The 56,000-nt window shown below is 61.8% G+C and carries 60 protein-coding genes (1 of these 60 cut by a window edge); 32 read left to right on the top strand and 28 right to left on the bottom strand.

What is annotated here, in order from left to right; all coding sequences use genetic code 11:
- Positions 1-170 carry the beginning of an EAL domain-containing protein gene (locus tag B7G53_RS03810; protein WP_096663665.1) on the bottom strand. Its footprint begins 2,560 nt before the window's first position, so 170 of the gene's 2,730 nt are visible here — the first part of the coding sequence; it begins with the start codon at positions 168-170; its stop codon lies off the left edge, out of view.
- Between the two features lie 709 nt (positions 171-879).
- Positions 880-2,082: an EAL and HDOD domain-containing protein gene (locus B7G53_RS03805; RefSeq protein WP_096663662.1), complete on the bottom strand. Its 1,203-nt coding sequence runs from the start codon at positions 2,080-2,082 to the stop codon at positions 880-882.
- 91 nt (positions 2,083-2,173) lie between these two features.
- Between B7G53_RS03805 and B7G53_RS22980 the strand changes: the two genes are divergently transcribed.
- The 9 genes from B7G53_RS22980 (at position 2,174) to B7G53_RS03765 (ending at position 9,750) form a co-directional block, all read left to right on the top strand.
- Complete coding sequence (locus tag B7G53_RS22980; RefSeq protein ID WP_217992580.1) at positions 2,174-2,398, top strand: hypothetical protein; 225 nt, start codon at positions 2,174-2,176, stop codon at positions 2,396-2,398.
- A 94-nt stretch (positions 2,399-2,492) separates the two neighbouring features.
- Positions 2,493-3,983, top strand: coding sequence for a flagellin N-terminal helical domain-containing protein (locus tag B7G53_RS03800; RefSeq protein WP_096663659.1), 1,491 nt, complete (start codon positions 2,493-2,495; stop codon positions 3,981-3,983).
- Between the two features lie 13 nt (positions 3,984-3,996).
- On the top strand, positions 3,997-4,437 hold the full coding sequence (locus B7G53_RS03795; RefSeq protein ID WP_096663656.1) for a flagellar protein FlaG: 441 nt from the start codon (positions 3,997-3,999) through the stop codon (positions 4,435-4,437).
- 139 nt (positions 4,438-4,576) lie between these two features.
- Positions 4,577-6,595, top strand: a complete 2,019-nt coding sequence (gene fliD / locus B7G53_RS03790; protein ID WP_096663653.1) for a flagellar filament capping protein FliD — start codon at positions 4,577-4,579, stop codon at positions 6,593-6,595.
- A 12-nt stretch (positions 6,596-6,607) separates the two neighbouring features.
- Positions 6,608-7,099 (top strand): flagellar export chaperone FliS, encoded by a 492-nt coding sequence (fliS, locus tag B7G53_RS03785; protein ID WP_096663650.1) that lies wholly within the window; start codon positions 6,608-6,610, stop codon positions 7,097-7,099.
- Positions 7,100-7,112: 13 nt separating this feature from the next.
- On the top strand, positions 7,113-7,448 hold the full coding sequence (locus B7G53_RS03780; protein ID WP_096663647.1) for a flagellar protein FliT: 336 nt from the start codon (positions 7,113-7,115) through the stop codon (positions 7,446-7,448).
- Between the two features lie 10 nt (positions 7,449-7,458).
- Positions 7,459-8,733, top strand: a complete 1,275-nt coding sequence (gene fliK, locus B7G53_RS03775; RefSeq protein ID WP_096663645.1) for a flagellar hook-length control protein FliK — start codon at positions 7,459-7,461, stop codon at positions 8,731-8,733.
- Entirely contained in the window at positions 8,720-8,989 is a 270-nt protein-coding gene (locus B7G53_RS03770) for an EscU/YscU/HrcU family type III secretion system export apparatus switch protein (protein ID WP_096663643.1), read from the top strand. Before fliK ends, B7G53_RS03770 begins: the two co-directional genes overlap by 14 nt.
- Complete coding sequence (locus tag B7G53_RS03765; RefSeq protein WP_096663641.1) at positions 8,986-9,750, top strand: flagellar brake protein; 765 nt, start codon at positions 8,986-8,988, stop codon at positions 9,748-9,750. The genes B7G53_RS03770 and B7G53_RS03765 overlap by 4 nt, the downstream gene beginning before the upstream one ends.
- 6 nt (positions 9,751-9,756) lie before the next feature.
- On the opposite strand, the gene fliE is transcribed toward B7G53_RS03765, so the two are convergent.
- Positions 9,757-10,107: a flagellar hook-basal body complex protein FliE gene (fliE, locus tag B7G53_RS03760; RefSeq protein WP_441338960.1), complete on the bottom strand. Its 351-nt coding sequence runs from the start codon at positions 10,105-10,107 to the stop codon at positions 9,757-9,759.
- A 191-nt stretch (positions 10,108-10,298) separates the two neighbouring features.
- Here fliE and fliF point away from each other — a divergent pair, with 191 nt between their 5' ends.
- The 19 genes from fliF to B7G53_RS03665 all read left to right on the top strand — a co-directional run bounded on the left by fliF (position 10,299) and on the right by B7G53_RS03665 (position 28,428).
- The gene (gene fliF, locus B7G53_RS03755) at positions 10,299-11,957 is read left to right on the top strand and encodes a flagellar basal-body MS-ring/collar protein FliF (protein WP_096663637.1); all 1,659 of its coding nucleotides are present in this window, start codon (positions 10,299-10,301) and stop codon (positions 11,955-11,957) included.
- Positions 11,950-12,942: a flagellar motor switch protein FliG gene (gene fliG, locus B7G53_RS03750; RefSeq protein ID WP_096663635.1), complete on the top strand. Its 993-nt coding sequence runs from the start codon at positions 11,950-11,952 to the stop codon at positions 12,940-12,942. The genes fliF and fliG overlap by 8 nt, the downstream gene beginning before the upstream one ends.
- A complete protein-coding gene (gene fliH, locus B7G53_RS03745) occupies positions 12,935-13,651 on the top strand; it encodes a flagellar assembly protein FliH (protein ID WP_096663633.1) in 717 nt (238 codons plus the stop codon). The genes fliG and fliH overlap by 8 nt, the downstream gene beginning before the upstream one ends.
- Entirely contained in the window at positions 13,648-15,051 is a 1,404-nt protein-coding gene (fliI, locus tag B7G53_RS03740) for a flagellar protein export ATPase FliI (protein WP_096663631.1), read from the top strand. Before fliH ends, fliI begins: the two co-directional genes overlap by 4 nt.
- A gap of 35 nt (positions 15,052-15,086) precedes the next feature.
- Positions 15,087-15,527 (top strand): flagellar export protein FliJ, encoded by a 441-nt coding sequence (gene fliJ, locus B7G53_RS03735; RefSeq protein ID WP_096663905.1) that lies wholly within the window; start codon positions 15,087-15,089, stop codon positions 15,525-15,527.
- 312 nt (positions 15,528-15,839) lie between these two features.
- The gene (locus B7G53_RS03730; RefSeq protein ID WP_255249899.1) at positions 15,840-16,877 is read left to right on the top strand and encodes a flagellar hook-length control protein FliK; all 1,038 of its coding nucleotides are present in this window, start codon (positions 15,840-15,842) and stop codon (positions 16,875-16,877) included.
- A gap of 153 nt (positions 16,878-17,030) precedes the next feature.
- Positions 17,031-17,534: a flagellar basal body-associated protein FliL gene (gene fliL, locus B7G53_RS03725; protein WP_096663629.1), complete on the top strand. Its 504-nt coding sequence runs from the start codon at positions 17,031-17,033 to the stop codon at positions 17,532-17,534.
- Between the two features lie 4 nt (positions 17,535-17,538).
- A complete protein-coding gene (gene fliM / locus B7G53_RS03720) occupies positions 17,539-18,573 on the top strand; it encodes a flagellar motor switch protein FliM (protein ID WP_096663627.1) in 1,035 nt (344 codons plus the stop codon).
- Positions 18,566-18,979, top strand: coding sequence for a flagellar motor switch protein FliN (fliN, locus tag B7G53_RS03715; protein ID WP_176491272.1), 414 nt, complete (start codon positions 18,566-18,568; stop codon positions 18,977-18,979). Before fliM ends, fliN begins: the two co-directional genes overlap by 8 nt.
- Positions 18,976-19,392 (top strand): flagellar biosynthetic protein FliO, encoded by a 417-nt coding sequence (fliO, locus tag B7G53_RS03710; protein ID WP_096663623.1) that lies wholly within the window; start codon positions 18,976-18,978, stop codon positions 19,390-19,392. Before fliN ends, fliO begins: the two co-directional genes overlap by 4 nt.
- A 28-nt stretch (positions 19,393-19,420) precedes the next feature.
- Positions 19,421-20,152, top strand: a complete 732-nt coding sequence (gene fliP / locus B7G53_RS03705; protein ID WP_441338959.1) for a flagellar type III secretion system pore protein FliP — start codon at positions 19,421-19,423, stop codon at positions 20,150-20,152.
- Positions 20,153-20,162: 10 nt separating this feature from the next.
- Positions 20,163-20,432 carry a flagellar biosynthesis protein FliQ gene (gene fliQ, locus B7G53_RS03700; protein WP_096663619.1) on the top strand — a complete coding sequence of 90 codons (270 nt, stop codon included), beginning with the start codon at positions 20,163-20,165 and terminating at the stop codon, positions 20,430-20,432.
- A gap of 12 nt (positions 20,433-20,444) precedes the next feature.
- Positions 20,445-21,239, top strand: coding sequence for a flagellar biosynthetic protein FliR (gene fliR, locus B7G53_RS03695; protein WP_096663617.1), 795 nt, complete (start codon positions 20,445-20,447; stop codon positions 21,237-21,239).
- A gap of 159 nt (positions 21,240-21,398) precedes the next feature.
- A complete protein-coding gene (locus B7G53_RS03690; RefSeq protein WP_217992579.1) occupies positions 21,399-23,906 on the top strand; it encodes an EAL domain-containing protein in 2,508 nt (835 codons plus the stop codon).
- Positions 23,903-24,223 (top strand): hypothetical protein, encoded by a 321-nt coding sequence (locus tag B7G53_RS03685; RefSeq protein ID WP_141396281.1) that lies wholly within the window; start codon positions 23,903-23,905, stop codon positions 24,221-24,223. The genes B7G53_RS03690 and B7G53_RS03685 overlap by 4 nt, the downstream gene beginning before the upstream one ends.
- A complete protein-coding gene (locus B7G53_RS03680; RefSeq protein ID WP_096663612.1) occupies positions 24,220-25,068 on the top strand; it encodes an HDOD domain-containing protein in 849 nt (282 codons plus the stop codon). The genes B7G53_RS03685 and B7G53_RS03680 overlap by 4 nt, the downstream gene beginning before the upstream one ends.
- Entirely contained in the window at positions 25,065-26,549 is a 1,485-nt protein-coding gene (locus B7G53_RS03675) for an ATP-binding protein (protein ID WP_255249898.1), read from the top strand. The genes B7G53_RS03680 and B7G53_RS03675 overlap by 4 nt, the downstream gene beginning before the upstream one ends.
- Positions 26,546-27,877 (top strand): HD domain-containing phosphohydrolase, encoded by a 1,332-nt coding sequence (locus B7G53_RS03670; RefSeq protein WP_096663610.1) that lies wholly within the window; start codon positions 26,546-26,548, stop codon positions 27,875-27,877. The genes B7G53_RS03675 and B7G53_RS03670 overlap by 4 nt, the downstream gene beginning before the upstream one ends.
- Positions 27,874-28,428, top strand: coding sequence for a response regulator (locus tag B7G53_RS03665; RefSeq protein ID WP_096663608.1), 555 nt, complete (start codon positions 27,874-27,876; stop codon positions 28,426-28,428). Before B7G53_RS03670 ends, B7G53_RS03665 begins: the two co-directional genes overlap by 4 nt.
- Before the next feature lie 37 nt (positions 28,429-28,465).
- On the opposite strand, the gene flgL is transcribed toward B7G53_RS03665, so the two are convergent.
- From flgL to flgB, 11 genes are all read right to left on the bottom strand, one after another.
- Entirely contained in the window at positions 28,466-29,371 is a 906-nt protein-coding gene (flgL, locus tag B7G53_RS03660; RefSeq protein WP_096663606.1) for a flagellar hook-associated protein FlgL, read from the bottom strand.
- Positions 29,372-29,383: 12 nt separating this feature from the next.
- Positions 29,384-31,033 carry a flagellar hook-associated protein FlgK gene (gene flgK / locus B7G53_RS03655; protein WP_096663604.1) on the bottom strand — a complete coding sequence of 550 codons (1,650 nt, stop codon included), beginning with the start codon at positions 31,031-31,033 and terminating at the stop codon, positions 29,384-29,386.
- An 83-nt stretch (positions 31,034-31,116) separates the two neighbouring features.
- The gene (flgJ, locus tag B7G53_RS03650) at positions 31,117-31,989 is read right to left on the bottom strand and encodes a flagellar assembly peptidoglycan hydrolase FlgJ (RefSeq protein WP_096663602.1); all 873 of its coding nucleotides are present in this window, start codon (positions 31,987-31,989) and stop codon (positions 31,117-31,119) included.
- A 7-nt stretch (positions 31,990-31,996) separates the two neighbouring features.
- Complete coding sequence (locus B7G53_RS03645) at positions 31,997-33,130, bottom strand: flagellar basal body P-ring protein FlgI (protein ID WP_096663897.1); 1,134 nt, start codon at positions 33,128-33,130, stop codon at positions 31,997-31,999.
- A 28-nt stretch (positions 33,131-33,158) separates the two neighbouring features.
- Positions 33,159-33,818, bottom strand: coding sequence for a flagellar basal body L-ring protein FlgH (locus B7G53_RS03640; RefSeq protein WP_096663600.1), 660 nt, complete (start codon positions 33,816-33,818; stop codon positions 33,159-33,161).
- Positions 33,815-34,597, bottom strand: a complete 783-nt coding sequence (gene flgG, locus B7G53_RS03635; protein WP_096663598.1) for a flagellar basal-body rod protein FlgG — start codon at positions 34,595-34,597, stop codon at positions 33,815-33,817. Before flgG ends, B7G53_RS03640 begins: the two co-directional genes overlap by 4 nt.
- A 61-nt stretch (positions 34,598-34,658) precedes the next feature.
- On the bottom strand, positions 34,659-35,399 hold the full coding sequence (flgF, locus tag B7G53_RS03630; protein ID WP_096663595.1) for a flagellar basal-body rod protein FlgF: 741 nt from the start codon (positions 35,397-35,399) through the stop codon (positions 34,659-34,661).
- Positions 35,400-35,425: 26 nt separating this feature from the next.
- The gene (gene flgE / locus B7G53_RS03625; protein WP_096663592.1) at positions 35,426-36,625 is read right to left on the bottom strand and encodes a flagellar hook protein FlgE; all 1,200 of its coding nucleotides are present in this window, start codon (positions 36,623-36,625) and stop codon (positions 35,426-35,428) included.
- A 38-nt stretch (positions 36,626-36,663) separates the two neighbouring features.
- Complete coding sequence (locus B7G53_RS03620) at positions 36,664-37,323, bottom strand: flagellar hook assembly protein FlgD (protein WP_096663589.1); 660 nt, start codon at positions 37,321-37,323, stop codon at positions 36,664-36,666.
- A gap of 14 nt (positions 37,324-37,337) precedes the next feature.
- A complete protein-coding gene (flgC, locus tag B7G53_RS03615) occupies positions 37,338-37,742 on the bottom strand; it encodes a flagellar basal body rod protein FlgC (RefSeq protein ID WP_096663586.1) in 405 nt (134 codons plus the stop codon).
- Between the two features lie 2 nt (positions 37,743-37,744).
- Positions 37,745-38,161, bottom strand: coding sequence for a flagellar basal body rod protein FlgB (flgB, locus tag B7G53_RS03610; RefSeq protein ID WP_096663583.1), 417 nt, complete (start codon positions 38,159-38,161; stop codon positions 37,745-37,747).
- A gap of 180 nt (positions 38,162-38,341) precedes the next feature.
- Here flgB and flgA point away from each other — a divergent pair, with 180 nt between their 5' ends.
- The 3 genes from flgA to B7G53_RS03595 all read left to right on the top strand — a co-directional run bounded on the left by flgA (position 38,342) and on the right by B7G53_RS03595 (position 39,926).
- Positions 38,342-39,046, top strand: a complete 705-nt coding sequence (flgA, locus tag B7G53_RS03605; RefSeq protein WP_096663894.1) for a flagellar basal body P-ring formation chaperone FlgA — start codon at positions 38,342-38,344, stop codon at positions 39,044-39,046.
- Between the two features lie 116 nt (positions 39,047-39,162).
- Positions 39,163-39,459: a flagellar biosynthesis anti-sigma factor FlgM gene (gene flgM, locus B7G53_RS03600; RefSeq protein WP_096663580.1), complete on the top strand. Its 297-nt coding sequence runs from the start codon at positions 39,163-39,165 to the stop codon at positions 39,457-39,459.
- 2 nt (positions 39,460-39,461) lie between these two features.
- The gene (locus B7G53_RS03595; RefSeq protein ID WP_096663578.1) at positions 39,462-39,926 is read left to right on the top strand and encodes a flagella synthesis protein FlgN; all 465 of its coding nucleotides are present in this window, start codon (positions 39,462-39,464) and stop codon (positions 39,924-39,926) included.
- A gap of 31 nt (positions 39,927-39,957) precedes the next feature.
- Here B7G53_RS03595 and motD read toward each other — a convergent pair whose 3' ends face one another.
- From motD to B7G53_RS03525, 14 genes are all read right to left on the bottom strand, one after another.
- The gene (gene motD / locus B7G53_RS03590) at positions 39,958-40,758 is read right to left on the bottom strand and encodes a flagellar motor protein MotD (RefSeq protein ID WP_096663575.1); all 801 of its coding nucleotides are present in this window, start codon (positions 40,756-40,758) and stop codon (positions 39,958-39,960) included.
- A 15-nt stretch (positions 40,759-40,773) separates the two neighbouring features.
- Positions 40,774-41,514, bottom strand: coding sequence for a flagellar motor protein (locus B7G53_RS03585; protein WP_096663573.1), 741 nt, complete (start codon positions 41,512-41,514; stop codon positions 40,774-40,776).
- Entirely contained in the window at positions 41,496-42,227 is a 732-nt protein-coding gene (locus B7G53_RS03580) for an RNA polymerase sigma factor FliA (RefSeq protein WP_096663570.1), read from the bottom strand. The genes B7G53_RS03585 and B7G53_RS03580 overlap by 19 nt, the downstream gene beginning before the upstream one ends.
- A 3-nt stretch (positions 42,228-42,230) precedes the next feature.
- Positions 42,231-43,034, bottom strand: a complete 804-nt coding sequence (locus B7G53_RS03575) for a MinD/ParA family ATP-binding protein (protein WP_096663567.1) — start codon at positions 43,032-43,034, stop codon at positions 42,231-42,233.
- Positions 43,027-44,268 carry a flagellar biosynthesis protein FlhF gene (gene flhF / locus B7G53_RS03570; protein WP_096663564.1) on the bottom strand — a complete coding sequence of 414 codons (1,242 nt, stop codon included), beginning with the start codon at positions 44,266-44,268 and terminating at the stop codon, positions 43,027-43,029. Before flhF ends, B7G53_RS03575 begins: the two co-directional genes overlap by 8 nt.
- Positions 44,265-46,346, bottom strand: coding sequence for a flagellar biosynthesis protein FlhA (gene flhA / locus B7G53_RS03565; protein ID WP_096663562.1), 2,082 nt, complete (start codon positions 46,344-46,346; stop codon positions 44,265-44,267). The genes flhF and flhA overlap by 4 nt, the downstream gene beginning before the upstream one ends.
- Positions 46,343-47,515, bottom strand: a complete 1,173-nt coding sequence (gene flhB, locus B7G53_RS03560) for a flagellar biosynthesis protein FlhB (RefSeq protein WP_096663558.1) — start codon at positions 47,513-47,515, stop codon at positions 46,343-46,345. The genes flhA and flhB overlap by 4 nt, the downstream gene beginning before the upstream one ends.
- A gap of 68 nt (positions 47,516-47,583) precedes the next feature.
- Positions 47,584-48,018: a hypothetical protein gene (locus tag B7G53_RS03555; protein ID WP_141396280.1), complete on the bottom strand. Its 435-nt coding sequence runs from the start codon at positions 48,016-48,018 to the stop codon at positions 47,584-47,586.
- 55 nt (positions 48,019-48,073) lie between these two features.
- Positions 48,074-49,651 carry a sensor histidine kinase gene (locus tag B7G53_RS03550; protein WP_176491271.1) on the bottom strand — a complete coding sequence of 526 codons (1,578 nt, stop codon included), beginning with the start codon at positions 49,649-49,651 and terminating at the stop codon, positions 48,074-48,076.
- Between the two features lie 29 nt (positions 49,652-49,680).
- Complete coding sequence (locus tag B7G53_RS03545) at positions 49,681-50,136, bottom strand: response regulator (protein WP_096663548.1); 456 nt, start codon at positions 50,134-50,136, stop codon at positions 49,681-49,683.
- A complete protein-coding gene (locus B7G53_RS03540) occupies positions 50,133-51,446 on the bottom strand; it encodes a sensor histidine kinase (RefSeq protein WP_096663545.1) in 1,314 nt (437 codons plus the stop codon). Before B7G53_RS03540 ends, B7G53_RS03545 begins: the two co-directional genes overlap by 4 nt.
- 344 nt (positions 51,447-51,790) lie before the next feature.
- Entirely contained in the window at positions 51,791-52,126 is a 336-nt protein-coding gene (locus B7G53_RS03535; protein ID WP_255249897.1) for a recombinase family protein, read from the bottom strand.
- A gap of 432 nt (positions 52,127-52,558) precedes the next feature.
- A complete protein-coding gene (locus B7G53_RS03530; RefSeq protein ID WP_096663542.1) occupies positions 52,559-53,455 on the bottom strand; it encodes a nucleotidyl transferase AbiEii/AbiGii toxin family protein in 897 nt (298 codons plus the stop codon).
- Positions 53,455-54,558 carry a hypothetical protein gene (locus B7G53_RS03525; protein ID WP_369680268.1) on the bottom strand — a complete coding sequence of 368 codons (1,104 nt, stop codon included), beginning with the start codon at positions 54,556-54,558 and terminating at the stop codon, positions 53,455-53,457. The genes B7G53_RS03530 and B7G53_RS03525 overlap by 1 nt, the downstream gene beginning before the upstream one ends.
- A 415-nt stretch (positions 54,559-54,973) precedes the next feature.
- On the opposite strand from B7G53_RS03525, the gene radC reads away from it, so the two are divergent.
- Positions 54,974-55,480 carry a RadC family protein gene (gene radC, locus B7G53_RS03515; RefSeq protein WP_096663534.1) on the top strand — a complete coding sequence of 169 codons (507 nt, stop codon included), beginning with the start codon at positions 54,974-54,976 and terminating at the stop codon, positions 55,478-55,480.
- Positions 55,481-56,000 lie beyond the last annotated feature (520 nt).

Below are 56,000 nucleotides of genomic sequence, written 5' to 3'. Positions count from 1 at the left end.
ATGTCGAGCAGGATCAGGTCGGGTGCATTTTGCGCCGTGATGGCCAATGCCTCTTCCCCGCAGTCGGCAGTGAAGACACTGTATCCCTCCTGCTTGAGCAAGGTTCCTATCAGCGTTCTGCTGATGGGATCGTCTTCAACGATCAGAATCTGCGCTTTTTGGTCAATCATTTCCGGATTGCCTGAACTGACGATAGAAAAGTTTGGTGCTCGGCCATAAAAACCAGAAGGAAACAAAGAATTAAATTGACGCGCAAAGATATCGGGCCGTTGAGGCGACAGGGTCGACACTTCCGCCTTGGATGCCCCCCAGCTAAAGATCCACTATTGAAAACTGCTCCCACTATTGATGGCAAGAAGCAATGACGCCACCAATCTATTGCCAAGGCCGTCAAAAAAATAATTAAAAATGCCGAGGATGCTGGTTATAGATAACCCGATTTGGGCTATATATAGTCCGTTTGCCCGTATCAGGTAGCCATATAAAAAAAAGCAAATATTGGATACGAGAAAAAAGACAAATCCCCATCTTGAATATGGTAATTGGACAGCAACCAGTGAGGCACCGGTTAAGCCCGTGAGACAACCTCCCCATTGGAAAAATGAAGTCATGAACCGAGGGGAAGCCGTTAAATTTTGCATCATTGAATCTCAATCATCCAGTGTCGACCAGCGGCAATTTCAGCAACGCTGTCGCGCACTCCATGCGGGTCATTCGTTGGCCGAACCGGTAAAATTTGGCGCCTTCAAGTATTAGCGGCAGCTCGCCGGAAAACTTTAGCACTTGATTGAGCACTTGAACCTGCCAGATCAACTGACCGACCACGCGGCTGCGCGTGTAGCCGCTCCCCCTTGTGATTGAGTCCGACAGAATCTAGAACTAAAGTTTGATGTTCTGCACCCAAGCCAGCGCCGACAAGTGCGCCTGGTTCACTTGCGTGGCCGTCATGGACAAGGCCTCTGCAAAATCCGCCGCGCCACCGCCCTCTCGCTCGCTGGCCTCCGCGAGTGCCAAAACCTGGCCGTACACGCCTTCACGCGAGCGCAGAGCCTGCACCACCGGCTCCGGCAATACCAGCTGACTGAGCACCTCCTGTATCGGAATTCCCAGCAGGTGATCAAGGAACGAAAACATGCCGACGACAAACAGGTTGTCCGCTTCTTTCCTGGAAAGAAAGCCCTGGCCGAGCAGTTCTGCAAAGCGCCCGCGAACCATGGCGGCTTGCATCAATGCGGGTGAAAAAACCGTGCTGTTGGTCCTTGCCAGCAACAGCAAGAGCCAGCGAAACAGCGGCGAATAACCCAGCATCGCCACCGCATGACGCGGCGACTCGATTTCGACCTGCAGGCCAAAACCGGCGGAATTGATGTAACGGAGCAACTTGTATGCAAGAGCGACGTCACTTTTCAGGACTTTTTCCAGGTTGCGTATGTCGGCATCCCCCTGAACCATTTGCATCAGCTGAAGAATCTGTCGCGCTTGCGGTCCCAACTTCACCGACGGACTCATCGCATGCGGCGCCAAACAGAGATTTTCAAAAACCCCACAAACCCCCAGGCTGGCGCAGGCATCGAACGCCTGCCAGTCCGGGATTTTGTCCGCCACCACACAAAAAGGCGGCCGTCGGTGCCGGGCGAACTTGCTGATCTCGGTCAGGTCCGGATGGCCAGCGCCAACCAAAACGTAGGTGAGGCAAGAAAGCGGCGCCTCGTTGGCCCTCAGAAAGGCAAGGTCTGCATCACGAAGCGCCAAAACAAAGCCCCGCTGGTGCAATGACTTGGCTGAATCCACATCGACGGCATCAAGCAGCCCGTCCCGGCCCAGCACCAGCACGGTATTTTCGGGTGAGAGGGTCTGCAACACTTGCGCCGACAAAAGCGCAGGGTTCGCATCCAGAAAAAACAAGCCGGACTTGATTTCATCGACATGCCCGGCGACGAAGGCCAGCAGTTGCTGCGAATCCGCCGCATCGGAGATGTCGCTGCCGGGTCCGTTTTTTTGCCATGCCAGCCTGTAGCCGATGACATGTTGTTTGGGGTCGAGCAGCGGTGCCCTGAAAAGATATCTATTTTCGGGTATCAATCTTTAGAGCCAGGTTGTGAGAACAAGGTATCCCCGTCTTTGTCAACAGCGCAGACAGCAGGCTTCCCACTGGAAACTATAAATAGAGAGGATGAAGTTGCACCTTCAAGAAAGCCAGGAATCATCACTCTGTTTCTTGGGCATCAAAAATGATACACCACTCGCACCGGACCTTGCGACGCGCCAGGCAGCAAGCCCCATTTGGATTAAAGTTTTCAAAATGAGCGCCGATACCAAGGGGTTCCCGGCATCGGCTTCAGGGCTTGGCAGAAAAAAACCACAAGGGCTCTCAACTTTCACCAGCAGCGCCCGTTAATAGAACCAACAGCGGTCTGCAAACCAAGGCGGCCAATGTTGGCGGCTCTTGAGCCGAAGTTCCTTTAACCCCGTACCACCGTAGGAGAATCCTCATGGCAGCAGTCATCAACACCAACATCGCTTCGCTCAATGCGCAGCGCAACCTCAACACCTCGCAATCGCAGTTGGCCACCTCGCTGCAGCGCCTGTCCTCCGGCCTGCGCATCAACAGTGCCAAGGACGACGCCGCCGGCCTGGCGATTTCCGAGAAGATGAGCACGCAGATCCGCGGCCTGAACCAGGCCTCGCGCAATGCCAACGACGGCATCTCGCTGGCGCAAACCGCTGAAGGCGCGCTGTCCGAAGTCACCAACAACCTGCAGCGCATCCGCGAACTGGCCGTCCAATCCGCCAACGCCACCAACAATGCCGCCGACCGCGCTGCCCTGGACCAGGAAGTGCAGCAGCGCATCGCGGAAATCGACCGGATTTCCTCGCAGACCTCGTTCAACGGCACCCGGGTGCTCGACGGCAGCTTCGGCACCGCCGCCTTCCAGGTCGGCGCCAATGCCGGCGAGACGATTTCGGTGAATCTGTCCTCGGGCGTCAAGGCCAACCAGATGGGCCAGATCTCCACGGCCGCGGGTGCCGTGGTCACCAACTCTGCTTCGGCTGCCGGCGCCTTCACCATCCAGGTCGGCAACGGCAACGCGGTCGCAGTCGGCGCTTCGTCATCTTTTGCAGGTGTCGGCGCCAACGCCGGCGCAACCACCGCCATGGACGGCACCAGCGCCTTTGCCAAGCTGGCGGCGATCAATGCTTCCGGCGTCTCCGGCGTGACCGCCAGCGCCAGCAACTCCGTCACGGAAACGGTGGCCTTCAGCACGGTCACCAACGGCACGGGCGCCCCCGCCTACACCCTGGTGGTCAACGGCACGACGGTCATCAACAACACCACCGCCAGCGCTGTGATCACAGCTGATACCGTGGTCTCGGCGATCAATGCGAATTCCGCCACCACCGGCGTGTCGGCCACGAAAGATGCCACCACCGGCAAGATCACCATGAGCTCGGTGGACGCCCGCAACATCACCGTGAGCGAAACCGTGACGGCGGGCACCGGCGGTACGGGTACCGGCCTCAACACCAACATCGCCGCCGACAACGTCGGCACGGCGACGACGAGCCTGGGTTCCATCACCCTGAAGTCCACCTCGGCGCTGACGCTGGCCGGTGCCGACGTCGCCAAGTTCGGATTTGCCGCGCAAACCTACGCCGTGGACTCGACCACCCTGACCAGCGTCAACGTGCTCAGCGTCAACGGCGCCGTCGATGCCATGAGCCGCCTCGATGCCGCGCTGAACTCGGTGAGCACCCTGCGCAGCACCTTCGGCGCGATCCAGAGCCGCTTCGAATCGACGATTGCCAACCTGCAAACGACGGCCGAGAACCTGACCGGCGCACGCAGCCGTATTCTGGATACCGACTTCGCTGCGGAAACAGCCAACCTGACACGCGGCCAGATCCTGCAACAAGCCGGTACCGCGATGCTGGCGCAAGCCAACTCGCTGCCGAACGGCGTCTTGGCCCTGCTGCGCGGTTAATCAGTAGATTGACATGACCGTTCCCCGGCCCGAGGTGTTCGGCCGGGGAATTTTGGCCGAAGCCCTTGGATGGAGAAACATCATGGATATCGCAGCAAGCGGCAGCCCTGCCCTCAACCCTTACCGGGCAATAGACCCCAAGCCAGCCGGCGCCGCGCAGGTGGCTACGCCGGCGCCGCCCGTGGCGGTGCAAACCGTGGACGCAGTGCAGCGAGCGGCGCCGGCGATTTCCGTGGAGGAAGTCAAGCAGGCGGTCCAGGACATCAACCAATCCATGCAGTCGCTGACGAATGGTCTGGAATTCACCATTGATGCAAACAGCCAGCGACCGGTGGTCCGGGTTATCGACCTGGAAACGCGGGAACTGATCCGCCAGATACCGTCGGCGGAAGTGCTGGAGATCGCCAAAACACTGGACCAGGTGCTCGGCAAGCTGATCAGGCAACAAGCCTGAGTGTCAATCATTCAATAGCCGACTGCACGGCAAGTACCCGATGACCTGAACAGAGCGGTAAATCCCCTTCTCGAGTCGGGTTCGACCTGGTGCGGCGGGCGGTACATTAGAAACAGGTCGTTTTTCGCAGGAGACGCAAGTGGCAATTTCATCCCCGGGCATCGGCTCCAACCTGGACGTCAACAGCATCGTCAGCCAGCTGATGGCCATTGAGCGGCAGCCGCTCACGGCACTGGCCAGGAAAGAAGCCAGCTTCCAGGCCAAGCTGTCCGGTTTCGGCACGCTCAAGGGCGCGCTGTCGCAGTTTCAGACCGCGGTGCGCAGCCTGTCCGACATCAGCAAGTTCCAGGGCATGCGCGTCACCCCGGCGGATACCGCCATTGCGACCGCCAGCGCCACGGCCACCGCCGTCGCCGGAACCTACGCGCTGGAAGTGACACAACTCGCCCAAGCGCAAAAACTGGCTACCGCCGGCCAGGCCAGCAGCACCAGCGCGATTGGCGCGGGCGCCGCCACCACCCTGAGCTTCGACTTCGGCACCATTGCCGGCGGCACTTTCGACAGCGTGACCGGCAAATACACCGGAGCGGCTTTCACCAGCAACGGCAGCGGCGTGAAGACCGTCACCATCGACGCGAGCAACAATTCGCTGTCGGGCATCCGCGATGCGATCAACAAGGCCGACATCGGGGTCAGCGCCAGCATCGTCAACGACGGCGGCAGCTCCCCCTACCGGCTGGTGTTGTCGGCGAAAGCCACCGGCCAGACCCAGAGTCTGAAGCTATCGGTGGCGGGCGACGCGACCCTCTCCAGCCTGCTCAGCCACAACCCGGCCGACAACACCGGCCAGGCCCTCGCCGAAAAGCTCAGTGCCCGCAATGCCGAGTTCAAGGTCGACGGCATCGCGGTTTCCAAGGCAACCAACACCATCAGCGATGTGATCCAGGGCGTCACCCTGAATCTGGCGAAGACCAACAGCGGCAGCCCGACCAACATCACCGTGGCGCGCGACACCGCAGCGGTGACGGCCGGGGTGGAGGCCTTCGTCAAGGCCTACAACGACATCAGCAAAATATTCAAGGAAGCGGTCGCCTACGACCCGGACACCAGGCGGGCCGCCATCCTGAACGGCGAGTCCTCGGTGCGCGCGATCGAGGCCCAAGTGCGCAGTGTCCTGTCGGCACCGGTTGCTGGCGGCGCCGGCGCTTTCACGCTGCTGTCCCAGGTGGGGGTCAGCCTGCAAAAAGACGGCCTGCTGGCGCTGGACAACAGCAAACTGCAAGGCGCGATCGACAAGAATTTCAGCGACATTGCCGCCCTGTTCGCCGCCGCCGGCAAGGCCAGCGACAGCCTGGCCAGCTACACCAGCGCGTCAGTCAAGACCGTGCCTGGCGCCTACAAGCTGGAGGTCACCCAATTGGCCAGCAGCGGCAAGTCGGTCGGCTCGGCAGCGGCCGGCCTGACGATCACCGCCGGCAGCAACGACACCCTGCAGGTGCTGCTCGACGGCGTCAGCGCGACGGTGACGCTGGCGCCGGGCACCTATGCCAGCGCGGCCGCGCTGGCCGCCGAAGTACAGTCGAAAATCAACGGCGCCGAGGGCTTCGTTGCTGCCGGCTCGTCGGTGACGGTGACTGAAGCGGCCGGCGTGCTGACCCTCACCTCCACTCGTTATGGCTCGGCATCGAAAGCCAGCATCAGCGGCGGCAACGGCATGAGCAGCCTGATGGGCGCGGCGGCCGTGGTCACGGACGGCCTGGATGTCGCGGGCACGATCAACGGCGTGGCGGCGACCGGCACCGGACAAACACTCACCGGCGCCACCGGCAATGCGGCGGAGGGACTGCAGGTGAAGGTCAGCGGCGGCGCTACCGGCAGCCGTGGCACGGTGAACTACTCGCAAGGTTATGCCTATCAGTTCGACAAACTGATGGATACCCAGCTCGGCACCGCTGGCATGATTGCATCGCGTACCGGCGGCATCGATACCTCGCTGAAAAGCCTTGCTGCAAGCAGGGACCGCATGACCGACCGGCTGGCCGCCACCGAGAAACGCTATCGCGCGCAGTTCACCAAGCTGGATGTGACCATCAGCAGCATGCTGTCGACCGGCAACTTCCTGACGCAGCAGCTCGCCAACCTGTCCAAGAACCAATAAGGAAACCACAGCATGTTCGGATCAGCCAAAAATGGCGCAAACGCCTACGCCAGGGTCGGTATCGAGACCGGTGTCACGGCGGCCAGCCCGCATCAGCTCATCGTCATGCTGTTCGAGGGCGCGCTGGTGGCCGTGTCTTCTGCCCTGCAGCACATGCAGGCCGGCGACATCGCGCAGCGCGGGCAGGCGATCTCCAAGGCCATCGCCATCATCGACGACGGCCTGCGCGCCAGCCTGGACAAGGCGGCCGGGGGCGACATTGCCGAGAGCCTGGATGCGCTTTACGACTACATGAGCCGCCAACTGCTGCTGGCCAACCTGAAAAACCAGCCGGAGATGCTGCAAGAGGTCTACCGCCTGCTGTCGGAACTGAAAGCGGCCTGGGATGGGATTGCCGCGCCGGCAAGCAGCCAGGCACAGGTCAGCCGCAAGCCCGCCCCGGCAACAGCGGCCTACGATGCGCTCGCGCCGCGCTCGTTCCACTCCGCTCGTCCCACTGTTTAAGCACCCGGCCATCATGAGCAGCGAAGAAATCATTTCTCTCTACCAGGCCATTTCCGACATCACGGACCAGATGCTGGTCGCCGCCAGGGCGGGTGATTGGGAGGTTTTTTGCACACTGGAAACGCACAGCGCAGGCCATGCGCAAACCCTCAAGAGTCATGGCGCTGCGGTCGCTCTGCCCGACGTGGTACACGAACAAAAAATACGGCTCATTCACCAGATTCTGGCGCATGACCGCGAGATCCGCGACATCACCGAACCCTGGATGGCCCAGCTGGCGCGGCTGATCAACAGCGCCGGCGCCGAACACAAGCTGTCCAGAGCCTACGGCGCAGCGCCGGGCAACTGACGAGGCCGAGATGGTCATCGACCGGATCACGAGTGGCAGCCGGCCTGTAGCCTACGTCGAGCCGCTGGGGCCGGCGCCATCGATTGCCGATCCCCGCCAGGAAGCATTTGACCGCCTGCGCCAGATGGCGATCGGCAAGCAGTTCCAGGCCGAAATATTGGCGCGCCTGAACGATGGCAGTTTTATGGTGCGGATGGCCAACTCCCCGAACGACAAAAGTCCGGATGCCGGCCCCGGCGGTGCTACTGCGCGCATGCGCCTGCCGGCCGGCGCACAGGTGGGTGCTTTTCTTGATCTGACCCTGATCGCAAAGCAGCCGCGCCTGACTTTCCTGCTGGCGCCGGAAAAGAGTGCCGCACCCGCACGGTCATCCGACGCGTCAACCACGTCGCTCAGCAGCACCGGGCGACTGATCGGTAAGCTGCTGCGCACGGCGCAACAGGACAGCGCGCCGGCCGCGCTGGTCGGCAAGGCGCCGCTGCTGGCCTCGCCCGCAGTCGACACAAAGCAGATCGCAACGGCTTTGCAAAATACGCTGGTGCGCAGCGGACTGTTTTACGAATCACACCTCGGCCAGTGGGCCGCGGGCGCCCGCCCACTGGCGGAGCTGCTGCATGAGCCGCAAAACCAGACCGCCAAACCCTTGCTGACCGAGGCCGGCAGGGCCACGGCCGCCGGCAGCGGTGAATTGTCGCCGGCCTTGCAGCCAAGCTCAACGCCGACCTCACAGTTATTACCCCTACCCTCAGAGCCGAGCTCCGCGCCGGGTACGCCGGGATCGAACAGCGCGGTGGTCGCGCCCAGCCCCGACCCTGCCGTGCGGGACGTGCCGCTAGCGGACGCTCCGAAGCAGCTGGTTGCAGCGAGCGCCACGCCGGACCAGCAGGAGCCGGACGCAGCGGCGCAGCTGGCAACGCCCGGGCCCGAATCGGCGCGCCTGATCAACCTGCAACTCGATGCGCTGGAACAGCGCCGGGTGTTGTGGCAAGGCGAACTCTGGCCCGGTCAGCCCCTGTCCTGGGAAGTCAGCGAACAGGCGCCGGAAAATGACGCCGACGAGCCCACGCCATCCTGGCAGAGTACCGTGCATTTTGCGCTGCCGACACTGGGCGCGGTAGCGGCCACGATCCGCCTGGCGAACGGACATGTGCAGGTGCAGGTACGGACCGCGACCGATGCGGCGGCCCACTCGCTGCGGCTTCATGGCGCCGAGCTGGCCGCCTCGCTGGAAGCGGCCGGGCTGCCGCTGGACGCGCTGCTGGTGAAACAGAATGCGCCAGACTAAACCGCCGCAGAACGCCGTCGCGATTGTCTATCAGTCCGGCGACTCCGCACCCAAGGTGGTGGCCAAGGGACGCGGCATGGTTGCCGAAGAGATCATTGCCAGGGCCAGGGAGCACGGCGTCTTCGTGCATGAGTCCAAGGAGCTGGTGGCGCTGCTGATGCAGGTCGAACTGGACCAGCACATTCCGCCCGCCCTGTACCGTGCCGTGGCGGAATTGCTCGCCTGGCTCTATCGTATCGAGGCGGCGCAACAATGATTCCCGATAGCGACCCGGGAACCGACGAGCTGGCGCCCTGTCGGATTGACTCGCACCAGGACATCATTGTCTTGCTGCACAGCCTGGCGGTGCGCTGTCAGCTGCTCCACATGAACTTCGAGGGCAGTGCAAAAAGCCTGGTGACCGCCATTCTGGCAGTGCATGCATCCGAGGGCAGCCTGATCGTCAGCGGCTCGTCCGCTTCGTCTGGAGCCCAGCCAATTGCCGAGCGTGGCGAAATTACGTTTGAAACCGTGCCGGACCGTGTCCGCATCAGGTTTTCCGTCAGCCGTGCAGAGGTTTGTCAATACCAGAACCGCCCTGCCCTGCGCATGGCAATTCCGGCCAGCCTGACCCGCTTGCAGCGGCGCGAAAGTTGTCGTGTGCCGACACCGGTTGCGACTTCCGCCCGTTGCACCATCCGGATTGCGCATGCCAGCGGCGGGAACGCCGATTCAGTCAGCCTGGATTTGCAGAATGTGAGCGGCGGCGGCATTGCGATCCTCGATGAGGCAATGACGCTGGACGACACCATCGGGCGCATCTACCAAGACTGCCAGATCGATCTTCCGGGCGCCAGCCGGATCGTGACCGCCGTGCAAATCAGGAATTCGCGAAACCTCAAGTTGGCCAACGGCAAAACGGTTCGCCGCCTGGGCTGCCTGTTGCTCGATTTGCCTGGGCCGATGCTGGCCGCGGTGCAGCGTTATATCCTGAAACTGGAGAGGGAACAAAACGCCAGGCTGAGCGGACTGGAATAATCCCCGTCACACCTGCATATTCATCATGTCCTGGTAGGCGGAAACCAGCTTGTTGCGCACTTGCACCGTGGCCTGAAATGAAATACTGGCCTTTTGCATTGAAATCATCACATCCGACAGGTTCACGCTGTCGTCGCCGAGCACGAAGCGCTGGCCGAGTTGCTGGGCTTTCTGCTGCGTGTTGTTGACCTGCTCCAGCGAGGCCTTCAGCGCATCGGCGAAATCGACCTTGCCGGCGGTTTTTTCCGTCTGCAGCGGATTGACAGCGCCCTGGGAGCGCGCCGCAGCGGCCTTCAACTGCGTCACCATCGCCTCAATCCTGCTGGTATCGATCCCGGTCATGCTGCAATACTCCATCCAATTCGTGATGGACCACGATAGCACGCAGACCCGGCTGCAGCCCTGCGATAAAGGGCCGGAATAACGCTCTGATCGGGCAATTGAAGTTTGGCTGCGCACGGATAATCGCAGAAAAGCCCCCCCTGAATCGACGAGAAGCAATTGAACCCAACCCTCACCATTCACGGCCGCATCGGCGCGGACACCTCATGGCGGTAGAGGGCGAGATCGCCGTGGCGCCGGGCTTCATGAGCCTGGTCCGGACGCCGGGCGCGCGGAAAATAGCCCTGATGCTGGGCGTGGCCGCCGTCATCGCGGTCATGGCAGGGGTGCTGATGTGGAGCCAGAAACCGGACTACCGTGTGCTGTTCTCGAATTTCTCGGACCGCGACGGTGGTGCGATTGTTGCCTCCCTGCAGCAGATGAACATACCTTACAAGTTCGCCGAAGGCGGCGCGGCCATTCTGGTGCCGGCCGCCCAGGTGTACGATGCGCGCCTGAAGCTGGCGTCGCAAGGGCTGCCCAAAGGCGGCAGCGTCGGCTTCGAGTTGATGGAAAACCAGAAACTCGGCGTTTCCCAGTTTCTCGAACAGGTGAATTTCCAGCGCGCGCTGGAAGGCGAACTGGCACGCTCGATCCAGTCGATCGCGGCGGTGCAGACGGCGCGCGTGCACCTGGCCCTGCCCAAGGCATCGGTGTTCGTGCGCGACCAGCAGAAACCGACCGCCTCGGTGCTGCTGAACCTGCATGCCGGGCGCACGCTGGACCAGCCGCAAGTCAACGCCATCGTGCACCTGGTCGCCAGCAGCATCCCCGATCTGCCGGCCCGCAACGTCACGGTGGTCGACCAGAGCGGCAGCCTGATCTCGTCGCCGGACAAGCCGGCCGGCGCCAACGTGCTCGATCCTTCGCAGCTGAAATACGTGCAGGAGCTGCAGCAGAATATCGCCAGGCGCGTCGAGTCCATCATCACACCGATTGCCGGCCCCGGTAACGTGCGGGCCGAGGCCACGGCCGAGGTCGATTTTTCGCACAGCGAACAGGCTGCGGAAACATACAAACCGAACCAGACGGCCGACGTGGCGGCGATCCGCAGCCAGCAATCCAGCGAATCGCAAAATGGCGCCCGCACGCCAGCCGCCGGCGTGCCGGGCGCCCTGTCCAACCAGCCGCCGGCGACGGCGACGGCGCCGCTGACCGCCGCCGCGCCGCTGGCCGCAAACGCGCTGGCGGCTCCGGTTCCGACGCAAAAGGACCTGACCGTCAACTATGAAGTCGACAAAACCATCCGCTATGTGCAGCAGCCGATGGGCGGCGTCAAGCGCCTCTCGGTGGCGGTGGTCGTCAACTACAAGCGGGAAACCGATAAGGCCGGCAAGGTGACGATGAGGCCGCTGACCGACTCGGAAAAAACGCAGATCACCGACCTGGTCAAGCAAGCCATGGGCTACAACCAGGAGCGCGGCGATTCGCTCAGTGTCGCCAACAGCCCGTTCGCCCGGATCGAGCCGGAGGCGGTCGCCGACGTGCCGCTGTGGGAACGCCCCGGTGCACTGGACCTGGCCATCACGATTGGCAAGTACCTGGTCGCCGCGCTGGTGCTGCTCTACCTTTTCTTTGCGCAGCTGAAGCCGATGCTGAAAACACTGTCGAATGGCATGGCCGCGCCGGTCGCGTTGCCCGACCACAGTGGCACCGTGGCGCATCAGCAAGCGGAAGCCGAAGCGGTACCGGCCAGCGCGCCGGAAGCGGCCCCCAGCCCGCCGCGGACCTACCAGGACAACCTGGACGCGGCCCGACGACTGGCCAAACAGGATCCAAAAGTAGTGGCCAACGTCATCAAGGAATGGGTGGGCGGAATTGAGTGAGATCGGCATAAAGAAAGCAGCCATCCTGATGCTCGCGCTGGGCGAGGATGAAGCGGCGGAAGTCATGAAATACCTCGACCCGCGCGAGGTGCAAAAGCTGGGCGTCTCCATGTCCTCGATGAAATCGGTGATGAGCGACGAACTGGAGGAGGTGCTCGAGGATTTCTATTCCGAGACGGCGCAAAATACCTCGTTCGGCCTGAACTCGGACGACTACATCCGCAATGTCCTCATCAAGGCGCTCGGCGACGACAAGGCCGCCTCGCTGCTGAACCGGATTCTCGGTACGCGCGATACCGGCGGCATCGAAAGCCTGAAGTGGATGGATGCGAAGTCGGTGTCGGAACTGATCGTCAACGAACACCCGCAAATCATCGCGACCATTCTGGTGCACCTCGAGCCCTACCATGCGTGCGAGGTGATGGGCCATTTCAGCGAAAACCTGCGCAACGACGCGGTGCTGCGTATCGCGACGCTGGACGGGGTCCAGCCGGCGGCGCTGGACGAACTCAACGAGGCCCTGACCCGGCTGCTGACCGGCAACAAGGGATTCAAAAAACCGATGGGCGGCATCCAGGCCACTGCGGAAATCCTCAACTTCCTGAGTGGCGATAACGAAACGTCGGTGATGAACACCCTTAAAAATTATGACGCCGACATGGCGCAGAAAATCATGGACGAGATGTTCATCTTCGACAGCATTGTGAACATCGATGACCGCAACATCCAGCTCCTCCTGCGCGAGGTGGAATCCGATTCGCTGATCACCGCTCTCAAAGGAGCGGGACAGGATTTGCGCGACAAGATATTCAAGAACATGTCGGAACGCGCCGCCGAAATGATGCGTGAAGATCTCGAAGCCAAAGGACCGGTGCTGTTGTCCGAAGTCGAAGCGCAGCAAAAAATCATCATGCAGGTCGTTCGCACCATGGCCGACGAAGGCAAGATCACGCTAGGCGCAAGGGGCAGCGATGCCTATGTCTAGCGCCCTGCCGAAAAAACCGCAATCGGCCTACCAGCGCTGGGAAATGGCATCCTTCGATGATGATCGGCCGGGTGACTTCAAGGCTGATGACGATGCCCCGCCGGTCCCTGCGGAATCGCTTGTCACGGTCGCGCAACAACTGGCGAGCGCCCGCGAACAGGCACGGCTGGAAGGCCACGCCGCCGGGCTGGAGGAGGGCCGTACTGCCGGGCTGGCGCAAGGCCGTGCCGCCGGACTGGCGGCGGGCCACGCCGCCGGGCTGGAAAAGGGGCGCGCCCAGGCCGCGCAGGAAAAAATCCAGTTGCAGCAGATCGCCGCAAGTTTCGGTTCCGCCGTCGCGCAAGCCGAGCAGCAAATGGCCGAAGAACTACTGGATCTGGCACTCGATCTGGCCAAGGCGATGCTGAAATCGGCGCTCGCCGTGCGCCCGGAACTCGTCATGCCGATTGTCGGCGAGGCCGTGCGTTATCTGCCGAGCCTGCAGCAGCCGGCCTTGCTGTTCCTGCATCCGGACGACGCCAGCCTGGTCAAGGACCAGATGGGCAACGAACTCAGCAGCGCCGGCTGGCGCCTGGTGGAAGACGCGCACCTTGAGCGCGGCGGCTGCCGGGTCGAAACCGCCAGCAACCAGATCGACGGGTCGACCGCGACACGCTGGCAACGCCTGGCCGGCGCGTTGGGCAAGAACGCGGACTGGCTGGCGCCATGACACCCCTGCCCGGCGCCAGCCCGCGCTGGGAAACCTACTTGCGCGATTGCGGCGCACTGCTCAAGCTCGCGGAGCCGATGCAAGTGTCGGGGCGCGTCACCCGCGTCGCCGGGCTGGTCATGGAGGCGGTGGGCCTGAAGCTGGCGGTTGGCAGCGCCTGCAGCATCCCCCTGGCCCATGGGGCCAGCCTGGAAGCGGAAGTCGTCGGTTTCGAGAATGACCGGCTGCTGCTGATGCCGCACAGCGATGCAGAAGGCGTCGTCCCCGGCGCCCAGGTCTTTCCGGCGGATGCCGCAAAAATGCTGCCGCCGCCCGGCACCGTCACGCATGCACGGCGCCGTTTGAGCGACCGCGGCCGGCATCTGCCGGTCGGCCAGGAATTGCTGGGACGGGTACTGGACGGCGCCGGCAGGCCACTCGATAATCTGGGCCCGCTGAATGCGGTTCACACCGGGCCACTTCATGTCCGTGCCGGCAACCCGCTGTCACGGGCGCCGATCACCGATATTCTCGATGTCGGCGTGCGCGCCATCAACAGCATGCTGACGGTCGGACGCGGCCAACGCATGGGATTGTTTGCCGGCTCCGGCGTCGGCAAGAGCGTCCTGCTCGGCATGATGGCGCGCTACACCAGCGCCGACGTGATCGTGGTCGGGCTGATCGGGGAGCGCGGCCGTGAAGTGAAGGAATTCATCGAACAGATCCTCGGGCCGGACGGTCTGGCGCGCTCGGTGGTCGTGGCGGCGCCGGCCGATACGCCGGCGCTGATGCGCCTGCAAGGCGCCGCTTATGCGACGACGATTGCCGAGCACTTCCGCGACCAGGGGCAGCATGTGCTGTTGATCATGGATTCACTGACGCGTTACGCCATGGCGCAGCGCGAGATCGCGCTGGCCGTCGGTGAGCCGCCCGCCACCAAGGGCTACCCGCCATCGGTATTCGCAAAACTGCCGGCCCTGGTGGAGCGCGCCGGTAACGGCCAAACCGGCGGCGGCTCGATCACTGCGTTTTATACCGTGCTGACCGAGGGCGACGACCCGCAGGATCCGATCGCGGACGCCGCGCGCGCGATCCTGGACGGCCACATCGTCCTCGATCGCAGGCTGGCCGAGAGCGGGCACTACCCCGCGATCGACATTGAACAATCGATCAGCCGGGCCATGCACAACATCACCACGGCGGAGCACCAGAAGCGCACGCGCCACTTGAAGCAGCTGAGCTCGCGCTACCAGCGCAGCCGCGATCTGATCAGCGTCGGCGCCTACAGCGCCGGCAGCGACCCGGTGCTCGATGAGGCGATCGCCCTGCACTCCCGGATCGAGACTTTCCTGCAGCAGGACATCCATGAACAGGCGGACGTTGCCGAGAGCTTGGGGCAACTTACCGCGCTGTTCGAGTGATGGGCCAGGCCTCGCCAAAAATACAATGGCTGAAGATGGCCATCCCTTCCGCAATCGACACCCTGAGAGAACTGGCGTCGAAAGAAACCAACGAAGCCGCAATCCGGCTGGGCCGGGCCATCGTCGCTGCGGACGAGGCTGCGCAAAAGCGCGTGTTGCTGCTGCAATACCGCGACGAATACGGCGGCCGCCTGCAGGAAAAGCTGGCGGCCGGGCTGACAGCGATGGAATGCCGCAATTTCCAGCTGTTCCTGGTCAAGCTCGATGATGCGATTGCCGGCCAACAGCAAGTCTTGCGCGATGCGAAAAGGCGTATCGATGAGGAACGAAGCAGTTGGCAAGCCAGCGAGCGCAAGCGAATGTCCTACACCACGCTGGCCGCCCGGGCGCTCAAGGAACGGCAGCGCAAGGAAAGCCGGCACGAGCAGAAACAAACCGACGAACACGCCGCCAGGCGGCTACTTTATGAACGGTAAACCATGATAACCTCCGCGATACTGAATCCGGCCAGCATTCCGGCAGCTCCCGTGCCCACGGCCAAACAGAACGCAGGCAGCGCCTCCACCCCATCCTTCGGCGTGGTGCTGTCACGCGAGCTTGCCGGGCGCGGCAGCCCCGACGCCGACAGCCAGGCGAGCCCACAAGAAAGCCGCCCTGCCGCAGTGCCCGGTCAACCGCCAGCCGATCCCGCGGCGGCCACATCCGCCGTCGGCCAGTCCGGGCCAGCAAGCGATAGGGATAGCGACGAGATCGACGACAGCGATGCGGCGGCAACAGCAACGGCCCAATTGCTGCTGCTGGTCACCCATCTGGCCGGGGTGGACGCCATTGCGGCGGAATCCGCGACGGCGATCGCTGCAACTGCTGCAGCTGCAGCTGAAAAAAAAACGGCAACAGCTGCGACCACGTTGCCCCTGAATTCCGGGCAAGCGCAGAGCGCGGGTGACGTCATGGACAGCCTGACCGACCCGGCTGCTGCGGCGGCACTAGCGGAGCAGAAACCAGCGGACAGCCTGCCGGCAAACGCAAACGCAACAGCAACAGCCGCGGCCAGCGCAGCAGCCTCTGAGGTGAAGCAGCCGCCTGGACTGACCGAAGCGCGCGGGCCATCCGTCCAGGAAAGTCGGCCCGAACTGGTGAGCAGCGCAGCAACCGGCCCCGAGCGGCGCGCCGCCGCGCCGCCTGTTCAGCCCGCCCTTTCCAGCACCGCGCCGGCCCTCGCCGGGCCTGCCCCTCGTCCACCGGCGATGCAAGCCGAACCCATGACTACCGCGCCGCCGGTTTCCGCCTTGGGCGGCGTCACCGGTGCGCCGGAAATGCAAGCCGACCTGTCGGTGGCCGGGCCGCCAGCGCTGCAGCCGGCGGCCTTCAATAACGTCCTGGCGGCCACCGCACCGGCGGCCGATAAACTCACGCCGCAGGTCGGCACCAGCGGATGGGACCAGGCCGTCGGACAGAAGCTGGTCTGGATGGCCGCAGGCGCGCAGTCGAGTGCGTCGCTGACGCTCAATCCGCCCGATCTCGGCCCGCTGCAGGTGGCCCTGACCATCGTCAACAATCAAGCCAACGTCAGCTTCACGGCGGCACAGCCGGAAGTGCGCCAGGCGCTTGAAGCGGCACTGCCGAAACTGCGTGAAATGCTGGGTGACGCCGGTATCCAGATGGGTCAGGCCAGCGTCAATGCAGGCGCACCGCAGCAACACGGCGGGCACGGCGAATCACGCCAGACGTCACGTGGCGTCGATGAGGCCGCTGGCGCACCGCTGTCCGTCGCTGACAGTCAAGCGGCAGGCGGCAGGCAAGGACTGATCGATACCTTTGCCTGACAGGTCGCCGACATACGGCTTCAAACCCCCGAGTTCTTCGTCAAAGATGCGCGGATCTGCACTGTATTGGCCCCTCTTTTCCGCCTATGCCGCGGGCCGCTTTTATGAATAATAGGCTGTAGTCTCAACTAACGCCGCACCACAGGAAACACCATGGCGACATCCGCCCCGAGGGCCGCTAGCAAATCCGTCCCGCCAGCGCAAACAGTCAATGCTGAAGCGCCGGTCGCTAAAAAATCGAGGAAAATGGTCTTCTGGATCATGATCGCCGTGCTGCTGCTTGCAGGCACTGGGGCAGGCGCGTGGTTTCTGATGAATCAGAGCGCCAAACCGACGCCGCTCGCGCCCCCTGTCTTTGTGGTGCTGGAGCCGTTTACCGTCAATCTGCAGGACGGCACCGGTGAGTACCTGCATCTTTCCATCACCTTGCAAGTCGCCGACAGCGCCCAGGCGGAGCAGCTCAAGCTGTATCTGCCACAACTGCGCAGCCGTCTGTTATTTCTGCTTTCCAGCCAAAAATCGTCAGATATCTCGACCGCGGAAGGCAAGAAAAAACTGGCGGCAGACATCGCCGCGCAGGTCAGACTGCCGTTCACGGCCCAGGGCACCCCGCACAAAGTGTCCGACGTGTTTTTCACGTCCTTCGTCATTCAGTAGCGTCATGGCCGACAATTTCCTCTCGCAAGAAGAAGTCGATGCGCTGCTTCAGGGCGTCAACAATATCGGCACACCGGATCAGGTGCGGCAGGCGCTGCAGGCGCTGCAGGCGCTGCCGGCGTCGACAGCCGACGCCGGCGTACGGCCCTACAACCTGGCGAACCAGGAGCGCATCGTGCGCGGCAGGATGCCGATGCTGGAGATTATCAATGAGCGGTTTGGCCGCCTGCTGCAGGCTGCCCTGCTTAATTTTTTGCACTGCAGCGTCGAAGTGTCGATGGGACCGGTGCGGGTTTACAAGTACAGTGAGTTCATCAATGACCTGGTGGTCCCGGCCAACCTCAATCTGATCCAGATGAAACCCCTGCGCGGCACCGCGCTGGTGGTGTTCGACACCAACCTGGTCTTCCTGTTCGTCGACAATCTTTTCGGCGGCGACGGCCGTTTTCACACCCGGGTCGAGGGCCGCGATTTCACGCAGGCGGAACAACGCATCATCCGCCGTATTCTTGGCATTGTCCTGGAAACCTATGGCAAGTCATGGCAATCGGTCTATCCGATCCAGTTCGAGTACATACGTTCCGAAATGAACACCATGTTCGCCAATATCACGCCGACCAATGAAGTGGTGGTGGCGACGACGTTCACGATTCAGCTCGGCCCGGTCAGCGGACAGATGCATTTTTGCACGCCGTATTCGATGATCGAACCGATCCGCAACCTGCTCGCCAGCAATCTCAAAGATGAAACGGTGGATATGGACAAACGCTGGATCCGCCTGATGACGCAGCAGATACAGACGGCCGAAGTGGAAATCGTTGCCGATCTGGGCACCGCAAATTCAACCCTGGGCGCTATCCTGGACCTCAAGGCAGGCGACGTGATCCCCCTCGCGATTGCCGACAGCGTACAAGCCACCGTCGATGGCGTGCCGGTGATGGCTTGCAGTTACGGCAAGCTCAATGGCCAGTACGCCTTGCGCGTCAAAAAATTGATCCATAGTACAGATGACGACACGCAAGGAGATAAGCATGGCTGAGCACACCGACACAAAGGCGGCGGCAGATGATTGGGCGACACTGGCCGCGCAATCGCAGGCCGAGACGCCGACGGCAGTGCAGGCGCCAGCGGCGAGCGCCAACGTGTTCCCGGAATTTTCCGGGGCCGGCACAAAAAGCACGCAAAATGACATCGATTTCATTCTCGATATCCCGGTGCAACTGACAGTCGAACTGGGGCGCACCAAGATCGCGATCAAGAATCTGCTGCAACTGGCGCACGGTTCGGTGGTCGAACTGGACCGCCTCGCCGGCGAGCCGCTGGATGTGCTGGTCAACGGCTGCCTGATCGCGCAAGGTGAAGTCGTGGTGGTCAACGACAAATTCGGGCTGCGCCTGACGGACATCGTGACGCCGGCCGACCGCATCCGGAAACTCAACAAATGAGACGCAGCAGTTCCGGTACCGCCGCGCTGCTGTGCTGCAGCGGCGCTGTTCATGCCGCCGAACAGCCCGGCCCGGCTGCCGCCGGCAGCCTGTTGCAGGTGGTCCTGGGATTGATCGTCGTGCTCGGCCTGATGGCCGCCGCCGCCTGGGCGCTGAAGCGCTTTGGCGTCGCCAAACCGGCGGGCGGCACCACGGTGAAGATCGTTGGCGGCGTGTCCGTCGGCAACCGTGAGCGCATCCTGGTGGTCGAAGTCGCCGGGCAATGGATTGTCGTCGGCGTGGCGGCCGGACGGGTCAGTGCGCTGGCCACCATGCCGCGGCAGGAAAATGCCGCAGCGCCACCCGCCGCAGCGCCGCCGAATCATTTCGCGGCCCGCTTCAAACGGGCCCTCGAGCAGCGCCATGGCAACTGAAACGCGCTTGATGAAAGCGGCAGCGCGGATGCTGTGGCGCTGCCTGCCGGTGGCCCTGTCCGCCCTACCGCTCGCGGCCGTCGCGCAGGGGCTGCCCGCATTGACAAGCACCCCCACGGCAGGCGGCGGCCAGGCCTACTCGCTGAGTCTGCAGACCCTGCTGCTGCTGACCTCGCTCTCGTTTTTGCCGGCCGCGATGCTGATGATGACCAGCTTTACCCGCATCATCATCGTGCTGTCGCTGCTGCGGCAGGCACTCGGCACGCAATCGACGCCGCCCAACCAGGTGCTGGTCGGGCTGGCCCTGTTCCTGACGCTGTTCGTCATGGGCCCGGTATTGGACCGGATCTATGTCGATGCGTATCAGCCGCTGTCTGAAAACAAGATCTCGATGACACGCGCGCTTGAAAAAGGCGCGGTCCCGCTCAAGGAATTCATGCTCAGGCAGACCCGCCAGGCCGACCTGGCGCTGTATGTCAAACTCTCCAACAGCGCGCAGTTGCAAGGCCCGGAAGACGTGCCTCTGCGCGTGCTGATCCCGGCCTTCATTACCAGCGAGTTGAAGACCGCGTTTCAAATCAGCTTCTCGATCTTCATACCATTTCTGATCATCGACATGGTGGTGGCCAGCGTCCTCATGTCGATGGGCATGATGATGATGTCGCCCGCCATCGTCTCGCTGCCCTTCAAGCTGATGCTGTTCGTCCTGGTCGACGGCTGGCAGCTGCTGATCGGCTCGCTGGCCCAAAGTTTTTATTGAGGATTGATCCATGACACCCGAAAGCGTCATGGCCCTTGGCCGCCAAGCGATGGAAGTCACGCTGATGGTGGCGGCGCCGATGCTGCTGGTCGCACTGGGAATCGGCCTGCTGGTCAGCATCTTCCAGGCGGCCACGCAAATCAATGAAATGACGCTCTCCTTCATTCCAAAGCTGGTCGGAATTTTCTTGGCCTTGATCGTCGCCGGCCCGTGGATGCTGTCCGTCATGCTCGATTACATGCGGCAGGTGTTGACCGGCATTCCCTTGATGGTCGGATGAGTCTGATTCCGGATGATTACGGTTACCAGCGCCGAACTACAGACCTGGATCGCGGCCTTCCTGTGGCCGCTGGCCCGCATCCTGGGGCTGATCAGTGCCGCGCCGGTGTTCGGCAATCGCAGTGTGCCGGCCAGGATCAAACTTGCGCTCGGCGTGATGCTCGCCCTGATCATCGCGCCGACTGTTCCGGCGCTGCCGGCGCTGGAACCGATGTCTGCCAGCGGGCTGCTGATTCTGGCCCAGCAGTTCATTATCGGCCTGGCCATGGGTTTTGCCATGCGCATTGTTTTTTCTGCCGTGGAAATGGCGGGCGAAGTCACCGGTCTGACCATGGGCCTCGGTTTCGCGACATTTTACGATCCGATGTCGCGCGGCCAGTCGTCGGCCATTAGCCAGTTCCTGTCGCTGCTGACGATCCTGGTTTTTCTGGCGGCGAATATCCACCTGGCCCTGCTCGCCACGCTGGCGGAAAGCTTCACCACGTTGCCGATATCCGCCTCGCCAGCCGGCGCGCTGCGCTTTCAGCAGGTGGCGAACTGGGGCGGACAGATTTTCAGCGCCGGGGTCCAGCTCTCGCTGCCGATGGTCGCAGCCCTGCTGATCACCAACGTTGCCCTGGGCATCCTGACCCGCGCGGCGCCCCAGCTCAACCTGTTTGGCATCGGCTTCCCGGTCACCATCGGCGTCGGATTCATCATGATTGCACTGGCGCTGCCCTATCTGGCGACCCCGCTGGAACGTCTGCTTCAGGACGGGATCGGCATGGTCCGCCAGATCAGCATGCCAACGCCCTTGATGACAAGGTAATACAGACCCTCAAGTTCCTCGATATTCTGTCGTTATGAGTCCGAGCAGGACTCCGATTCAACGACAGCAGGTCGGCGCCGCGCCGATATTGGCAGAAAGCGCACTCTTAATGACCAAAAAGACAGCAAAGACAGTAAAGACAGTAAAGACAGGACCATGATGCCGAATCCACTGGCCTCGACCAGCAAAGGCATCGTGATTTGCGACGCGACACAGGCGGAGTGTCCGATCATCTTTGCCAACCCGGCCTTCCTCGCCATCACCGGCTACGAGCTGGCGGAAGTGGTAGGACGCAACTGCCGTTTTCTGCAAAACGGCGAATCCGGGCAGGCGGCACTCGCGGCCGTCCGCAACGCCATCGCAACCCAGACGGAAGTGCATGTGGTCTTGCGCAATTACCGCAAGGATGGCTCGCCGTTCTGGAACGATTTGCTCCTTTCTCCGCTGCGGGACGAAAGCGGCAAGGTCACCCGGTTTATCGGCGTGCAGACAGACATCAGCGAACAGAAACGCGATCAGGAACAGCTGGCGTTCCTGATGACGCATGATGAACTGACCGGATTGCCCAATCGCATCTTGCTGATGGAACGTTTGCAACAAGCCGTTCAGCAGGCGCAGCGGCAAGCCAGCCCCGCCGCATTGCTGTTCATCGACATCGATCACTTTCCGCAGCTCAGTGCGGGCCTCGGCCAGGACACCAGGAACCGGATTCTCACGGACATCGCGGAACGGCTGCGTGCCTGTGTGCAAGAGCCAGACACGCTGTCTCACGACGGTGACGGCAAATTCGCATTGATTCTGAACGATGCCGGCGGCCCGGGTTATGTGAGCGCCAGTTGCGACAGAATATCGGGAATCATTGCTGAACCCTTGATGATTGATGGCCAGATGTTCCGCGTCGACTGCCATATCGGGATCGCACAATGCCCGCAGGACAGCGACGATGCGTCAACCTTGTCCCAATACGCCAACATCGCGCTACACCACGCAAAAGACCTGGGAGACAAGAACCACCTGTTCTTTTCCAGCGAGATCCATGCCCGCATGGCGCAGCGGGTGGCACTCGAAGCGGCCTTGCGTTCAGCGATACTCAACGGGCAATTTGATCTCGTATACCAGCCGCAAGTTGATCTTCAGACCGGTCGAATCACGGGCCTGGAGGCTTTGCTGGGCTGGCAGCATCCGGAACTGGGCGTCGTGTCGCCGGTCACATTTATCCCGATGGCAGAAGAATCGGGCTTGATCGTGAGTATGGGTGAATGGGTGCTGCGCCAGACTTGCCGGCATCTACGGGGCTGGATCGATGCCGGCATTCAGGTTCCGCGTGTTTCCATGAGTATGTCGCCAAGCCAGTTCCGCGACCCTCTGCTGGTGCAAAAAATCGAGCAAACCCTGTCCGAAGAACGGATCGATCCCGCCCTGGTTTCCTTTGCAATCACCGAAGGCAAACTGAGGAGCGATGCGCAGCTGATCGAGATCACGCTGCGAAAACTGAAGGCATTGGGCGTCACCCTGGCATTGGACGACTTCGGCATCGGTTACTCATCGTTCAGCTATTTAAGGCGTTTTCCGTTTGATAAAATCAAGATCGACCCGTCCTTCATCACACACATTGCGACGGACAGCAACGATGCGGCGATTGCCAACGCCATCATTTCGATGGCGCACAGCCTTGGCCTCCAGACCGTGGCCGAAGGCGTCGAAACCGACGCGCAATGTGAATTCCTGTGCCAGCACCTGTGCGACGAAATACAGGGCAATCTGTTTTCCAGGCCGATGGCGCCGCATGACATCATGACCTTGCTGCGCGAAGACCGCAGACTATCGGATCATCTGCTGCGCACACAGAAAGCCTCTCGCACCCTGCTGCTGGTAGACGATGAACAAAACATTCTTTCGGCACTGAAGCGGCTGTTGCGCCGCGATGGCTACCAGATTCTGACCGCCAACAGCGCACTGGAGGGGCTGGAGCTGCTGGCCGGCAACCAGGTCGATGTCATCCTGTCCGACCAGCGCATGCCGGGCATGAACGGCGTCGAGTTTCTGCGCACGGCGAAGCTCAGCTATCCGGACACGGTGCGCATCGTGTTGTCCGGTTATACAGAATTGCAATCGGTCACCGACGCGATCAATGAAGGCGCGGTGTACCGGTTTCTCACCAAACCGTGGGAAGACCAGCAACTGCGGGGTCATATTGAAGAGGCATTCCAGCACAAGGAAATGGCCGATGAAAACCGGCGCCTGAACCTTCAGGTGCGCGCTGCGAATCAGAGCCTCGCCTCCGCCAACCGGCAACTCGAGGAAGTCCTCCAACAGCAGCGGCAGCAGATCATCCGCGATGAGGCGAGCCTCGATATCGTGCGCGAAGCGCTGCAGCACGTCCCGCTGCCGGTGATCGGCCTGGACGATGACAACATGGTGGCTTTTGCCAACGATGCCGCCCACACCTTGTTCGAAAACGCCGGCCCACTACTCGGCAGCGATGCTGCACAGCTGGTGCCGGAACTGCTGCACACGACGCATGCTACCGGCGAGGATGAACGCTGCACTGTGGAATTGAACGGTGCCCTGTTTCAGGTGGTGGCTCGCAGCATGGGCCAGGGCTCGCAATCGCGCGGCAAGCTGATGACGTTGACGCAACTCGTGCCATCCGGGGTGAAATCTTGAGCGCGCATCATTGGGTACTTGATCTGGATGACACGGCTGCGGGAATGACCCTGGCCGAACCCGTGTTCGACGACCGTGGCGCTATGCTGCTGCCGCGCGGAACGGTATTGACCGAGACCATGCTGTTGTCGGTTCGCCGCCGCGGGATAGACCAGCTGGTGGTGCTGGACGACACGGTGTCCGATGCCGACCTGGCGCAGGAGCGCGAGCGGCTGCAGCAACGCCTGGCGCTGCTGTTCAGACGATGCGGCGATCAGGGTTCGAGCGCCTTGCTGTTGCAGAGCATCACGCAATACCGATTAGGCGACCAAGCATGACGACCCTGAGCATTTCCGAAGTCATCAAAAACATCCGGGACCTGCCTGCGCTGCCGGTGATCGTGATCGAACTGCTGACCACCCTGGAAAATGAAAATACGAGTACGGGCGTGCTGGCGGAAAAAGTGTCGCATGACCAGGCGCTGACTGCCAAAACGCTGCGGCTGGCGAATTCCTCCTTTTACGGCATGCCGAGCAAAGTCACCTCGATCCAGCAGGCAATCGCGATTCTGGGCTACGACAGCGTACGCACGCTGGTGGTTGCGGCATCGGTGAACGGCACCTTCTCGGGAAGCAAGCATGCCACGTTCCAGTTCCAGGCGTTTTGGCGGCACTCCGTTGCGACCGCACTGTGCGCCAAGTCATTGGCGCGGCAGCTGCGCGCCAATGAAGACCACGCGTTCATGCTGGGCCTGCTGCACGACATCGGCCGGCTGGTCCTGGTCACGCGCGCGCCCGAGCATTATGAAAAGGTTCTTGCGTATCAGAAAGCGCAGGATTGCTACCTGATCGAGGCCGAACGCACGCTGCTCGGCCTCGATCATGCGATGGTCGGGCGCGCCCTGGCCGAATACTGGAAATTTCCGGTGCTGATGCAAAAGGCCATCGAGAGCCATCACGCGCCTGAGCTGCAGGGCGCGGGTTCGCTGGCGTGCATCGTGCATGTCGCGGACTGCATCGCTCATGCGCTGGATCTGTCCGGCGATGACCGGGATCTGGTTCCCCCTGTTTCCGCGCTGGCATGGAACGGCCTGAATCTGGACCAGGAAGCCATGATGCGGGTGTATCGCGAAACCGAAATGCAGTTCGAAGAGGCGTGCCAGATTTTAGTATCCATCACATGAACAACAATATTGAAACCACAGCGCCGGCCGCAGCCATGGCATCCTCGGGGGAACGCATAACACCGGCCTTGTCCGAATTTATCGACGGCAATCCGATGCCGGCTTTCGCGATTGACGCGGATCATGTGATCACGCACTGGAACAAGGCTTGCGAACTGGCATTTGGCAAGTCGTCGGCGGAAATGGTGGGCACCCGCAATCAGTGGCAGCCGTTCTACACCGAGCAGCGCCCACTCTTGGCCGACCTGATTGTTGACGGCAAGGTCGCACAAATGGCAGAGACTTATTATCAGCGTCAGTTCAGGTGCGCGCCATTCATTCCCGGCGCCTGGGAGGCTGAAGATTTTTTTCCTCAGCTTGAAGGCAATGGACGGTGGATCTTTTTTTCTGCCGCCCCCTTGCATGACCTGCAAGGCAGGATGATCGGCGCCGTGGAAGTGATGCAGGACGTGACCCAGAAAAAGTTGGCGGAAATCGACCCGCACCGGACGCAGCTTGACCTTGAGCAGCTGGTTGAAAAACGCACTGCCCAGTTGGCCGAAGCCAATCGCCGGCTGGAGGAAGACATCCGGCAGCGCGAAAAAACCGACACCGAACTGCACGCCCGCAATGCAGAACTGACAGCATTGAACGCCCAGTATTCCCGGGCCCAGGAGCAACTTGTGCAATCCGAAAAGCTGGCGTCCATCGGCCAGCTCGCCGCCGGTGTGGCGCATGAAATCAACAACCCGGTCGGCTACATCTTTTCCAACTTCGGCACGCTGGAGAATTATCTTCAGAGCTTGTTCGAGATGCTTGCCGCCTATGAGGAAGCGGAGCCGAACGTCAGCTCGCCTGCGGTGGCCGACAGTCTCAAAAACATGCGGGAAAAGGTGGAGCTCGATTTCCTCAAGGAAGATATCCCGGTCCTCATGCGTGAATCCAAGGAAGGCATCGTCCGGGTCCGAAAAATTGTGCAGGATCTGAAGGATTTCTCGCGCGTCGATTCAAACCAGGAATGGCAATGGGCCAACCTGCATGAGGGCATCGACTCGACGCTGAACATCGTGACCAACGAGACCAAGTACAAGGCCGACATCATCCGCAATTACGGCAGCATTCCAGACGTGGAATGCCTGCCTTCGCAGATCAATCAGGTGGTGATGAATCTGGTGGTCAACGCCGCGCATGCCATCGGTCCGGAACGCGGCACGATCACCATCAGCACGGGAAGCGAAGGGCCGCAGGTCTGGATTGACGTGGCCGACACCGGCTCAGGCATTCCCAAGGAGAGCCTGTCGCGCATTTTCGATCCTTTTTATACGTCGAAGCCGATCGGCAAAGGCACCGGCCTCGGTCTGTCGCTGTCTTATGGCATCGTGCAAAAGCATCACGGGCGTATCGATGTGGAAACCGAAGTCGGCAAAGGCACCCGTTTCCGCGTCACGCTGCCCGTGCGGCATCCTGACCCAACCGATAAAGAGGAAGATCATCCAGCATGAACGATGCAGCCCCCGAACTTGACAGCGAACGCACAGAGACGGTAAGAATTCTGTGCGTCGATGACGAGCCGAATATCCTGTCGTCGCTGCGTCGCCTGTTCCGCACCCAGGGATACCAGGTGCTGACAGCCGATGGCGGCAATGCCGGCCTGACGATCCTGGAAACCGAATCCATTGACCTCGTGATTTCCGACATGCGCATGCCCGAGATGGATGGCGCAGCCTTTCTCGAACATGTCCAGGCCCGCTGGCCAGATACCATCCGCCTGCTGCTGACAGGCTACGCCGACATCCAGTCCACCATCGAAGCCATCAACCGCGGGAAAATTTACCGTTACATTGCCAAGCCATGGGATGACAATGACCTGTTATTGATCGTCCGCCAGGCCCTTGAACGCAAGTTCCTGGAGCGGGAAAAGCAGCGTCTGGAAGAACTGACGCAGCGCCAGAACGAAGAACTGAGAACGCTCAACGCCAGCCTCGAGACAAAAGTGGAGGAACGCACCGCGGCGCTCACGCAGGCCCATGACCAGTTGCTGGCCACCAACGAGAAACTCAAAGCCAATTTCATCGTCTCTATCAAGATTTTTTCGAGTCTGATTGAAATGCGGGAGGCGCGGCCCGCCGGCCACTCGGCACGGGTCGCCGATCTGGCGCGCAAACTCGCCGCGAAAATGAAGCTGGACGAAGCGGAAGCCCAGGAAATATTTATCGCAGCCCTGCTCAAGGACATCGGGAAAATCGGATTTTCGGATGGCTTGTTATCGACGCCCATCGATCTGATGAGCGGCGACAATCTCGGTCACTACCGCCAGCACCCACAACGCGCCGAGCAGTTGCTGATGCCGCTGGAAGACTTGCGCGGCGCGGCAAAAATCCTGCGTTCGCAATCCGAACGTTTCGACGGCCTGGGCTATCCGGACAGTCTGGCGGAAAATTCAATTCCGACAGGCGCTCGCATCCTGGCGCTCGCCACCGATTACGACAATCTGCAGATCGGCGCGCTGGTGGAGCGCTGCTTTAGCCCGGCAGAAGCAAAGGAGCTGATTCTGCGCAATGCCGGAAAGCGCTATGACCCCCAGGTCATCCATGCGTTCAAGGCCGTTTTGAGCGACATCGCGCAGGAAACATTGGGAGAGTTCGTGGTGGGCTCAGCGGGCCTGCGCTCCGGCATGATCCTCGCGCGGGACCTGCTGACGCGCGAAGGCATCATGATGCTGCCGGCCGACCGGATGCTGGATGAACACCTGATCCGCAAGATCCTCGACTTTGAGGCGGCAGGAGGTGTGGAATTGACAATCTGCGTACGGAGGGAGTCTCGAAAATGATGCTGCGTTATATGCTTGTTGACGACGAGATCAATATCCTGCATGCGTTGCGGCGGGCCTTGCAGCAGAATACACGCGAGGAGAATCTGCGGATCGAAATTTATACCGATCCGCAGGAGGCACTGGCTCGAATGCTCGAAGTTTCATTTGATCTGGTGGTATCGGATTACCGCATGCCTCTCATGAACGGCATCGATTTTCTCAAGCGCGTCAAGGACCGGCAGCCGGATGCGGTACGCCTGATGCTGAGCAGTTCGAACGATTTCGAAACGGCGCTCGGCGCGATCAACGAGGCCGAGGTGTTTCGTTATGTCGCCAAGCCATGGGATATCGCGGAACTGAGAAAAATCATCGAGCTGGGGCTGGTCCGCAGGTATCAGGCAATGCAAGTCGGACTTCTGACCGACAAGCTGCGCATCACAAGCAGGCCATTGACACCGGAGGAAGCCGAACTTAAGCGCCTCGAGGAAAGCGAACCAGGCATCACGAAAGTCAATTGGGGCCCCGATGGCTCGGTGCTGCTCGATTTCCCGGAGCTGGACCCGCCCTGAGAGGGGTGAGGCTGCGCCGGAAATCCGGGCGCGGCGCTTATAACAATTTAAACAGCGACAGTCCCGAGACGATCATGAAGGATTTCTGCGCGGCTTCGAGCGTGAACTGTTGTTGCGTCAAATCGGAGATGGCCTTCGCATAGTCGAGGCTTTGCAGGTCCGACAGCGTCTGCTGATACTGGATATCCAGGTCCGAGCCGGCGCTGTCCAGAGAATCTAGCTCCTTCAGCCGGGAGCCAACCGACGCGCGTGCGTTCAGCACCATGTCGATCGACTGGTCGAGATTGCCGTTGGCGCTTGCCAGGCTGGCCGGCAGCGTTGCGGTGGCGGGCGCTTCCAGGACCGCGATAACATCCGTCAAGGTCTTGAAAACATCCAGGTTGCTGTTGTTGCTTTGAAAGACCGCATTGCCGGGAACGCTCATCGCAATCTGACGCGACGAGCTGACCTGGATCAGCGACTGGCCCTGGTCGCCAGCGTATTGCGCACCGCCGGCATTCTGGACGAAGGGCCGGGTTCCGGTCTGGTAGCCGGAAAACAGATGGTTGCCCATCCCGTCCCCGGCGTTGGCAAGGCCCAGCAGGTCGTCGAGGCGTCCGCGCAATTCAATGGCGAGGATGGCGCGGTTGGCATCGGTCAGCGTCGGATTGCCGGCGCTCACCACCAGCACCTTCGCGTCCTGCAGCAAGGCGGTGGCGCCCGCCAGCGCGGTTTCGACCTGGCTCAGCGAGTTCCTGGCGTACTGGCGGTTGGTGGCGAATTGCGCGGTCATGGCTTGCGCCTGCGTCACTTCCAGCGCGCGCGCCGCACCGACCGGATCGTCAGCCGGGGTCAGGATGCGCCGGCCGGCCGACAACTGCTGCTGCGTTTTTACCAGACCCGCCTGCAAATCGCTCAGGCGGGCACTGCCCTGTTCAAACATTGTATTGGTGCTGATACGCATGAGCGACGCTCCTTATCGACCGAGAGAAAGCACGACATCGAACATCTCATCGGCGACTTGCATGACTTTGCCGGCCGCCTGGTAGGCCTGTTGGTAGCGCAGCAGGTTGGTGGCCTCTTCATCCAGGTTGACCCCCGAAACCGACTGCTGTGCCTGTATCGCCTGGGCCAGCAACTGGCCCTCGGCACGGCTGGTGACATCCAGTTCACGCGTCTTGTTGCCGACCAGGTTGACCAGTTGCGCGTAACTGCCCTGAAAGTTGGTCGTGCCGCCGTTCATGGTGCTGGCGGTTTGCAGCGCCCCCAGCAGCAATGCATTGCGGTTATCGCCAATGCCGTTGCTGTTGGGGCTGACGGTGAACTGGTCCTGGTCACCTGGGACGCCGGAGATGGCAAAGCTGATGCCTCCAAAACCGATCGTCTGGCCGCTGCTGTAGGGCTGCGGGAACCCGGCAACTCCGCCGGAAGGGTTGGTATCGAGCGTGTTGGTGACGGCATCATAGATCAGCGTCACCGGCGCCGTCAGCGGCGCGGCCGGATAGCTGGCATCGACGACGCCGGCACTGATCCTGCCGGAACCTGTATTGGCGGACGGCGCCGCCGTGCGGACGGGCGCCGCCACCGCAATCACGGCGGTGTCTGAAATCGCGACGCGCAAGCCCGAGGCAGCATTGCCGCTCATGGTGAAAAAATCGCCACCCAGGTTTCCGTTCAGGTCCTGCCCCAGGCGGTGCTGGGCGTTGAAGGTGCTGGCCAGCGTCGTGGCCAGGCTGCCCAGCGACGCCTGCGCCGGATCCAGCGTATTGGAGCGGAAATCGAGGGAACCGCCGAGCCTGCCGCCGGGCAGGCTGTTTTCGGCCAGCAGGGTGGTCGTGCCATTGCTCAGGAAACCGACCACCAGCCGGCCGGGGTCGGTCACGGCGGGCTGCGCCACCATGGTAAAGGTTTGCGCACCCAACACCAGGGGCTGGCCGCTGCCAATGAAAATATTGTAGTTGCCGTCTTGCTTGACCACCGACACCCTGGTCTCCTTGCTCAGATCGGCGATCAGTTGATCGCGCTGGTCCAGCAGGTCACTGGCCGCTTTGCCATCGCTTCCGGCCTGCGAGCTCAGAATCGTATTGTTCAGCTGTGCGATCTGCCCGGCGTAGAAATTGATGCTGCTGACGCTGGCCGTGATTTCGCTGTTGACGTTGCGGCGCAACTCGTTAAACTGCCCGTCCATGCTCTGGAACCGGCTCGCCAGTGTCTCGGCCGCCGAGAGCGCCGACTGGCGCGCTGGCGCCGAAGCCGGATTGCCGGCCAAGTCTTGCATGCCCTTGAAGAAATCCTGCAGCGCCGGAGACAGGCCGGCGGCCGGATCGGCCAGCAGGTTGTCGATCCGGCTGATCTGCGAATAGTAGCTGGAGAGCGCACTTTTCGCACTTTGCGCGGAAAGCACCTGTTGCCCCAACTGCTCGTTGTAGAGCCGCCGCACGGCGATCACCTGGGTGCCGCCGCCGATGAAGCCGACGCCGGTTTGTTGCGGCGTGGCCGTGGTCTGGGTCACCGCCTGCCGGCTGAAGCCGGGCGTGGCCGCATTCGCAATGTTGTGTCCGGTGGTGCTGAGTCCGGTCTGTGCTGCGAGGAGTGCGCTTTGACCGATGCCGAAGATGTTGGCCATGTTTTTTCTCTGTTGCGATAGCAGTGTATTCAAGTGTTATTAACGGCAGTTCGCGGAAAAACTTGAGCTGCCGCAGCCGCTTGTCAAGTCAGCGATTGTTCAATGATGCGCATCAGCTTGCTCGCATAATTCGGGTCGGTGGCGTAACCTGCGCGCTGCAATCCGTTGGCAAAACCGGACACGGTCTGCGCATTGTCTAGGACGGTTTTGTATCGCGGGTTATTGCGCATCAATGCGGCGTAATCGCGGAAGGCATCGGCGTAGGAATCATAGGCACGGAACTTCTCGATTCTTTTTTGCGGGACGCCATCCACATATTCAGTGGTGACGCTTTCCACCACCCCGCCCTTCCAGCCACCGCTCGCCTTGATCCCGAACAGGTTGTGGCTGAGCGTACCGTCGGCACCGACAATCTCGCGCTTGCCCCAGCCGCTTTCCAGTGCCGCCTGACCGAGCATGAATTTGGCGGGAATACCCGTGCTGCGGCTGGCCTCTTCAGCATGCGATGCCAAACGCACCTGGAAGGCCTGGGCCTGGGCCGAGGGTGACACGTAGGCCGGCGGATTGGCGATTGCGGCCACCGGCTGCCACGGATTGGCCTTGCCTGCCGGCGCCGGCGCCGGCTTTTGCGTGCCCGGCACAGCCGGGCTCCCCGCCTGACTGGAAAGCTGGCGAATCAGCACATCGGCCAGGCCCACACCGCGCGACGCCAGGCTCTGGCTGACCTGCTGGTCCAGCATGGAGGTATACATCTTGCTCTGCTGACTGTCGAACATGCCATCCTGCGGCGTGGCTTCGCGCATGCTCTTCATGACCATGTTCAAAAACAGCGCCTCGAACTGCCTGGCGGCAGCCTGGAGCGCTTCCGGCGAATTCTGCTGCGCCGTCTGCCGCAGCCGGCTCAGGTCCTGGAGGTCGATCGCCAGACTGCCGGCAGCTTGGGGGGGGATAGTCATCGCCGGCCTAGATGATTTCCAGCTCTGCGCGCAGTGAGCCCGCTGCCTTCATGGCCTGCAGGATGGCCAGCAGGTCTTGCGGCGTGGCGCCGATCGCATTCAGCGCTTTGACGACGTCGGCCAAAGATGCGCCGCCTTTGAGCAGCAGCAGCTGGCCAGACTCCTTGTTGATGTCGATCTGCGAGCGCTGCCCGACCACGGTCTGGCCGCCGGAAAACGGGGCCGGCTGGCTGATGACCGGCTCGGTGCTGATGACGACCGAGAGATTGCCGTGCGCGACGGCACAGGCATCGAGCGTGACGGCCTGGTTCATGACGATCGAACCGGTGCGCGCATTCAGAATCACTTTGGCGCTGGCCTGGTCCGGCGTGACGCTGATGTTCTCCAGCGCGCCCAGGAAAGCCACGCGTTCGCCGCTGTTTTCAGGCGCCTGAACCCGTATCACCCGGCCGTCCTGCGCCTGCGCCGTCGCGCTACCGAAACGCCGGTTGATGGCATCGACCACCCGGCTGGCGGTGGAGAAGTCGCTGTCTTTCAGTTCGAGCAAGACGACGTTTCCCTGCCCAAGCGCGGTCGGCAGCGCCCGTTCGATCGTGGCACCGGCAGAGATCCGGCCGACGCTCAGATGATTGACCTGTGTCTTACTGCCCCCCGCTGCCGCCCCCACCCCTCCCACCACCACACTGCCCTGGGCCATGCCGTAGATCTGGCCGTCAGCGCCTTTCAGCGGCGTCATCAACAGCGTGCCGCCGCGCAGGCTCTTGGCGTTGCCCATCGAAGAAACGGTGACATCCATGGTTTGCCCGGGCTGGGCGAATGGCGCCAGCGAACTGGTGACCACCACGGCGGCGACATTTTTCAATTGCAGCGTTGTACCCGGCGGCAGATTGACCCCCAATTGCTGCAGCATGCTGGCCACGCTTTGCACGGTAAACGGTGTCTGTGTCGTCTGGTCGCCACTGCCGTCCAGGCCGACCACCAAGCCATAGCCGATCAGTTGATTCTGCCGGACACCCTGGATGCTGGTGAGGTCCTTCAGGCGTTCGGCCTGGCTCGCAGCCGGCGTCAACAGACAGGCGAGGCTCAGCAAGCCTGAAAACAAAGCTGTGGATGCCGGTCTGGCGAGGTTTGCGAGTTTCATGGTCAACCCTGGTTCCTGCAATTCCATCCTAGAGCGGCAACACGCTCAGGAAAAAGCGCGTCAGCGCGCCCATGACTTCGGCCTTGTCGATGCGGCTGTTGGCGCGGTATTCGATGCGTGCATCGGCGACCTGGGTGGAGGACACAAGATTGCCGGCGCTGATGGTCGCCGGATTCACCACGCCCGAGAAACGGATGAACTCGGCACCCCTGTCCAGTGCGATCTGCTTTTCTCCGCTGACCACGAGATTGCCGTTTGGCAGCACATCAACCACGGTGACACTGATCGCGCTGCTGAAATTGTTGCCGGCGCTGCCGGCGTTTTTATCCTCAAACTTGGTGGCCGTCGCTGCCGAAGCGCCTAAAAAATTCAGCGGCTTGCTCAACAGGAGCGGTACCGATGCCTGGACGCTGCCGCTTTTGCTGCCGGAGCTGGCAGCCTGCTTGCCGGCGTTGGTCTTCTCACTCACGCTGATGGTCAGTATGTCGCCGACCATGCGGGCGCGCCGGTCTTCGAACATCGGACGATAGGCCGCTGCCTGGAAGATCGCGCCGTTGGCCGCTGGCGCTGGCGCCACCGGTGGCGCCAGCGCCGTGGTGGGCTGCAGCACGATCGAGTCCGGCACGGTGGCGCACGCCGCCAGCCCGGCAGCCAGGGCCATGATCATGATGCGCAAGAGTTTTGTCATAGCTGCGACAGGCGTTGCAGCATCTGGTCCGAGGTCTGGATCGCCTTGCTGTTGATTTCGTACGCACGCTGGGTCTGGATCATGTTGACCAGTTCTTCAACCACGTTGACGTTGGACGTTTCGACATAACCCTGCGTCAGCAAGCCGGCGCCATTGAGGCCGGGCGTGCTGGTGTTGGCAGTGCCGGACGCGCCGGTTTCGACGTAGAGGTTTTCTCCTTTGCCTTCCAGTCCGGCAGGATTCATGAAAGTCGCCAGTTGCAACGCGCCGACTTGCGTCGGCTGCGCCACACCGTCCTGCGTGATGGAGACCGTGCCGTCGCGGCCGATGGAAATTTTTTGGGCATCGATCGGAATGGTGATGGCGGGCTGCACCGTGAAACCGCTCGATGTCACGAGCTGGCCCGAACTGTCGACATGGAAGGAGCCGTCGCGCGTGAACGCGGTGCTGCCGTCCGGCAGCAACACCTGGAAAAAGCCGGCGCCCTGAATCGCGACGTCCTTGTCATTGCCGGTCTGCTGCAGGTTGCCCTGCGTGAAAATACGTTCGGTCGCGACCGGTCGGACACCCGTGCCGAGCTGCAGGCCGGTCGGGAGCTGCGTTTGCTGCGACGACTGGGCACCGGGCTGGCGTATCGTCTGGTACAGCAAGTCTTCGAACACGGCGCGTGAGCGCTTGAAGCCTGTGGTGCTGACGTTGGCCAGATTGTTGGCGACGACATCCATCTGCGTCTGTTGCGCATCCAGGCCTGTTTTTGAAATCCATAGTGAACGAATCATTTTTCCTCCAAAAAACACATTTCATCACCTCGGATGCAGCTGCAGCCGAGGTCCATTGTTGCTAGCTCAACGCAAGAATCTGGCTCGCCTTGGCAGCGTTGTTCTCGGCATTCTTCAACAAGCTTTGCTGGATTTCAAACTGACGGGCCAGGCTGATCATGTTCACCATCGCATCGACCACATTGACGTTGCTGCCTTCGAGCATGCCGCCGATGACACGCACGCCGGCATCGGCTTCAACCGGGTTGCCATCCGCGACACGAAACAGGCCGTCGTCGCCGCGCGTCATCGATTCCGGCGCCGGATTGACCAGCTTGAGCCGTCCCAGCACGGTGGTGACGCGGGGGGCACTGCCGCTGGCAATCGCCGATACCGTGCCGTCCTTGCCAATCGAGATACCGACATCCGGCGGCACGCTGATCGGTCCGCCGTCGCCCTGCAGATTCAACCCCGCTTGCGTCTGCAGCAAACCGTTTTCGGACAGCTTCAGGCTGCCGTTGCGGGTATAGGCTTCCGTGCCATCTTCCAGTTGCACTGCGAACCAGCCGGCACCGCCCAGCGCGACATCGAGCTCGCGCCCGGTTTGCTGCAGCGGGCCGGGCGTGAAATCGGCGCCGACCGTCGCATCCACGACAAAGGCGCGGGTCGGCAAGCCTTCGCTGATGACCGGCACCGCGCGAAATGAATCGATCTGGGCACGAAAGCCGGTGGTGGCGGCATTGGCCAGGTTATGCGCGGTGGTGGCCTGCTGCTCCAGGATATGCTTGGCGCCGGTCATCGCGGTGTAAATCAAACGGTCCATTTATTTCTCCCGTGCCCACCCGAGCGTTAACGCAAGTTCAACAAGGTTTGCAATACCTGGTCCTGCGTCTTGATCGTCTGCGCATTGGCCTGGTAAAAGCGCTGCGCGGTGATCATGCTAACCAGCTCGGCGGTCATATCGACATTCGAGTCCTCGACCGAGGACGACTGCAGCACGCCCAGCCCGCCGCTGTTGGCGGTGCCGACCAGCGGCGGGCCTGAATCCGAGCTTTCGGTCCACTGATTGCCGCCTTGTACCGCCAGCCCGCCCGGATTGCCGAAATTGGCAAGCGCCACCTGGCCCAGCGTCAAAGTCTGACCATTCGTGTAGCGGCCCACGATTTTCCCGTCGCTCCCGACGTTGAGTCCGGCCAGACGGCCGGAGGCATAGCCATCCTGCGCCACTTTGTTGACGCCGAAATTCGAGCCGTATTGCAGGGTGCCGGTGAGGTCGAGATTGAAACTGATGTTCGCCGCACCCGATCCAACCGTGTAGGTGCGGGCGAAACTGGCCGGCAGCGGGGCGCTCAAATTGCCGTTCGTGTCGAAGGTGACCTGCCCCACCGATGTCACGGTCGGCGGCGCGTCGCTGCTGGTGGCGTGCACATCCCAGGTATTGGTGGCGCTCTTCACGAAGTACGTCTGCAGCGTGTGCATATTGCCCAGACTGTCAAAAACCCCGACCGCCGTCGTGTAATCGTAGGTCGTCGGATCGGCCGAATTGAACGCCGGAAGCGCCGGATGCACGGCCACGCGCGAATCCAGGTTCAGCAACAATCCCACCTTCTGGGTCGCGGCCGGCGGGTTTTCCTTGCTGCTGAGCGTCAGCGGCGCCGGCGCGCCCGGTGCGATCGCGCCGTTCGCATCCGCCAGGTAGCCGGTCAGCTGCATGCCGGCCGAATTGACGATCACGCCACCCTTGTCGAGATGGAACTGGCCGTTGCGGGTATACGAAATGGCGCCCTGGTTGCTCATCCGGAAAAAACCGTTGCCGTTGATCGCCAGATCCAGCACATTGCTGGTCGTGCTGATATTGCCCTGCGAGAACTGCTGGCCGGCCGCCGCCACCTTGGCGCCGCCCCCCGCCAGCGACCCGGAATAGACATCGGCAAATTGCACCTGCGACTGCTTGAAACCCACGGTGTTGGTATTGGCGACGTTGCTGCCGATCACGTCCAGCTGTTTGGCTGCCGAATTGAGCCCGCTTAACCCTGTCTGAAAACCCATTTTTCTCTCCTTGATTTGCTACCGGTATCAAATTCGACTCAGAGGATCTGACGGATGTCCGCCAGGCTGACCGCGCCGACGCCTGGCACATTCAGCTTCACGCCTTGCGTCCCGTTGGATACGCTCGCCACCACGCCGAATGCCAGCGCGCTCGCGCCAACCTTCTGTTCGCCGCGTGTCGCACTGACTTCGAAGCTGTAATCGCCGTTCGCCGCGGCCACGCCGTTATCGCCCTTGCCATCCCATGGCAAGGGATGGGTGCCCACACCCAGCGCCTCCAGATTGATGGTGCGCACTGCTTTTCCGGCGGCGTCACGAATCGTCACCTGCGCCTTGTCCGCCGGCTCGGTCAGTTCCACGCCAAACAGCGCCTGGCCGTCAGTGAGTGTCAATGTGCTGCCCGGGCTCAGGACGCCATGGCCGATCATGCCGGCCGCCTGCAGCGACTGGCCCGCCTGATAACTGCCGATCAGCGCTTCGAGCGTCGCATTCATCTTGTCGATACCGGTCACCGTCGACAGCTGCGCGAGCTGGCTTGTCACCTGGGCGTTATCGAGCGGATTCAACGGGTCCTGATTTTTCATTTGCGTGATCAGCAGCGTCATGAAGCGGTCCTGGGCTGCCGCCGGACCTTCTTTCGTGGCGGCCTTGGTGGCGGTCAGCGCACCGGCGGTGCCGATGTTGTCTACGGTACTCATTGAACAGTCCTTTCTTATTGGCCGAGGGTGAGTGTTTTCAACAGCATCGTCTTGGCCGCATTCATGGTTTCGACATTGGTTTGGTACGAGCGCGAGGCCGACAGCATATTCACCATTTCCTCCACCACATTGACGTCGGGCATGGCGATATAGCCTTTTTCATCGGCCTGCGGATGTTTGGGGTCGTAAACCATCTTCGGCGGCGCGGTACTTTCGATCACTTGCTGAACCCGCACGCCGGTCGACACCACACCGGCCACCGGAACCGCACTGAACACCACGTGCCTGGCGCGATAAGGCTGGCCGCTGACGCTGGTGCTGCTGTCGGCATTGGCGAGATTGCTGGCGACCACGTTGAGGCGCTGCCCCTGCGCGCTCATGGCAGATCCGGCGACATTGAAAATATTGAACAGCGACATGCTTATTGCCCCTGGATGGCGGTGAGCAGACCCTTGATCTGCGCACCAATTAATGTGAGACCCGCTTCGTAGCGCAGTGCGTTCTCGGCAAACTGATTGCGTTCCACGTCCATGTCGACGGTATTGCCGTCCACACTGCCCTGCTGCTCGGCCCGGTACAGCGGCTGGGCATGGGCACGGCCGCTGGCGCTGTCGCCGCTGCGCCCCAGGTGCGCGGCCGCGGTTTTGACGAGTACGACCGGCGCCGCTCCGGCGCCGCTCAGCGCGCCCTGCAGCGCCTTGGTAAAATCGAGGTCGCGCGCCTTGTAGTGGGGCGTATCGGCGTTGGCGATATTCGATGCCAGCAGCTGCTGGCGTTCGGCACGCACCGACAGCGCCGTCTGGTGAAAACGCAGGGTGTCGTCCAGTTTTCCGATCATCGCAATCTCCTCAAATTGTCGGCCACCTGGTGGCGCCGCCCATGGATTTACTTAGGTTCATGATACGGACGCCGGACCCGATTTGATCAATCAATAAGGGCATAAAACGCCAGTCTGTTCCTTGCTTTGCGTGATGGCCTGATCCGTATCATCGAAGCTGAAATCATTCCAACGGCCATCATGAATTTACCTGTCCACGTTTTGTTCGCGCTCCTGACGCTGTTGCCGCTGCAGCATGCGCTGGCACAGGCAACGGTTCAGCGCCAGGACCCGGAGGCACTGCGCCAGGCCGCCGCGCAATTCCTGCAGACGCAAGCGGTCGGACTGCCCGGTCAGGTCAGCATCGTGGTGGTCCCGGTTGAGCCGCGCCTGAACCTGCCGGCCTGTGCCGCGCCGCAGCCCTTCCTGCCCAGCGGCAGCCGGGCGTGGGGCAAAACCACGGTCGGCGTGCGCTGCACCGTGCCCAGCCCGTGGACGATCTATCTGTCGGCCACCGTGCGCGTGCAGGCCGATTACATCGCGGCCGCCCTGCCACTGGCGCAAGGTCAGAGCGTCGGCGCCGCTGACCTGACGCGGCTCAAGGGCGACCTCACCACCCTGCCGCCCGGCATCATCACCGATCCGGCACAGGCCATCGGCCGCACGCTGGCGATCTCCGTGCCTGTCGGCACGCCATTGCGCCAGGATGTGTTGCGCAGCCAGCAAGCGGTACAGCAGGGGCAGACGGTGCGGCTGGTGTCGGCCGGAGCCGGCTTTAGCGTGTCGAGCGAAGCCCGGGCACTCAACAATGCTGGTGAAGGTCAGCTGACCCAGGTCCGCACACCGTCGGGCCAGGTCATCAGCGGCGTGGCAAAAGCCGGCGGCATCGTCGAAGTCACCCACTGACGGCAAGCTACCGGCTGCTGCAATTCAGTGCTAAAGTTTTCGGCAGAAGCGCCGATACAGATGAGAGCCTATAAAATTCTGAGGACTTTCGCCCTCAACCAGACAAGGATCCTGTCGTGAAAATCGATGACTCAATCAAAAAAGCCGCAGGTCTTGCCGTTGCGACAACGCCAAAGCAAGCAGGCCAGGCCGAGCCGGTCGGCGCAGGCAAGGCTGCCTCGGACAGTGTCCGTCTTTCTTCGCAACTGCAGGCGCTGTCCGGCCAGATCGCCAGCACCGAGGTGTTCAATGCGGAGAAGGTAGCGGAGATAAAAGCCGCGATCACCGCAGGCCATTTTCAGGTCAACACCGAAAAAGTGGCGGATGGATTGATGGATACCGTCAAAGACCTGATTCAACCACGCAAGGCCTGAACATGCATGCACTGGTCACCAGCCTTCGCGAAGAATACCAGGCGGCCCGGAGCCTGCTGGCGGTGCTCAGGCAGGAACAGCTTCAACTGGTTGACGCGGATATCGACGGACTGCCCGCTCTCACCGCGGAAAAAACTAAAGCGGTGGCGCGCATGTCGGAGCTGGCGAGTCGGCGTCACCGCGCCTTGTCCGCCGCCGGATTCGCGGCCAGCGAAGCCGGCATGCAGGCCTGGCTGGAGAGCGCGCCGGCGCTGGAAGATGGCCGCCAGAACTGGCCGGACCTGTTGTCCGTGCTCGAATCCGCGCAAGAACTCAATCGCACCAATGGCTTGCTGATCCATAAGCATATGACGCGTAACCAGCAGGCGTTGAGCGTGCTGCACAGCGGCGCCCAGGTCGGCAATTTCTACGGCCCGAACGGTCAGACAACGATGCCCAGCGTCGGGCGCCGTCTGGTCGTCGGTTAATTTCCGGCCAACGCCGGTTTTTTGTAGCTTGTCACTTGCCGGGCGTTATTCCGACCGGCACTTCCGTGACCAGTTCCGGAATTGTCGACAGGATCGTTAGCTGTACACGCCGGTTGCGCATCCGACCCTCGGCTGTCTCGTTGGAAGCCACCGGCTGGTTCGATCCGTAGCCGACGGCCGCGAGGCGCTTCTCGGCGATACCCTGTTCGATGAAAAGCCGGACCACACTGCTGGCGCGCACAGCGGACAGCTCCCAGTTGGAGGGGAACATCGCATTGCTGATCGGCAGCATATCGGTGTGCCCTTCAACCTGTATCGCTTGTGGAAAATCCCTGACCACCTGCGCCACAGCCTTTAACGCCGCCCCCGATTCATTGCTCAGCTTGGCTTCGCCCGGTGCGAACAACACGCTGGCATTGATCTCCACGCTCACGCCACGGCTGCTTTGTGTGACACGCACCTTGCCCTGTCCCACCAGCGGGGCGAGCACCTGCAGAATATCGCGGGCCATACCGGTCATCTGCTGCCGTTCGCGCAGCAATGCCGCCTGGCGGGCGCGCTGTTTTTGCGATGGTAATGCGCGCGGCGGCAGGGGCAGGGGAAAGGGTTCTTTCTCAACGGTCGCCGACATCGGAGTCGTTGGCGACGGCGACGGTTTCCCGGAGAAGGCGCTGCCGAGCGCCTCCGAAAAAATCCGGTACTTGCTTTGATTCACGGAAGAGATCGCATACATGACAATGAAAAACGCAAGCAACAAGGTGATGAAATCGGCATACGAGACCAGCCAGCGATCGTGATTGTCGGGATCTTCCTGGTATTTTTTCCGAGCCATGGCGGTCGGCGTCCTTCAGCGCCGATAGCTGGACAAACGCTCTTCGATGACGCGCGGTTTGTCGCCGGCGGCGATACCGGCGAATACATCGGTCAGCATTTCGCGCATCATGATTTCCCGGTTGAGCAGCGCCTTGAGCTTGTTGCCGATCGGCAGGAAGACCAGGTTGGCGAGGCCTACGCCGTACACGGTGGAGACGAAGGCAACCGCAATGCCGTTCCCGAGCCGACCTGGATCGGACAGATTTTCCATGACCTGGATCAGGCCAAGCACGGCGCCCAGAATGCCGATGGTCGGCGCATAGCCGCCGGCAGCTTCCCACACCTTGATCGCCAGCCGCTGTTCGTTTTCATAGGACGAGATGTCGATTTCGAGAATTTCGCGCAGCAGGTTTGGCTCGACACCGTCCACGATCAGACGCAAGCCCTTGGCGGTGAACGGGTCATGCGCCGCCAGCATGTAACGCTCGAGACTGAGCAAACCCTCGCGCCGCGCAACGCCGCTCCAGGCAGTGATGTCGCGCAGCTGCGCCCGATGGTTTTCAACCGGAGGAGAAAACACCCAGCGCACCATTCGCACGCCGCGCAAAAAGCAGCGGTGGCCGCTTTGCAGCAGGACGGCACCGGTTGTCGCGCCGCCGACAATGATCAATGCGGCGGGTTGGACCAGCCAGCCGAAGTGGCCGCCATCCAGACCCTGGCCCAGCAGGATCGCCCCCAGCGCCAGGGTCAGCCCGGCTACGCTACCCCAATCCATGTCTTTTCTCTCAAGGTGGCGCGCAGGCGTGCAACAGCCTGGCTATGCAACTGACAAACCCGCGATTCGGACACCCCTAGCACGGTGCCGATTTCCTTCAGGTTCATTTCCTGTTCGTAGTACAAGCCCATCATGATTTTATCGCGCTGCGGCAAAGCCTCAATCGCCTCGATCACGGCCGCACGAAACCCGTTGTCCAACAGGCTTTGCAGCGGATCGCCGCCCTCGTTGCCGGTATAACGATCCAGAAAATGTTCGCCGTCGCCGCCCTCATGAAAATCCTCGTAATAAACGAGTTGGTGCCCGCCGCCGCTGGCCAGCAATTCCTGATATTCGATCAATGACAGCTTGAGCTCCCTGGCGACTTCACTTTCAATCGGTGGACGGCCCAGGCGTTGCTGCAGCGTGGTGATCGCCAGTTCGATCTTGCGCATGCTTTGGCGCATGCTGCGTGGCAGCCAGTCGGCGTTGCGCAATTCGTCCAGCATGGCACCGCGGATTCGCTGCACCGCATAGGTCTCGAACTGCGCACCAAGGGTTTCCTCATAACGGTTGACCGCGTCAAGCAGCCCGATCATGCCGGCTTGAATCAGGTCGTCGACTTCGACACTGGGCGGAAGTCTGGCTTTCATCTGGTGGGCCAGCTTTTTCACCAGGGGCGCATGCTGCGCAAGCAACTGGTTTTTGTCCGATTTTCCATCAGCGGTATACATGCTTCAAGCTCCCAGATCGGACAGCGCAAGACGTCCGGCCAGACGCCGGAATGCCATCGAAGCGCCTGCCATCGGGAAGGCATCGATGACCGTGCGCCCGAGACCGGCGGCGCGCGTCAGGTGCTCATCGGCCGGCACCGTGCCCAGGCAACTGAGCGGCACCGAAAGATAACGGCTCGCGGCCTGCATCATGTTCTGATAGATCTGTTGCGCCATCTCCTCGGAAGCGCCGGTCACCAGCACGCTGTACGGCCTGCGTCCGAGCCGGGCGTGGAGCCGCTTGATGATGGCGTAAGCGGACTTGATCGATGCGGCACCCGCCGATACCTGTATCACGATTTCGGCGGCTCCCATGGCCGGCAAGGGCAAAGCGTCATCGGCGTCAAGCTCGGCGTCCACCAGCAGGATGTCGGTTTGCGTGGCGATCACACCAAAGGTGTTGGCCAGACGACGTGCCTGGTCGGCATCGTGCAGCGCCGCCTCCAGCGAGCCATGCGTCAGCGTGCTGATGCCGAAGCCCTGCGGCATCAGCACGATCGCTTCATTCAGCGCGCGCTCCTGGCGCGCCACCTGCAGCAGGGTCGCGCCGTCCGATGCGCCCAAGCGAGCCGCGACACCGCGCAACTCCGGGTACGCATCCAGCAGCAGCACCGTGCTGCCCGAGCTTGCCAGCGACGCCCCCAGGTTCACCAGCGTGTCGTCTTTTTCTTCGTCCGGCGCGGTCGACAAAAAGGTGAAGAGCCGCGGCTTGGGCCCGGCGACCATGCGCCGCAAGCCTTCCGCCTGGTCCACCTCGAAACTAGCCAAGATGCACCCCACGCATATTTTTATCGTTGCTTGCCCGCCCCTTGTTCGGGATCGTCAGCGTCAATTCTCCGTCCAGTGGCTGGAAGGGGGCAGCCTCGGATCTCAGCTCGAACGCGCGCTTGATCAGATCGCGTGGATTGGCGAGGTGCAGGTCTTCCGGAACGCGCTGGCCATCGGCAACGCAGTAGAGCGTCAATTTGTGGCGAATGACGACATCCAGCGCAGCGCCGATGCTTGCGGCTTCGTCGAGTTTGGTGATGATGCAACCCGCCAGGCCCGATCCCTGATAGGCATGCACCACTTCGTTGAGTGTCTCGGTGGTGGACGTGGCGTTCAGGCACAACAGGCGTTGGACCTCGGTGCCGGCACCGGAGAGCAGGGCGACCTGCTCGGCCACCATGCGGTCACGCTGGCTCATGCCGACCGTGTCGATCAAAATCGTATGCTTGTTTTTCAATTCATCGAGCGCGATGCGCAGATCGGCCTCGTCCTTCACCGAATGCACCATCACGCCGAGAAGTTTGCCGTAAATGCGTAACTGTTCGTAGGCGCCGATACGATAGCTGTCAGTCGTGATCAGCGCCAGCTTGCCGCTTCCGTGACGCATCACGCAGCGCGCGGCAAGTTTTGCGGTGGTCGTGGTCTTGCCGACCCCGGTCGGGCCCACCAGCGCATAAACGCCGCCCTTTTCCAGGAATTTATTCTTGCGGCCTCGGGTCATGAGGTTGCCTGCCAGAATGCTCTTGGCCCGGGCCAGATCGGCTTTCCCGTATTGTCCCGCCGGCAACTGCGCTGTCAGGTGCTGTGCGAGACTGGCGCTGAAACCGGCGGCCAGCAGCTCGCGCAGAAGCAGCGTCTTTTTCGGCTCGCGGTCCTGCAGTGTACCGTCAGATATTTCATTGAATTGCGTCTCCAGCATGCTGCGCATCGAGCGAATTTCGCTGATCACCGCGCTCAGTTCGCTGCGCGTATTTTTTCTGGGCATCGGGTGGCTCTCCACATTGATCGGAGCGGTCGGCACTGCCGGCAGAACTGGCGCTTGCACTACCGGCGCAGCTTGCACTGCCGTCGGTAGCGTTAACGCTGCCACGATATTCTCGCTTGACAGCGCCATGATTTCGACCTGGCCCTCAATGTTGCGGTTGGAAATGATCAGCGCATCCGGGCCGAGCACGTCGCGCACCATGCGCAGCGCTTCGCGCGACGTACTCGCCGTAAATTTTTTCACATTCATGTATGGCCTCCAACCAGGCTGGTCACTTTAATGGTTTTTGAATCTGGAAGTTCGGCGTGCGACAGAACCTTGATCTGCGGCAGCGCCCGGTGCAGGAAGCGGGCCAGCAATGCGCGCAGCGGTCCCGGCACCAGCAGTACCGGGGTATGCCCGAGCTGTTCCTGCTGGCGAGTCGCCTGCTCGGCCTGCGTGACCAAGGTGTCGGCCAGGCCCGGCTCGATGCCGGCGCCGTCGGGCCCGCTGGTATGCAAGGCCTGCATCAGCAGGCGCTCGAGCCGACTGTCGAGCGTGATGACCGCCAGTTCATTCGTCGCCGGGAATATCTGCTGCACAATCGCGCGGCCGAGGGCGATGCGCACCAGCGCCGTCAGCTCGTTCGCATCCTGGCTGTGGCTCGCGTGCTCGGTCAGCGTTTCGATGATGCTGCGCATGTCGCGGATGTGCACCCCTTCCCTGAGCAGGTTCTGCAGCACCTTCTGCAGTGTGGAGAGCGGGATCAGCTTGGGCACCAGGTCTTCCCCCAGTTTGGGCGACTCGGTTGCCAGATGGTCGAGCAACTGCTGCAGCTCCTGGCGCCCCAGCAGTTCTGCGGCATGACTGGTAATCAGATGGTTGAGGTGGGTCGCGACGACCGTCCCCGCATCCACCACGGTGTATCCCAGGGTCTGCGCCTGCTCGCGCAGCGACGCCTCGATCCAGGTCGCCGGTAAACCGAAAGCCGGATCGCTGGTGAGCGGGCCGGGCAAACTGCCCGTGACCATGCCGGGGTTGATGGCCAGGTACTGGCCGGCATGGGCTTCTCCGCTGCCGACTTCCACGCCTTTGAGCGTGATCCGGTAGGCCGACGGCTTGAGTTCCAGGTTGTCGCGGATATGCACCGGCGGCGACAGAAAACCGACTTCCTGTGCAAATTTTTTCCGAAGACCCTTGATCCGGCGCAGCAGCTCTCCGCCCTGCCCTTTATCGACCAGCGGAATCAGGCGGTAACCGACTTCCAGTCCCAGCGTGTCGACCGGGACAATGTCCTGCCAGCCGGCTTCTTCCAGCTCGGGGGCCGCCACCGCCGCCAGCGGTGCCGGCTCGCTTGCCGGTTGTTTTGCCCGCTGAGAAATCATATAAGCGCCGCCGCAGAGCAGCGCCGCGAGCATCAGGAAGGCAATGTTTGGCATCCCTGGAATCAGCCCCATGCATCCAATCACTGCGCCTGCGATGTAGAGCACTTGCGGCTTCCCAAACAGCTGATCGACCAGTTGTCCGCCGATATCGCGGTCGCTGGCGACCCGCGACACCACCACACCGGCTGCGGTGGAAATGATGAGCGATGGAATCTGCGCCACCAGACCATCGCCGATCGCCAGCAGCGTGTAGGTTTTCATGGCGCTGGAAAAATCCATGTCATGCTGGAGCATACCGACCAGCAGCCCGCCCACCATGTTGATGATGGTGACGATGATGCCCGCCACCGCATCGCCCCGCACGTATTTGCTGGCGCCATCCATCGCGCCATAAAATTCCGCTTCCTGCGCGACTTCGGCACGGCGCTGGCGCGCTTCTGGCTCGCCGATCATGCCGGCATTCAGATCGGCGTCGATCGCCATCTGCTTGCCGGGCATCGCATCCAGCGCAAACCGTGCCCCGACTTCGGCGATCCGACCGGCCCCTTTGGTCACGACGGTGAAGTTGATGATGGTCAAAATAATGAACACCACGATGCCGACCAGATAATTGCCGCCGATCAGGAAGTGGCCGAACGCCTCGATCACCTTGCCGGCGGCGTCGGTGCCGGTATGCCCCTCGGTCAGAACCACGCGGGTCGATGCGACGTTGAGCGACAGGCGCAACATGGTGCTCATCAGCAGCACGGTGGGAAACACCATGAAGTCGAGCGGCTTGACGGTGTACAAGGCAGTCAGCAGGACGATGATCGACAGCGCGATATTGAAGCTGAAGAAAATGTCGAGCGCGAAGGCCGGCACCGGCAGCACCATCATGGCCAGTATGATGACGACGATGATCGGGGCGATCATGGGTTTCACGCCCTGGCCGGTCAGCCAGGCGGGCAGTTTCAGTCCATTCATCGCATCGGCCCGGCGATGATCGCGGCTGGCGCCGCCGGGTCAAGAGGGTCAAGCCCGGCCGGCACCTGCACCGCGCGCGGAACTTGCGGGCGCACGCCGCCCTGCTCACCAAAGGTACGCAGCTGGAACACATAGGCCAGCACTTCCGCCACGGCTGTATATAAAGCTTCCGGAATCTCGTCGCCCAGCTCCGCATGGCGGTAAAGCGCGCGGGCCAGGGCCGGCGACTCCAGTGTCGGCACCTTGCTGGCGCCGGCGATCTCCCGGATCCTGGCCGCCACCGCATCGGCGCCCTTGGCCACAACCTTCGGCGCCCGCATCGCCCTGTCCGCATACTTGAGCGCTACCGCGTAATGCGTCGGATTGGTGATCACCACGTCTGCGCCGGGCACTTCGGACATCATGCGGCGGCGCGCCATCTCGCGCTGCTGGGCGCGAATCTTGGCCTTGATTTCCGGGTTGCCGTCCGACTCCTTGGCTTCCTGGCGGGCTTCCTGTTTGGTCATTTTGAGTTTGTTCGCGTACTGCCACATCTGGTAAGGCGCATCGATCAGCGCAATCACTACCAGCGCACTGACGATCGAGATGAAGCTGACCAGCAGCAGATCGCCCAGATGCGCACCGCCGGTGGCCAGGGGCTCTACGCTCAGCCCCAAGACCGTATCAATCTGACTGGAGATCACCATCCAGGCCACGCTGCCGACCAGCAGGGTCTTGCCGATGGCCTTGCCGAGTTCGGTCGCAGCCCGTACGGACACCATGTTGCCCAGCCCTTTGAGCGGATTCATCCGGCCAAAATTCGGCTGCAGCGCCTGGGCACTGAACAGCCAGCCGCCGATCAGCAGCGGCGACGCCAGCGCCACCAGCAGCATCAGTCCGGCCAGCGGCGCAAAGGAAAACAGCACTTCGCCGAGGCTGGCGGCCAGACGTGCCAGCAGCAAGTCGGAATCGAACGCGTGCGCACGCTCGAACGTCAGGCCTGACACCAGCATCCGGTTCATGTGGCGTATCAGACTGTCTCCGAGAAACCAGAAACCGACGCCGGCCGCCAGCAACAGCGTGCAGGTAGCCAGTTCGCGCGAGCGCGGCACGTCACCGTCCGCGCGCGCCTGTTCAAGGCGTCGCGCCGATGCTGGTTCTGTTTTTTCGAGATCGCTGTCTTCGGCCATCGCCGACTCCTGTTTTGGCGCCGCCCGGTGTTTAACATGGGCGCCTATGAGCCAATCAGGACCGATTATTAGGGAGAACGGGGCACTGCCATCGGCGGAACAAGTGTGTAAACTGCCCCCTCTTTCGCGCAGGTACTGCGGGCGTTGGGGCGGGTGTAGCGCAAAGGGCAGGTGCTCAGCCAGCGATGCGCGATGCTGGCGTTGATGCCGTGGGCCAGGGCCACGGAGCCTCCGCTTTGGCGGCATTCCTGCACGAGACCTGGGCCTTCAACCGCACGCTGTATTGCCGCCGGGCTGGGCGCGCCAGCGGTTCTAGTGCGGTTGCACGCGATCTGGACATCAAAACGCGTCTTTTGCGTCATGGCGGCGTTGCCAATCCGCGCGATACCTGCGGCTATCGCTGTGGGTTGCGCCCGGCCCTGACCCAACATCCAGCGTTTTATCTGGTTCATCCCGCAGGCAAACTGCACCAGGTAGGCCTTGGTGCCCACGATCTTCATCATGCATACCATCTCTTGAACTCACACTCGGATCAAGATGGGTTGGCCGGACCTACCTTCAACCACCGTTGCTGTCGCCGCGCCCGTCGCCGTCGCCAGATTCGACCTTCCGTCCAAAAGTGAAATAAAACGTGGCGCCCTCGTTCACTTTGCCTTCAGCCCAGATGCGACCGCCGTGGCGGCCAATGATGCGTTTCACGGTGGCCAGCCCGACACCGGTTCCCGAAAAATCCGACTGCGAATGAAGCCGCTCGAAAGGTCCAAAAAGCTTCTCGGCGTGAGCCATGTCAAACCCTGCGCCATTGTCCCTGACGAAATAAAGCGGGCTCCCATCTGCTCCGAGCTCGCTGCCGACATCAATCCGGGCCATCGCCTGCTTTGCGGTGAACTTCCACGCGTTGCCCAGCAGGTTATTCATGGCGACCGATAGCAGAAGGGGATCGCCGTGCGTCAGCAGGCCGTCCTGAATGTGGGTCTGTACCTGGCGCTCCGGCTCCCGCTCCCTGAACGCCTGTTCTACCTGCCTGGAGATGGCCGAAAGGTCGACCACTTCGGATCGGAGCTGATCGTGTGACAGTTGGGCTAGCGACAGCAGCCCCTCAATGAGTTCACCCATCTGCCGGGTGCCCGCACGAATCCGGTCCAGGTAGTGCCGCCCCTTGTCGCTGAGTTTTTCACCGTCCAGGCGCACCAGCAGTTGGCTGAATCCATCAATCGCATTGAGCGGCGAGCGAAGGTCATGGGACACGGAATAGGAAAAGGCCTCCAGCTCCTTGTTCGCGGCTTCCAACTGGGCGGTGCGCTGGCGCACCCGTTCCTCGAGGTCGGCATTGAGTCGCATGATTTCATCTTTCGCCCGCTTGCGTTCGGTGATGTCCACCGCCACGCCGAGCACCCTGTCGGCCCTGCCGTCCGCGGCCACGATGGGGCGCTTGACTGTCTGCAGCCAGCGCTCCTTCCCGGCGGCGTCGATGAGTTTCTCCTCGGGGATGAACACGTCGCGCAGCGTGTCCATCGTTTCAAGGTCGGCCTTGAGGAAACGTGCAACTTCCTGCGCATCGGCGGTGACGTCCGCTTCGGCCTTGCCCAGCATCTCCTCGACGCTGCTGCCGTAGGCCTCGGCCATGGCCTGGTTCACCAGGACAAAGCGCCCCGCGCGGTCTTTGGCGAAAATGAAATTGGGGTTGAGGTCGATCACCTGGCGCAGAAAAAGACTCTGGCGGCGAATTTCTTCCTCGGCGCGGCGCAGCGCGGCATGTTCTTCTTTTTCCACCAGCGCACGGCGCACGGCGGTATCGAGCCGCTGCGGCCGCTGTTTGAGAACGTAATCGGTGGCGCCGGCTTTCAGGCAGTCCACCGCCTCTTCCTCGCTGAGCCCGCCGGACAACATGATCACCGGAAGCTCCGGCTGCTTCTCGCGGACGTGCCGGAGCGCCGACAGGCCGTCGTAACCCGGCAGTTTGTAGTCGGCCAGCACCAGGTCAAAGGTTTCCTGCGCCAGGGCGGATTCGAAGGCTTCCCTGCCGCTCTCCCACCGGATGTCGCAGGACAGTCCGGCGGTTTGCAGCCTCAGCCGGATCAATTCCGCATCCAACGGATTGTCTTCCAGATGCAGCAGTCGGATGGCGTGGTTCATCTCGGTCTCCGGTTCGCGCATGTCAACAACTAGGCCCCCCTGGGCGTGCTGGCGGGCGGCGGCTCGTTCACGATGGCCCAGAACGCGCCCACTTGCTTGACCGCACCCATGAAATTCTCGAAATTCATCGGCTTGACGACGTACGCGTTCACGCCCAGCCGGTAGGCGGCTTCCAGATCGCGCTTCTCGCGCGAGGACGTCAAGACCACCACCGGGATCGTGCTGAGACCGGGCTCGCCCTTGATCTGGCGCAGCACCTCGAGCCCGTCCACCTTCGGCATCTTCAGGTCGAGCAGCACGACCGCGGGGTTGCCCTCGGCCCGGTCGGAGAATTCGCCCCGGCGAAACAGGTAGTCCAGCGCCTGGGCGCCGTCGTGCAGGTGCAGGACCTCCTGGTCCAGGTTGTGCTCCGCCAGTGCGTGGAGCGCCAGTTCCGCGTCGCCCGGGCTGTCTTCGACCAGCAGGATGCGTTTGAGTAAGTTCATGGATTCTCCCCTTGCTCATGGTTGATGGATTGGTTGATGGGTTGATGGGTTGACTCCGCCGACCGCTTCAGCGTGAAATAAAACGTGGCGCCTTCGCCGGGCCGGCCCTCGGCCCAGACGCGGCCGCCGTGGCGCTCGATGATGCGGCGCACGCTGGCCAGGCCGATGCCCCGACCCTCGAACTCGTCGGCGCGGTGCAGCCGCTGGAACACGCCAAACAGCTTGTCCGCATACCGCATGTCAAAGCCCACGCCGTTGTCGAGCACGAACACAATGAGCCGCCCGTCCTCCTCGCCGGCGCTGCCAATCTCGATCTGCGCTGCCTCACGCGGGCGGCTGTACTTCACGGCATTGCCCAGCAGATTGGCGAACACCTGCCTGAGCATCGCAGCGTCGCCGAGCACGCGGGGCAGCGGCGCGATCTGCCAGGCAATATGTCGGCCCTCGGTGGCCATCTGCAGCTGGCCGATCGCTTCGCGCACCAGTGCGTCAAGATCAACACTCGATTGGCTCATCTCGGCCCGGTTCATGCGCGAAAGCTCCAGCAGGTCGTCGATCAGCTCGCCCATCTCCCGCCCGGCGCCGGCAATCACCTGCAGATAGCGCCTGGCCTCGGAGGACAGCGTGCTGCCCGCATCCGCGCCCAGCAGCTCGGCGTAGCCCTGCACATGCCGCAGCGGCGCGCGCAGGTCGTGCGAGACCGAGTAGGAAAACGATTCCAGCTCCTGGTTGGTGGCTTCCAGTGCGGCCGTGCGTTCCTGCACCCGCCGTTCCAGGTCCTGATTCAATTTCAGAATCTCATCAAATGCCGCCTGGCGCTCCTTTTCCAGCGCCTCCCGCAGCTGGCTGTTTTTTTCCTCCAGCTTGTGCACCAGAACCTGGCTGTATTGCCGCAGCACATGGGCCTCGTCTGCCTGCGGTGCCAGCGGACGTTTGCGCTTGCTGGCGTTTTGAACCGCTTCGCGCAAGGCCTGCAGAATGACCGCCTTCGGGGCGGGCTTGACGACGTAACGGTCGGCCCCCACCGTCCGCGCGAGCTGCTGGTCGGCGGGCGAATCATAGGTGGCGGTGAAAAGGATGAACGGGAGCGCGCCGAACTTTTCGCTCTGGCGAACTTCGCGGCACAGCCGATAGCCGTCCATGTTCGGCATCAGGATGTCCGAGATGATGGCGTCCACCGGTTCGCGCTCGAGAACCTGCAACGCCTGCACACCGTCGACGGCTTCAAGCACGGTGTGGCCCTCGGCCTCGAGTTGCACGCGAAGCAGGATGCGATTGGTGGCGAAGTCGTCGACGGCGAGGATATTCATGGAATGCGTCCGCCTTGCTGAATTTTTTTGCTTGGCATGCTCAGCTGCGTGCTTTGGACAGAGTGAATAAAACGTGGCGCCTTTGCCGGGCTGGCCTTCGGCCCAGGTAGCTCTCGCCGCAGCCCGGGTTATGCAGACCTTCCCAAGGTTGATTTTCGAAAGTCAATCTGCGACTGTTTGAAGGGTTAGATGAACGTCGGCTTACAGTAAGTGCCGCCAACATTGGCCTCCTTGGGTTACAGATCGCGGTTATTTAACGGGCGTTATCGGCGAAAGTTGAGAGCCCACGCCAGATTTTTCGGTCACCACCTGAACCTATGCCGGGAACCCCTCTATATCGGCGGTCATTTTAAAAACTTTAATGAAAATGGGCTTCTCAACCCGTAACTACGAATGTTGCGGGCCAGCCGCGAGGCGTCGAAGCACAACACGGCGCCGACTTCCCCGGCGCACAGCCCAGCGACAAGATGATCGAACCCGGGCCTGGCCACCATGCCGATCGCAGACCGGCCGAGATCATCGTCGATGACCTCGACTTGTACAAACCCTCGGTGGCGTGCTTCCTCGACCAGGTCATACTGCCGGCGCTGGCTCCAGGTTGTTTTGAACCTGCGTCTGGGTAGACTATCGAACGTAGACGACGGCCTTGCGATGCAGCAGGGCGGCGGGCAACAGATCAATGCTCGTCATTGTTTTCCCCTGGCAACTGCACACCCGCTGCTTGTAGCAGCAGATTGGCCAGTTGCGTGACCGCGCTGGCTCGTTCGCTTGGGTTCATTCCCTGGAGTACAGGTGGCTCGAACGCCATGCTCAGTTGACGGCCTTGAATGGCGCGTCTCGGTTGCGCGCCTTCAGCGCGTCGTCAATATCTGAGCCCTGAGCCGCATCACACCGACAGCGGTCAGCGGTCAGCGATCAGCGATCAGCGGTCAAACTATGAGGATTTGAGGACGGCTACCGAGGCCCAACTGGTTGAGCAGACGCGGCGACACCAGCGCGAGATTGAGGAAGGCCTCATAGGTGAAGAAGCCGCGCGCCGCCCAACTCGGGAATCGCCGCGTCGAGGCGCTTGTTGATGCCAACGAATATCGCCTTGATCGCCATACCGCCCCCTAACCGATCCGGGCCAGCAGTTGATCGATTACGTCGCTCGACTGGCGCTGACGTAGCGCTCTCACCTCGTGTTGATCAGGTTCATCGCCTTCGCCTAGTTCAAACTTGGCCACCGACACGGGGCCGTCCTTCCTATAACCCTCAGTCTTGTCGTCCTGCGCGAAGCGCTTGCGCAAAATCTCCAGGGCGGCCTGGATCACAGCGCCATGCTTGCCGTCGCGTTCCTTGCGGAATGCTTCGGCGACCGCATCCAGTCCCTCGGGCGCATGTTCGATGCAATAGATGAGATCGTGAGCATCCTTGCGTTCGTAGCGCTGGTCGAACGCGAACGACTTCAAGCAGGTAAAGCTGACCAAATTGGCGTGCTTGATCTTCTCGGTCGCGATGCCGTTGTCGCCCAGCAACTCGGCCTGGATCTCGGTGACCTGGTGGAGGTCGAAGACTATGGACGAATGCGGGATGTTGAGTGCCGAGATTGTGCCTTCGGTCGGCAGCGCCTGGACCTTGCCACCGGCGATGTCCGGTGCGTCAGCGAGCAGTTCGAGCACCATCAGCGCACCGTGTTCAGTACGGGTCTGCCAGCGCCACGAGAGTTTCTTTCCGCTCTCGTTTTCGGCACGCTCGAAGCCCATTTTCTTGAAGTTATCTTCCAGCGTGTGGTACGCGTCAGTGTCGGCCAGGATTTGCAGGTCGATCACGATGTCCACATCCATGGTGCCGGCATGCGCGGGTACGACGGGCGGCCGGGCAGGTACCAGATATCTCGGTGTGAGACCGCCGACAAGGTAGACGGAGTCCTTCCACGGCCCCAGTCCGCGCAGGAGCGTCACCAGGACGCGCTCGCAGTCAAGCGTGTACTGGTCGCTGTAACCGTCGAGGGTTGCGGGCTTGGCCATCAGAAACCGATCCTTTCTTTGCGCAGGTGTTCCGCCATCTCCTTGGCACGGCCTTCGCCGCGCAGTAGATCGAGGTAGACCTGGATCGGACTGGCCAGCCAGATGCCATCCACTTGCTGCCGGAACAACAGCTCGCCGGGCGACTTCGCTTCGATGATAGAGAAGTTTGCACCTTCACTGACCACGCGCGCGCCAAGTGCGCCAATGGCGGCATCGGCGGCAGTACTGACCAGCAAGCGGGCGCGCACCTGGGAAACACTGGAAAGGAACGGCGCGTAGCGCTGTGCAGCGGCTTCGTAGCTGACCGCGTACCCCGCCTCATGGGCGGCGAAGACCTGTCCGATGTGCTCCAGCAGGGTGTCCGCTTTCATAGAGGGAACGTAGTAGCGGCGCAGCGCGGGGGGGCGGGTTGACGCGAGCTGTTTCGCCCAGGCATCCAGTAGCGCCGCAGGCTCTCTGAGGTGGCGCTCTTTGCTGGGGCCTTGTCCTCGCGAGACCAGCCAGTCGAAACGCTCAAGCTCCGTCAGCACCTGCGAAGCGGTTGCCGGCGACACCAATGCTTGTTCAGCGAGTTCTTTGCCGCCGAACCATTCCTGAGGGCGCATCAGCAGGGTATGCAGCACCTGCGCGCGCCGCCCGGAAAACAAAGACCGTACCGACTTCGACAGCGTTTTCGGTGGCGGCTTGTCGATGTAGAGATACACGCCAGGTGCGGGCAAGAACAGGCTGCCGCCGCTGTCGTAGTACCCGACATGCTCATCCCTGAGCAGTTCCTTGGCGCCCGGGGAGATGGACTCGGCGACCAGGACTGATACCGCTTCGTCGCCACTTTGCGCTTTGGGCCTGTTGTGGCTGATTTCCCTGAACTGCCAGAGAACTTCACGCACATCTCTTGGATAAACGGCCTTTTTTGCCTCGATCAGAATGGTGAAGGACTTGCCTGCGATGTGAAGGTCGATTTGGGCGTCATGCCCCTTGTCGCCAGCCAAGCCGGCAGGCACCCCCCGATGGTCCAGTTCGGCCTGCACCTCGGGCAGCGCCCGAAGCGTATCGAGAAACTGCTCGATTAGCTGTCGTTCGGTCGTATTCGACTCAAGCATCATGGTTTATGGATTCTTTACTGCGCAGTGAATATTCGGATATTAGCGAATATTCAATGAAATGGCAATATTTACTGTGCAGTGAATCTTGTTGCTCCGTTCTGAGCGTACCGGCGTACCGCCGTCGGGCTCGCGGGCGTTGCCCCGCGCCTCGTGCCGAGTCACGGCCATGCGGCTTTGATCCCTGACGCCTGCGGCCCTTCGGACCTGCGCGCTGCGCTTGCTCTAAACCCGGTGAGGTGGGGGTGGGGGCGGCCTTGCTGTTCCCTTTACCGTACCACGCCGTTCTCGCCGTCAAGGGCGGCGCGTGCCTTGCACGCTGGCGTCCTCGCGGCCGTCTGCGCGACCCCTGACTGCTGCGCTGCGCCGTGTTCCGCCGGTTCCGGGCAATTCCGCCCGATTCAAACCGGAAACAACCATGTCGCAACTTTCTCTTTCTCTCGATTCTTCCCTTCTCGTTCGCGATGTCGCGGGCGACTACCGGCCAGCCAGTGCCGGTGAAGTCCTGCAGGCTGCACAGCGCGTACTGGCTGGACAGATGCGCGGCTGTGAAGTTCTTTCATCGCCACAGGTGGTGCGCGACTACCTTCGGGTCAAGCTGGGGGCGCTGGAGCATGAGGTGTTCGCAGTGGTGCACCTGGATTCGCAGAACCGCGTGATCGAGTATGTCGAGATGTTTCGCGGCTCGGTAAACCAGACATCGGTGTATCCACGGGAGGTGGTCAAGGAAGCGTTGGCGAGGAACAGCGCTGCCCTGTTGCTGGTGCATAACCATCCAAGCGGTTCGACCCAGCCGTCGCGCGCCGACGAGATGCTGACGCAGACGCTGAAGGCGGCTCTGGCGCTGGTGGACGTGCGGGTGCTGGACCACGTGATCGTGGCCGGTGCCGAGGTTCTGTCAATGGCCGAACGGGGACTCCTGTAATCCGGGGGCTTTGACCCCTTTTTTCTTCGTCCTTTGGTTTCGGGGAAAGACTGTGCGCTGCGCTTGCCTCCAGGGGTCGGCTGACGCCCACCCCGCCGCGCCGGCTTGGCGCCCCGGGATACCGCCGAACAGGCTGCGCCTGATCGGCCGGCGCATGGTTGCGATTTCGCGCTGGGCGCTTTGTTCACCTCCAGCCAGGCGCGCCTGTAACACGCAGGGGCGCTTGCCGCGCGACGTTGGTTCGTCGCCTCTTTGGTCGTTTGTGGCCGTAAGCCGGTCATCCGTCTCACACCTTCTTCATCGCTGTCCCGCGACCGTAGCAATGAGAACGAAACGTTGACTCGAACAGTCCATATTAACGACGCTGTCACATTGGTTCTTCGCGGTCTCTTGCGGCGTTTCAAAGAAATTGCTGATGGAAGCCAGGGCGTTGCACTGGCATGTATCTCCTGTTCGTAACTTCCAAAGTTGGCAGAGCCCGCCGAATGAAAGTCCGCTTGCGCGTTGGACCTGGAAAAGC

It is taken from the genome of Polaromonas sp. AET17H-212 (assembly GCF_002379085.1).
Classification (GTDB): Bacteria; Pseudomonadota; Gammaproteobacteria; order Burkholderiales; family Burkholderiaceae_C; genus Polaromonas.
The sequence above is the reverse complement of the archived record's forward strand: the minus strand, read 5'-3'. Positions and strand labels throughout refer to the sequence as shown.

Coding starts and splice junctions, on each gene's coding strand:
- B7G53_RS22980 (WP_217992580.1), top strand. CDS start 2,174: ATGAAGTTGCACCTTCAAGAAAGCCAGGAATCATCACTCTGTTTCTTG.
- B7G53_RS03800 (WP_096663659.1), top strand. CDS start 2,493: ATGGCAGCAGTCATCAACACCAACATCGCTTCGCTCAATGCGCAGCGC.
- B7G53_RS03795 (WP_096663656.1), top strand. CDS start 3,997: ATGACCGTTCCCCGGCCCGAGGTGTTCGGCCGGGGAATTTTGGCCGAA.
- fliS (WP_096663650.1), top strand. CDS start 6,608: ATGTTCGGATCAGCCAAAAATGGCGCAAACGCCTACGCCAGGGTCGGT.
- B7G53_RS03780 (WP_096663647.1), top strand. CDS start 7,113: ATGAGCAGCGAAGAAATCATTTCTCTCTACCAGGCCATTTCCGACATC.
- fliK (WP_096663645.1), top strand. CDS start 7,459: ATGGTCATCGACCGGATCACGAGTGGCAGCCGGCCTGTAGCCTACGTC.
- B7G53_RS03770 (WP_096663643.1), top strand. CDS start 8,720: ATGCGCCAGACTAAACCGCCGCAGAACGCCGTCGCGATTGTCTATCAG.
- B7G53_RS03765 (WP_096663641.1), top strand. CDS start 8,986: ATGATTCCCGATAGCGACCCGGGAACCGACGAGCTGGCGCCCTGTCGG.
- fliE (WP_441338960.1), bottom strand. CDS start 10,107: ATGGAGTATTGCAGCATGACCGGGATCGATACCAGCAGGATTGAGGCG.
- fliF (WP_096663637.1), top strand. CDS start 10,299: ATGGCGGTAGAGGGCGAGATCGCCGTGGCGCCGGGCTTCATGAGCCTG.
- fliH (WP_096663633.1), top strand. CDS start 12,935: ATGTCTAGCGCCCTGCCGAAAAAACCGCAATCGGCCTACCAGCGCTGG.
- fliI (WP_096663631.1), top strand. CDS start 13,648: ATGACACCCCTGCCCGGCGCCAGCCCGCGCTGGGAAACCTACTTGCGC.
- fliJ (WP_096663905.1), top strand. CDS start 15,087: ATGGCCATCCCTTCCGCAATCGACACCCTGAGAGAACTGGCGTCGAAA.
- fliL (WP_096663629.1), top strand. CDS start 17,031: ATGGCGACATCCGCCCCGAGGGCCGCTAGCAAATCCGTCCCGCCAGCG.
- fliM (WP_096663627.1), top strand. CDS start 17,539: ATGGCCGACAATTTCCTCTCGCAAGAAGAAGTCGATGCGCTGCTTCAG.
- fliN (WP_176491272.1), top strand. CDS start 18,566: ATGGCTGAGCACACCGACACAAAGGCGGCGGCAGATGATTGGGCGACA.
- fliO (WP_096663623.1), top strand. CDS start 18,976: ATGAGACGCAGCAGTTCCGGTACCGCCGCGCTGCTGTGCTGCAGCGGC.
- fliP (WP_441338959.1), top strand. CDS start 19,421: ATGCTGTGGCGCTGCCTGCCGGTGGCCCTGTCCGCCCTACCGCTCGCG.
- fliQ (WP_096663619.1), top strand. CDS start 20,163: ATGACACCCGAAAGCGTCATGGCCCTTGGCCGCCAAGCGATGGAAGTC.
- fliR (WP_096663617.1), top strand. CDS start 20,445: ATGATTACGGTTACCAGCGCCGAACTACAGACCTGGATCGCGGCCTTC.
- B7G53_RS03690 (WP_217992579.1), top strand. CDS start 21,399: ATGCCGAATCCACTGGCCTCGACCAGCAAAGGCATCGTGATTTGCGAC.
- B7G53_RS03680 (WP_096663612.1), top strand. CDS start 24,220: ATGACGACCCTGAGCATTTCCGAAGTCATCAAAAACATCCGGGACCTG.
- B7G53_RS03675 (WP_255249898.1), top strand. CDS start 25,065: ATGAACAACAATATTGAAACCACAGCGCCGGCCGCAGCCATGGCATCC.
- B7G53_RS03670 (WP_096663610.1), top strand. CDS start 26,546: ATGAACGATGCAGCCCCCGAACTTGACAGCGAACGCACAGAGACGGTA.
- B7G53_RS03665 (WP_096663608.1), top strand. CDS start 27,874: ATGATGCTGCGTTATATGCTTGTTGACGACGAGATCAATATCCTGCAT.
- flgL (WP_096663606.1), bottom strand. CDS start 29,371: ATGCGTATCAGCACCAATACAATGTTTGAACAGGGCAGTGCCCGCCTG.
- flgK (WP_096663604.1), bottom strand. CDS start 31,033: ATGGCCAACATCTTCGGCATCGGTCAAAGCGCACTCCTCGCAGCACAG.
- flgJ (WP_096663602.1), bottom strand. CDS start 31,989: ATGACTATCCCCCCCCAAGCTGCCGGCAGTCTGGCGATCGACCTCCAG.
- B7G53_RS03645 (WP_096663897.1), bottom strand. CDS start 33,130: ATGAAACTCGCAAACCTCGCCAGACCGGCATCCACAGCTTTGTTTTCA.
- B7G53_RS03640 (WP_096663600.1), bottom strand. CDS start 33,818: ATGACAAAACTCTTGCGCATCATGATCATGGCCCTGGCTGCCGGGCTG.
- flgG (WP_096663598.1), bottom strand. CDS start 34,597: ATGATTCGTTCACTATGGATTTCAAAAACAGGCCTGGATGCGCAACAG.
- flgF (WP_096663595.1), bottom strand. CDS start 35,399: ATGGACCGTTTGATTTACACCGCGATGACCGGCGCCAAGCATATCCTG.
- flgE (WP_096663592.1), bottom strand. CDS start 36,625: ATGGGTTTTCAGACAGGGTTAAGCGGGCTCAATTCGGCAGCCAAACAG.
- B7G53_RS03620 (WP_096663589.1), bottom strand. CDS start 37,323: ATGAGTACCGTAGACAACATCGGCACCGCCGGTGCGCTGACCGCCACC.
- flgC (WP_096663586.1), bottom strand. CDS start 37,742: ATGTCGCTGTTCAATATTTTCAATGTCGCCGGATCTGCCATGAGCGCG.
- flgB (WP_096663583.1), bottom strand. CDS start 38,161: ATGATCGGAAAACTGGACGACACCCTGCGTTTTCACCAGACGGCGCTG.
- flgA (WP_096663894.1), top strand. CDS start 38,342: ATGAATTTACCTGTCCACGTTTTGTTCGCGCTCCTGACGCTGTTGCCG.
- B7G53_RS03595 (WP_096663578.1), top strand. CDS start 39,462: ATGCATGCACTGGTCACCAGCCTTCGCGAAGAATACCAGGCGGCCCGG.
- motD (WP_096663575.1), bottom strand. CDS start 40,758: ATGGCTCGGAAAAAATACCAGGAAGATCCCGACAATCACGATCGCTGG.
- B7G53_RS03585 (WP_096663573.1), bottom strand. CDS start 41,514: ATGGATTGGGGTAGCGTAGCCGGGCTGACCCTGGCGCTGGGGGCGATC.
- B7G53_RS03580 (WP_096663570.1), bottom strand. CDS start 42,227: ATGTATACCGCTGATGGAAAATCGGACAAAAACCAGTTGCTTGCGCAG.
- flhF (WP_096663564.1), bottom strand. CDS start 44,268: ATGAATGTGAAAAAATTTACGGCGAGTACGTCGCGCGAAGCGCTGCGC.
- flhA (WP_096663562.1), bottom strand. CDS start 46,346: ATGAATGGACTGAAACTGCCCGCCTGGCTGACCGGCCAGGGCGTGAAA.
- flhB (WP_096663558.1), bottom strand. CDS start 47,515: ATGGCCGAAGACAGCGATCTCGAAAAAACAGAACCAGCATCGGCGCGA.
- B7G53_RS03555 (WP_141396280.1), bottom strand. CDS start 48,018: ATGATGAAGATCGTGGGCACCAAGGCCTACCTGGTGCAGTTTGCCTGC.
- B7G53_RS03550 (WP_176491271.1), bottom strand. CDS start 49,651: ATGAACCACGCCATCCGACTGCTGCATCTGGAAGACAATCCGTTGGAT.
- B7G53_RS03545 (WP_096663548.1), bottom strand. CDS start 50,136: ATGAACTTACTCAAACGCATCCTGCTGGTCGAAGACAGCCCGGGCGAC.
- B7G53_RS03540 (WP_096663545.1), bottom strand. CDS start 51,446: ATGAATATCCTCGCCGTCGACGACTTCGCCACCAATCGCATCCTGCTT.
- B7G53_RS03530 (WP_096663542.1), bottom strand. CDS start 53,455: ATGGCCAAGCCCGCAACCCTCGACGGTTACAGCGACCAGTACACGCTT.
- B7G53_RS03525 (WP_369680268.1), bottom strand. CDS start 54,558: ATGATGCTTGAGTCGAATACGACCGAACGACAGCTAATCGAGCAGTTT.
- radC (WP_096663534.1), top strand. CDS start 54,974: ATGTCGCAACTTTCTCTTTCTCTCGATTCTTCCCTTCTCGTTCGCGAT.